Raw genomic sequence first — 52,031 nt, forward strand, 5'->3', positions numbered from 1 at the left:
CCGCCTAGTACTTCCTCGTACTCTCTATTTTTATTTTTTAAGCGGGGTCACGCCCCATCAACTCCTACCCCTTTACGTTCGCCGAGCCCTAAAGTGGTATAAAAGAAAGGGGGTGCCCCCCCCAAGGCCCCCCGCCGCTCCGGCATAGACGGCGCTCAGCGCAAAGGCGGCCAGCCGCAGCCCGCCGACGTCCAGGCCCAGCGTTCCCGCCGCCAGCGGATCGTCGCGCACCAGCGTCAGCGCCCGTCCCCAGCGCCCGCGCGCCAGCCTCCAGGCGAGCAGCCCGCCCAGCGCCACGAAGCTCCAGACCACCGCCGCCAGCGGCAGGCCGCGCGGCACCGCCCAGCCGAATAGGACGATGCCCGGCACCCCCGGCAGGCCATTGGCGCCGCCGGTCAGGCCGGGGCTGTTGACCGCCAGCAGATGGACGACCTGCGCGATGCCCAGAGTCGCCAGGGCGAAGTAATGGGATTCCAGCCGCAGCACCGGCAGCCCGACCAGCAGGGCCAGAAACAGCGGCACCAGCAGCGACACCGGGAAGGTCGCCGCGAAGCCCCACCCCCACTGGCTGCCCAGGATGCCCGTCGCGTAGGCCCCGATCCCGAAGAAGGCGCCATGGGCCAGCGACAGCGCGCCGCCCAGCCCGAAGACGATCTGGAACCCGATGGCGGCCAGCGCGTACACCCCCGCCACGGTCAGCACGCGCAGCCCGTAGGGCGACGCATACAGCAGCGCGTACGCCAGCAAGGCCGCAAGCATCATCCCCTCCCCTGCGAAGCGGGGGAGGGTCAGGGTGGGGGCAAAAGCCATTCTTTTCCGCAGCTTAAGCACGGCGCCGCGCCGCCTCGCCGAACAGCCCCTGCGGGCGGGCGACGAGGATGACCAGCAGCGTCGCATAAAGCAGCCCCAGCGCCACCGGATAGGACAGCACCGACGACACCCCCACCTCGAACAGCGCGATCAGCAGCGCGCCGGCCACCGCGCCGGAGACGGAACCCCAGCCGCCGATGGTCACGGCGATGTAGGCTTTCAGGATCAGGTCGCCGCCCGCCGTGGGGGTGACGAAGTAGCGGTTGGCGAGCAGCAGCCCCGCCGCCCCGGCAAAGGCGGTGCCCAGCGCGAAGGTGACCAGGATCATCGCCGTCACCGGCACGCCGCAGGCCCGCGCCATCTCCGGGTCCTGGGCCGTGGCGCGCAGGCGGCGGCCGAGCTGGGTCCGCCCGAACAGCCACTGCTGCCCGGCGATCAGCAGAGCGGCAACGGCAATGATGGCCAGCGACTGCTCCGCCACCACCAGCCCGCCGAGGTCGAGCGTTCCCCCGCTCAGCAGCGGCGGGGCCGCCCGTGGTTCCGGCCCGAACAGGACGGAGGCGCCGTTCTGCAGGATGATCCCCGCCGCAATGGTGCTGATGAAGACCGCCACCGGCGGGCGGCGGCGCAGCGGCAGATAGGCCGCAGCCGCCAGCACCAACCCCAGCCCGGCCATCAGCACCAGCACCACCGGCAGCAGGAGCAGTCCGGGCAGCGGCAGATAGCCCGGCAGATGCGGCGCCAGCGCCACGCCGAGCAGCCCGCCGGCCATCACGAGGTCGCCCTGCGCGAAATTCACCGCCGCGGTGGCGTTCAGCACCAGCACGAAGCCCAGCGCGACCAGCGCATAGGCCGCGCCCAGGGACAGGCCGTTGACGAGAAGCTGCAGGGTGATCAAGGCTTGCTCACTTCACCATCCCGGTCACCACGCCGGTCAGGTTGTCGTACCGCTTGGCGATCGCCGGCACGCGCGAGGCGCCGTCGTAGCAGACGATCACCGCGGAATGCGCCATGTTGCCCTTGCCGTCCGACTTGTAGGTCATGGCGAGCCCCTGGTGGGTCCCGCCGGACAGGGCCTTGCGCACCGCCTCGGCGCTGTCCGCGCCGCCCTGCACCGCCGCCAGCACCATGCGGATGCCGTCATACTGGCCGAGCGCGAAGGCGTCCGGCTCCGCGTTGAAGGCGGTGCGGTAGGCGGCGGTGAAGGCCTCCACCTCCGGGTTGCCGCCGGAGATCGGCGAGGCCGCCGTTTCGGCGCAGACGCCCTTCAGCTCGGCCGGTTCCAGAAGCGCCGCCGTGCTCGGCTGGTGCATGGCGGAGCCGGCGACGATCGGCACCGCCACCCCGTTGGCCGCCGCCTGCCGGATGAACAGGGCGGTCGGGCCGGAATGCAGGTGCAGCACCAGCACGTCGGGCTTGGCGGCCAGCGCCTTGGTCAGGACCGGCAGCAGGTCCTTGGCGGCGGGGTCCACCCCCTCCTCGAACACCGGCTCGACGCCGAGCTTTTTGAAGGCCTGCTCCAGATGGGCCTTGCCGCTCTGCCCATAGGCCGTCGTCTGGTAGATCACCGCCGGGCGCTTCTTGCCCAACTCCTCCGCCACGTAGCGGGCGTGGGCCTCCTTGGTCACGGCGTCGCCGGGGAAGAAGCGGAAGACCCAGGGGTTGCCCTGCTCGGTGATGCTCGCCGTGCCCGACACGGTGACCAGCGGAAGGCCGTAATCCTGAGCCAGCGGCAGCATCGCCAGCATCTGCGTGCCCAGCATGCTGGCCGCCACCGCCGTGACCTTGCCGCCCGCCGCGCGCTCCAGCGCCGTGACCGCGGCCTCCGGCGAGGTGCCGGTGTCGATCACCTCCGACCGCACCGCCACACCCGCGGGCGCGTCCTTCAGCGCCAGGACGGCGCCGTTGCGCTGGCTGGTGCCTTCCAGCGACAGGAAGCCGGTCAGCGGCACCAGCACGGGGACCGAGGCCTCGCCCGCCTGCGCCGCGCCGGGCAGGAGCGACGCCGAGAAAACCGCCGAAAAGGCCGTTGCCGAGAGGATGGAAAGGAAGCGCCGCATGAATGTGTCTCCTCCTGCCCGGCGAAGAACCGCGCGAGGACGAGGAGGCCAGGGGTGTAGCGGCGGCACAGCCTCGAACGCTTGGCTCCCTTCGCTGGCATGACCCAGATCAGGTTCGATGGGTGTGGTCTCAGCCCGCCTTGCGGCAGGCACCCCAGCCGTTCGTGTGCACAGTGTGAGCCCGGCGCCCGGCTGTCAAGCGGCGGCCTGGCGCCTTTTCACAATTTCGCAACGCAACAGACACCGCAGAGTCGCGCTTCCCGTGGTTCCTTCCGCCGCTCCCGGCCCGCTCCGGACCGTCGCCCCAACCGGAAAGTCGTCACGAAGGATGCGGCCCACCCCGTCGCACAGCACCATCACCCTGCACCCCTTCGCCACGGCGCCGGGCCGATGCGGGCTGCGCGCCGTCCTGTCGGGGCGGGTCGACCACGCCGCCCTGCCCAGCCTGACGCCCCTGCTCCGCCGCGTCGCGGACGCGCCGGCGCTGACCGTGCGTGTCGATCTGGGGCGGGTGGACTTCCTCGATTCCTGCGGCATCGGCATTCTGCTGGCGCTCCGCAACGCGGTGCTCGACCGCGGCGGCACCATCGCCTTCGTGAATCACCCGCCGCGGATCCGGCGCGTGCTGGAACGCAGCCGGATCATCGCCCTGACGGTCTCTCCGCTCGCCATCGACGACGGGGTGGCGCTTCCCGCCGCCGCCTGACCCGTCAGTCGCCGCGGCGCAGCGTTTCCCGATAGAGGATGTAGAGCCCGCTGGCGATGATGATCCCCGCCCCGGCCAGCACGGTGGGGGTCGGTACGTCGCCGAAGACCAGGAAGCCGAGCAGGGTCGCCCAGATCATCCCCGTGTATTCGAAGGGCGCCACCACCGCGGCGCGGCCCAGGCGGAAGGCCTGGGTCATCAGCACCTGCGCCGCCCCGCCCAGCGTGCCGACCAGAAGCATCAGCCCGAGGTCGAACCCGCCCGGCTGCACCCAGTCGGGGATCGCCGCCACGCCGCTCACCACCGTGGTGGTCAGCAGCAGATAGACGACGATGGCCGTGTTGCTCTCCGTCCGCGACAGGCCGCGCACCGCGATCATCGCCAGCGCGTAGAAGAAGGCCGCGGCCACGCCGACGAAAATCGGCAGGAGCGGCGCGTCGGCCTCGGGGCGGGCCATCACCACCACGCCGCCGAAGCCGACCAGCACCGCCGCCCAGCGCCGCCAGCCCACCGGCTCGCCGAGCAGCGGCATCGACAGCGCCGTGATGAACAGCGGCCCGGCGAAGCTCAGCACATAGACCTCGGCCAGCGGCAGATGCTTGAAGGCGTAGAAGAAGCAGCCCATCGACAGCAGCCCGGCCAGCGAGCGGAAGACGTGGGCGAAGGGCCGCCGCGTGCGCATCCCGGCCCAGCCGCCACGCGCCACCGAAATGCCGCCGACCAGGACCAGCGCCACCACCGACCGCGCGAACATGAGCTGCGCCACCGGATAGCCGCCGCTCAGATATTTGATGAGCGTGTCCATGCCCGCGAACAGGAAGATGGCCAACACGAAGCAGCCGATGGCGCGGCGTGTGTCATCGCTGTCAACGGCGGGAAGAGCGGCGGCTTGGGTCATGATTGCACAGTATCTGAGCAACCATGATGCTGCCCAATGCCGCAACCGCAGGTCTGGCCCGCGCGGCGCCGCTCGGAGGGGTGCCGGCGTTTCACGCTTCGTGAATCGACGGGCGGGCGTTTGGCGAAGCGACCCCGGCCTTTCGCGGATCGGCGCTGGTCCCGTCCGGTGCCTTGGACAGTCTGGCGGGCGTCACCACCGCAAAGGTCCGCCATGCCGACCGTAGCCTCGCTCACCGCCACACTCGCCACCAAGGTGAAAGCCGCCGCCTGCCGTTTCCTGCCGGAGCGGGTCATTGCCCCGATCCTTGCCCGCCGTCTGGCCGAGCGGGAGCCCCACCCCTGGCTCGTGCCCGTCGTCCTCGGACAAAAGGACGGTGTCGTCGTCGTGGGCGCCGGCATCGGCGGACTGACCGCGGCGGCCCTGCTGGCGGAGGCCGGGGTCCGCGTCACCGTCCTGGAGGCGCATGACCGTCCGGGCGGCTATTGCTCCTCCTGGGACCGCAAAGTGCATCTGCGCGACGGGACGGTGGGGCGTTTCACCTTTGACGCCGGGGTGCACGACATCAGCGGCACCCGTCCGGACGGTCCGGTCGGGCATCTGCTGCGCATGGTCGGCGTGGCGGACCGCCTGCGCTGGCACCCGGTGAACCGCGCCATCGTCCGGGACGGCGCCCTTGAGCCGCTGCCCAGCGACGCTGAGGGGCTCACCGCCCTGATCGCGCGGGAGCATCCCGGCAGCGCCGCCGGGGCCGCCGCCTTCCTGGAGGAGATGCGCGGGGTTTACCGAGACCTCTACCGCGGCTGCGCCGAGACCGGCCTCCCCCACATCCCGCGCGACGTCGCGGCCATGCGCGCCTACCCGCTGGAATGCCCGCAGGCCTTCCGCTGGCAGGACCGCGGCTTCCTGGAGATGCTGGAGCATTTCGTGCCCGACGCCGGAGCCCGCGTCCTGCTGTCCAGCCTGACCGGCTATCTGTCTGACCGGCCGGAGCGGCTGGGCGCGACCCAAATGGCCCCGATCTTCGGCTATTTCTTCGACGGCGGCGCCTATCCGGAAGGCGGATCGCAGCGGCTGGCCGACGCGCTGGTCGAGGCGATCCGCGCCAAGGGCGGCGAGGTCCGCCTGCGCACGCCGGTCCGCCGCATCCTGGTCGAGGATGGGCGGGCGGCCGGCATCGAGACCATGGACGGCGAGCGCATCGCCGCCACCGCGGTGATCTCCAACGCCGACGCCCGGCGGACCCTGCTGGAGCTGGTGGGGGAGGAGCATCTGCCCGCCGGCTGCGCCAACCAATACCGGGCGCTGCGCCCCACGACCTCCGCCTTCCTGGTCACGCTGGCGCTGGACATCCGCCCGGACCTGCCGGCGATGACCTTTCTGAAGGATGCCGGGATGGTGCTGGCCCTGCCGTCGGCCCACGACGCCACCCTGGCGCCGCCGGGCTGCGCCTCGCTGACGTTGATGCGGCTGGACCCGGCGGGAGGAAGTCCCTGGGACCGCTCCGCCCCCGGCTACCGCGCGCGCAAGGCGCGGGAGGGTGACGCGATGATCGCCGCCGCCGCGGCCGTGATCCCGGATCTGGAGCGCCACATCCTGCACCGGCAGGAGGCCAGCGCCGCCACCTTCGCCCGCTACGCGCTCACGACGGACGGGGCGATCTACGGCACCGATCCGGCGCTGCCCGCCAAGTCGCCGGTACCCGGCCTGCTGCTGGCCGGCGGCGGGGTCTTCCCCGGTCCGGGGGTGGAGGCCTGCGTCATCTCGGGCCGCCTTGCCGCGGAGGCTCTGGTGGGGCCGGTGCGAGCGCGGCAGGCCGAGGGCGGACGCCGCGCCGCGTGAAGCCGCCTCCTACAGCCGGATGCGGTCGGCGATCAGCGGCCCGGCTGGCGGAGCGCTGTCGGCCACGGTGAAGGCGCGGCGGAGCAGCGCCGCCGCGTCCTCCGCCTGCGCCGCGCTGCGGGCGTGGATGACAGCGAGCGGGCGCCCGGACGGTCCCACCGAAGCGCCCAGCCCGGCGACGTCGGCCAGCCCGACAGCGAAGTCGATGGGATCGGTCGTCTTGGTCCGCCCACCGCCCAGGGCGACCACGGCGATGCCGACCGCCCGCACGTCAATGGCCGCCACCACGCCCGCCCGCTCGGCGAAGACCGGCTGGACGACGGGAGCGGCGTCCAGATAGCGGTCCGGCGCGTCCAGCAGGTCCGCCGGGCCGCCCAGCGCGTGGACCATGCGGGCGAAGCGCTCGGCGGCCTGCCCGCTCGCCATCGCCTGGTCGAAGCGGGCGCGGCCGGCGGCGGCGTCGGGGACCAGACCGGCCAGCATCAGCAGTTCGGCGGCCTGGGCGGCGGTGACCTCGTAGAGCCGGGAGTCGGCCGTGCCGCCGCGCAGGATGTCGATGCACTCCCGCATCTCCAACGCGTTGCCGGCGGTCAGGCCCAGCACCTCGTTCATGTCGGTCAGCAGCGCGACGGTGGGCAGCCCGGCGCCCTCGGCCACGGTGACAAGGCTGTCGGCCAGCTCCCGCGCCTTGGCGATGTCGGGCAGGAAGGCGCCGGAGCCGAACTTCACGTCCATCACCAGCGCGTCCAGCCCGGCCGCCAGCTTCTTCGACAGGATCGAGGAGGTCAGCAGGTCGATGGTCTCCACCGTCGCCGTCACGTCGCGGATGGCGTAGAGGCGGCGGTCGGCGGGGGCGATGTCGTCGGTGGCCCCGATCACCGCGCAGCCGACCTCCTTCACCACCCGCTCCAGCGTCGCCCGGTCGGGCTTGGCGCGGTAGCCGGGGATGCTCTCGAACTTGTCCAGCGTGCCGCCGGTGTGACCCAGCCCGCGCCCCGACACCATCGGCACGAAGCCGCCGCAGGCGGCCAGCGCCGGGGCGAGGATCAGGCTGACCTTGTCGCCGACGCCGCCGGTCGAATGCTTGTCGACCACCGGACCGGGCAGGTCGAGATGGTCCCAGCGCATCACCGTACCGGAGTCCCGCATGGCCAGCGTCAGGGCCACCCGCTCCTCCAGCGTCATGCCGCGGAAGAAGACGGCCATGGCGAAGGCCGCCGCCTGCCCTTCGCTGACGGAGCCGTCGGTGATGCCGCGCACGAAGGCGCCGATCTCCGCCGCGTCCAGGCGTGCGCCGTCGCGCTTCTTGCGAATCAGTTCCTGGGGAAGCATCCGTGCGTCCGTTCCGTGGTCTGGTCTGTCGCGCGGATCAATAGCCGGCGGTGGCCGGCTGGGCAACCGCCCCGCCGCCCTTGCCGTCCCCCTTGCCGTCTTTGCCGTCCTTGCCCTCGCCCTTGCCGCCGCCATGGCCGGCGGTGGCGAGCAGCGAGTCCAGCAGCCCCGACGCGCCGAAGCGGAAGCTGTCCGGCTTGGCCCAGCCCTTGCCCTGGATCGCGGTGGCAAGCGCCAGGAAGGCCGCCGCCCCATCGGCGTCGCGGATGCCGCCCGCCGCCTTGAAGCCCACCGGCTTGCCCGACTCATGGATGACGTGCAGCAGCAGCGCCGCCGCCTCCAGCGTCGCCGCCGGCTGCACCTTGCCGGTGGAGGTCTTCAGGAAATCCGCCCCGGCGGCGATGGCGTCGCGGGCCGCCCAGGCCAGCAGCTCCGGATCGGGGAAGCAGCCGGACTCCAGGATCACCTTCATCGTCACGTCGCTCCCGCAGGCCTCGCGGCAGGCGCGGATCACGTTCATCGGCTGGGTGCGCGCACCGTCGATGAAGGCGCGGTAAGGAAGCACGACGTCGATCTCGTTCGCGCCGTCCTTGATGGCCGCCTTGGTCTCCGCCGCCACGGCCGCCGCGTCGGCCTCCCCCGAGGGGAAGTTGACGACGGTGGCGATCTTCACGCCGCTGCCCTTCAGCGCCTTGCGCGCGGTCCTGACGAAGCGCGGCCAGACGCACACCGCGGCGACCTTGCCGGCGGGGGTGACGGCGCGCTTGCACAGCGCCTCCACCGTCTGGTCGGTGTCGTCGTCGTTCAGGCTGGTCAGGTCGAGCAGGCCGATGGCCCGGCCGGCCCCCTTGACGTCGGCTTTGGCGGCGGTCGCGGTGTCGAGCGCCCGTTGCAGATCGGCGGGAAGTTTCATGACCGGCGTCCTTCGTCTACGTTCAGCCCGTCGAGAAAGCCGGTCAGCAGCCGCTCCAGGTCGGAAGCGGCGGCCGAGGCGGCGCGCAGGGTCTGGTCATGGTCCACCGGCCCGTCGCCGAGTCCCACCCCCAGGTTGGTGATGACCGCGCAGCCCACGACCCGAAGGCCGCAATGCCGCGCGACGATGCATTCGGGCACCGTGGACATGCCGACCGCGTCCGCCCCCAGGACCTTCAACATCCGGACCTCGGCAGGCGTCTCGAAGGAAGGGCCGGGATAAGCGGCGTACACGCCCTCGACCAGATCGATGTTCAGTTCCAGCGCCCGGCGCCGCATCAGCGCGCGCAGGGCAGGGTCCCAGGCGTCGGTCATGCTGGGGAAACGCGGGCCGAAGCTGTCCTCGTTGGGGCCGGTCAGCGGGTTGGCGCCCAGCATGTTGATGTGGTCGGAGATCGCCATCAGCCGCCCCGGCCCGACCTCCACCCGCAGCGAGCCGGCGGCGCAGGTCAGCACCAGCGTGTCGCAGCCGGCCAGCTTCAGCGCGCGGATCGCTGTCTTCAGCGCGTCGAAGCCGTTGCCCTCGTAGGCGTGGACGCGCCCTTGCATGCAGGCGACGGGCTGGCCGCCGAGACGACCCAGCACCAGCCGGCCCATGTGCCCCTCCACGCTGGGCAGCGGGAAGCCGGGCAGGTCGCCGTAGGGCATGACGGTCGCCCCCTCGATCCGGTCGGCGACCCCGCCCAGGCCGGAGCCGAGCACGATCCCAACCCGCGGACGGAAGCCGGGGACCCGGTGCAGTATTTCCGCGGCGGCGCGTGCGGCGGTCATGGCGGTCAGTTCCCCTCAGAAATCGAGATTGCCGGGGCCGAAAGAGTGCGGGAGCAACTCCTCCAACGTAAACGTGCGGCGAAGCCCTTCCGGTCCACAGACATGAATCGGCGTGTCGGGTTTGGCGAATTCGCGCAGGCGCTGGCGGCAGCCGCCGCAAGGCGTGCAGAGTCGGCCGTCGCCGGCCTGACCGCCCATCACCGCGATTTCCCGGACGGTCCGGTCCCCGGCCAGGATCATCGCCCCGATGGCCGAGGCCTCGGCGCACTGCCCCTGCGGGTAGGCGGCGTTCTCCACATTCGCCCCGGCGTGGATGCGCCCGGATTCGCCCAAAATGGCCGCACCGACCGAAAAATGAGAATAGGGCGCGTAGGCCTGCGCCATCGCGTCGCGGGCAGCAGCAATCAGGGAGTCGGCGATCAGGGAATCCGGCGGGTCGCTCATCACCGCTCCTTCACATAGGGGACGCCGCTGGCCCTGGGCGCCACCGCCCGGCCGACGAAACCGGCGAGCAGGAGCACGGTCAGCACATAGGGCAGCATCTGGATGAACTGCACCGGAACCACTCCGACCACCGGAAGCGGCACGCCCTGCAGGCGCACCTGCAACGCGTCGGTGAAGGCGAACAGCAGGCAGGCGAACAGAGTCGGCCAGGGCCGCCATTTCCCGAAGATCAGCGCGGCCAGCGCCAGATAGCCCTTGCCCGCCGTCATGTCGCGCACGAAGCCCGCGCCGTGGGCGGTGGAGAGGTACGCGCCGGCGATGCCGGTCAGCACCCCGGTGATGATCACCGCCTGATAGCGCAGCCGCGTGACCGACAGGCCCGCCGTGTCGACCGCCGAGGGGTTCTCCCCCACCGCGCGCAGCCGCAGCCCGAATCGCGAGCGGGTGAACACCCAATGGGTCGCCACCACCAGAAGGACGGTCAGCCAGATCAGCACGTTGGCGTCGTCGATCAGTTCCCGGTAGACGGGACCGAGGACCGGAATCCCGGACAACGCCTCCATACCCGGCAGACGGACCTGCGGCAGGCGCGCCTCTCCCGGCAGCAGCGGAGTCTGGCCACCCTGGCGGAACCAGGCGTAGGCCAGGGTCGGCGCCAGCCCGGCGACCAGGATGTTGATCGCCATGCCCGACACCACCTGGTTGCCCCTGTGGGTGATGCAGGCGAAGCCATGGACCAGCGCCAGCGCCACCGAGGCCGCGACGGCGGCGCCCAGCCCCAGCCAGGGGTTGCCGGTGGACGACGCGACGGCGGCGGCAAAGAAGGCGCCGGCCAGCATCTTGCCCTCCAGCCCGATGTCCACCACCCCCGCCCGCTCGCTGTACAGCGCGGCGAAGGCGGCGAGCACCAGCGGGGTCGCCACGCGGATGGTGGCGTCGGCCAGCAGCAGGACGACGAGCAGGGCGTCATCCATGCGCCGCTCCTCCGCCGCGGCGGCGGAACAGCGCCTCGACGCGCGGCTTGAACAGGTTTTCCAGCGCCCCGGCGAACAGGATGACGAGTCCCTGGATGACCATCACCAGTTCCCGGTTCACGGTGGGGTACTCGAAGGACACCTGCCCGCCCCCCTGCGCCAGCACGCCGAACAGCAGCGCCGCCAGGACGATCCCCACCGGATGGTTGCGCCCCATCAGCGCCACGGCGATGCCGACGAAGCCCACCCCGCCGGTGAAGTTCAACAGGATGCGGTGCTGCACCCCCATGATCTCGTTCACGCCGACGAAGCCGGCAAGCGCCCCGGAGAGTGCCATGGCCAGGATGATGTTCCGCGCCGGGGAGATGCCGGCGTAGACCGCCGCCCGCTCGTTCCGCCCGACCGTGCGGATCTCGTAGCCCCAGCGGGTCCGCCACAGGAACAGGTAAAACAGCCCGCAACAGGCCAGCGCCCACAGGAAGGACAGGTTCAGCGGCGAGGCCGGGATGGCGACGCCGATCCAGCCGAGCGCCCGGTCCATGGTCGGCAGCCAGACACCCGGATCGAACTCCCGCGTTTCCGGCGACTGCGATCCGGGGCGGATCAGCACGTCCACCAGCAGATAGGTCATGATCGCGGCGGCGATGAAGTTGAACATGATCGTCGTGATGACGATGTGGCTGCCGCGCCGGGCCTGGAGCCAGCCGGGAACCGCCCCCCAGACCGCTCCGAACAGCGCCGACAGGGCCACCGCGCCCAGCGCCGCCACCGGCCAGGGCCAGCCGGTCAGCGCCAGTCCGACGAGCCCGGCCCCCAGCCCGCCGAGATAGGCCTGCCCTTCCCCGCCGATGTTGAACAGCCCGCAATGGAAGGCGATGGCGACCGCCAGCCCGGTGAAGATGTAGCTGGTCGTGTAGTAGAGGGTGTAGCCGATGGCCTCCGGATAGCCGACCGCCTCGGTCACCAGCAGCGCCAGCACGTCCAGCGGGTTCTCCCCGATCACCAGGATGACCAGCCCGGACAGGGCGAAGGCGGCGAGCAGGTTCAGCAGCGGCAGAAGCGCGTAGCCGACCCAGCCGGGCACCTCGCCCGGCCGGCCGAAGCCCCGACCCGTCACCCCCTGCGCCGCGTCCTGCGCCATCCCGGCTCCATCCGTGGTCACGCCCGTTCACAAGCCGGACGGCTCGAACGTCCTTGCCCACAGGAAAGTGCCCCGCGCACGGGACCAGCGCAAGCGGGAGCGTTCGGGGTCAACCTTACGCTGCCTCCGCCACCCCGGCCATCATCAGGCCGAGGCGCCGCTCGTCCGCCTCGTCCGGGGCGACCTCGCCCACCAGACGGCCGTCGAACATGACCAGGATGCGGTCGGACAGGGCGCGGATCTCGTCCAATTCCACCGATACCAGCAGAATCGCCTTGCCATGGTCGCGCAGCGCCACCAGACGGCGGTGGATGAACTCGATGGCGCCAATGTCCACGCCGCGGGTGGGTTGGCCGACCAGCAGCAGGTCGGGGTTCCGCTCCATCTCGCGGGCCAGCACGATCTTCTGCTGGTTGCCGCCGGAGAAGTTGGCGGCGGGCAGGCGCGGGTCGCGCGGGCGCACGTCGTAGGCGTCCATCTCGGCGGCACAGCGGTCGAACAGCGCGCGGCGGTCCATCAGCAGCCGCCCGTTGAAGGCCGGATCGCCCTGATGGCCGAGGATTGCGCATTCCTGCGCCTCGAAGCCGGTGACGAGGCCGACCCGCTGCCGATCCTCCGGCACATGGCCGACACCGAGCGCACGCAGCCCCCGCGCGGTGAAGCGGGCGGGCTGGTCGGTCAGCTCCTCCCCACGCAGGCGGACGGAGCCGCCCGACGGCGGGCGCATGCCGGCCAGCGCCTCCAACAGCTCGGACTGGCCGTTGCCCGACACACCGGCGATGCCGACGATCTCCCCGGCGCGCACGGTCAGCCCGATGCCCTTCACCCGCTCCACCCCGGCGCCGTCGCGCACGCGCAGGCCGGAGACCTCCAGCACCGGCGGGCCGGGCGTGGCCGGCGCCTTGTCCACCCGCAGCAGGACCTTGCGTCCGACCATCAGCTCAGCCAGCGCCTCGCGGCTGGTGTCGGCGGTGGCGACGTTCGCCACCACCTGCCCGCGGCGCATGACCGTCACATTGTCGGTCAACTCCATGATCTCGCGCAGCTTGTGGGTGATGATGACGACCGTCTTCCCCTGCTCGCGCAGCGCGCGGAGGATGCGGAAGAGGTGGTCGGTCTCCTGCGGAGTGAGGACGCCGGTCGGCTCGTCGAGGATCAGGATGTCGGCGCCGCGGTAGAGCGCCTTGAGGATCTCCACCCGCTGCTGCGCCCCCACCGGCAGCTCGCCGACCGGGCGGTCGAGGTCGACCTCAAGCCCGTAGTCGCGGGCGAGCCGGGTCAGCTCCGTCCGCGCCCGCGCCATCCCGGCGGCCAGGGTGACGCCGCCCTCCGCCCCCAGCAGGACGTTCTCCAGCACCGTGAAGGGATCGACGAGCATGAAATGCTGGTGGACCATGCCGATCCCGGCGGCCAGGGCGTCGCGCGGGCTGCGCACCGCCACCGGGCGGCCGTCCACCAGGATCGTCCCGCCGTCGGCGGGCAGATAGCCGTAGACGATGCTCATGATCGTCGATTTGCCGGCGCCGTTCTCGCCGATCACGCCGTGGATGGTGCCCTTCGGCACGGCCAGCGACACGTCGCGGTTGGCGTGGTTGGCGCCGAACCACTTGTCGACGCCGCGGGTTTCCAGGGCGGGAGGGTGTTGGGGCATGGGGACTTTCATGATTGGAAGGTCCGTGCCCCCACCCTTCCCACGGCTTCGCCGCGGGCCCCTTCCCTCCCCCGCTTCGCAGGAGAGGGAGCTTTATCCCCTCCCCTGCGAAGCGGAGGAGGGTCAGGGAGGGGGCAACCGTTCAATGATCACCCCCTCACGGCTGATACGGCTTCACCACCAGTTCGCCCGCGATGATCTTGCGCTTGGCATCCTCGACGGCCGTCTCCATCTCCGCCGTGACGAGCTTGCGGTTGTTCTCGTCGAGCGCGTAGCCGACGCCCTCCTCCTTCAGCCCGACGACGCGGTGGCCGGCCGTCCAGCTTCCGTCCTTGGCCGACTTCATGCAGTCGTAGACGGTCACGTCCACCCGCTTGACCATCGAGGTCAGGATCTTGCCCGGGTGGATCCAGTTCTGGTTGCTGTCCACCCCGACGCCCAGCTTGCCGGCGTCCGCAGCGGCCTGGAGCACGCCCAGCCCGGTCGCCCCGGCCGCCGCGAAGACCACGTCGGCGCCGCGCCCGAACTGGCTCTTGGCCAGCTCCGCCCCGCGGGTGGGGTCGTTCCAGGCGGCGGGGGTGGTGCCGGTCATGTTGGTGAAGACCTCGCCGTCCGCCTTCACATGTTTCACGCCCTGCTCGTAGCCGGTCAGGAAGTTGCGGATCAACGGGATGTCCATACCCCCGACGAAGCCGACCTTCCCGCTCTGCGAGGCCAGCGCCGCCAGCATGCCCACGAGGAAGGAGCCCTCATGCTCCTTGAAGGTCACCGACTGGACGTTGGGCAGGTCCAGCTTGTCGTCGATCAGGCAGAATTTCGTGTTGGGATACTCCCGCGACACCTTGTCCACGGCGGCGGACTGGGAGAAGCCGACCGCCGTGATGACGGTGGCGCCGCGCCGCGCCATGTTGCGCAGCGCCTGCTCGCGCTGGCTCTCGCTGGTGACCTCGAACTCGCGGTAGACGATCCCGGTCTCCTTCTTGAAGCGCTCCGCCCCATTGTAGGCCGCCTCGTTGAAGGATTTGTCGAACTTGCCGCCTTGGTCGAACACCACCGCCGGCATGAACTCGTCCGCCGCCAGGGCGGAGCCCGCGGCGGGAACGGTCGCCGCCGTCAGCGATAGGGCCAGGATGGTCAGAATGCGCGTCATCGTCATCGCTCCGCTTCCCCATTCCGGTGCGCCCGCTTGCCGGGTCCTGGCAGCCAGGATAGCCGCTCCTCCCACCCGGTGACAGGGGGCACATGGCGTGGGGAATTCCGCCGCAGGTCACAGCCCGTATGGGACCTCCTCCCGCAACGCCGGTTGACGGAAGGGCGGTGGCCCGCTATCACGCCCGCCATTGCCCGAAGGAGGGTCCCGGAGGAGGGAATCGCAGATTGGACGAGGTGATCGGCGTGCATGGTCTGGTGGTGCTGCTGCAGGGCATCGTCCTTGGAATCGCCATCGCCGCTCCCGTCGGTCCCATTGGCCTGCTCTGCATCCGCCGCACGCTCCAGCACGGGCCGCTGATGGGCTTCTTCACCGGCTTCGGCGCCGCCGTGGCCGACACCATCTACGGCGCCATCGCGGCCTTCGGCGTGTCCGCCGCGCTGGATTTCCTGCAAGGGCACGAGATCGCCTTCCAGCTCGTCGGCGGCATCTTCCTGATCGTTGTCGCCATCCGCACCTTCCGCCAGAAGCCGGAGGACGAGGAGCGCGAGGCCGCCAGCGCGCCCGACACGCCGTCCTTCCTCGGCGGCTTCATGACCGGCCTGTCGCTGACCCTGACCAATCCGGCGACCATCATGGCCTTCATCGCCATCTTCGCCGGCTTCGGTCTAGGCGGCAATCTGGGTCGGGTGGACGCTTCCACGCTGGTGGCCGGCGTCTTCATCGGCGCGTCCTTGTGGTGGTTCACCCTGTCCATGGGCGTCGCCGCCGTGCGCCACCGCATCTCCGACCGCGGGCTGACCCGGCTGAACCATTGCACGGGGGTGGCGCTGGCGGCCTTCGGCATTTGGGCGCTCGGCATGGCCGTCACCGGCATGGCCGGCTGGGCCATGGGCTGACCCTTGTGGGCTGAGTTCTAGGGGCTGAGCGGGGCCCCCGCCACCGGCGGATCGCCGTCCGGGCCGCGCGCCGACCTCTGGGCGCGGCGGATGCCCTGGAAATGGCTGATAAGCCGGTACAGGTACAGCCCGACCAGGACCACCAGCAGCCCCACGGTGAAATAGCCAACGAGGCTGTGCGCGAAGGGCCAGCGGGACAGCATGTAGCCGGTCCAGGCGAGCAGCAGAGTCCACAGGATCGAGCCGGCTCCGGAATAGAGGCAGTACAGCGGGATCGACATCCGGCAGGCCCCCGCCGGGATCGAGATCAGCGTCCGCACCCCCGGAACCGGCTGGGTCAGGAAGACGGCGATCCCGCCATGCCTTCCAAACCACTCCGTGCTTCGTCGGACCTTCTTGGGGTGGATCGTCAGCCAATGGCCGTAGCGTTTTAAAAAGGCCTCCAGTCGGTCGCGTCCCATCAGCCGGCTGGGCAGAAACCAGACCAGCTGACCGGCCAGCGAGCCCAACCCACCGGCCAAGGCGACACCGAGCAGGTTGTACTCGCCCTGCGCCGCCGCGATGCCGGCCAATGGAATGACCGACTCGGCCGGAACTGGCGGAACCACCCGCGCCAGGACCAGGAGCAGGAAGATGCCCACGTAATTCATCGTGTGCATCACATCGACCAGCCAATTGGTCAGCCCGTCCGCCATTTCAGTCCATCCAATTTTTTGTCACTCTGGAACAGGGTTCAACGGCAGACGGTTCCTGGCCCGTCAATGGGGCGAAAGAGAGGGGTACCACCTTTTCCTTTCCTGTTTGACCGACATCAAAGCGCCACCGCCCTGAATTTTATAAGAATCCCTTCCATACCTGCCCCTTTGCAAGGCCCCAGCCTGTGCGGGCCATCCGGGCTTTTATGGCGGAATTTCCAAATGCAGCTTGGCAATCTGAAGATTTCCACCAAGATCCTCTCCATCATCGTTTTCCTGGCTGCGATCTGTGGAGGTATCACCGCCACGTCGATCGCCGGTCTGGACGCGCTGAGCCGCGCTACCGACGAAATCCAGTTGGCCGGCGAAGAAATGAAGTTTGGCGCGCGCATCAACCGGATGGTTGTCGAACTGAACCGCGACGAGTACCGGCTGGCCGCCAATCCCGGCGATCTGGAGCAGGTTCTCCCGTCCATCGGCAAGACGCGCGAGGCCGTGAGCGGGCTGCTTGCCAAGGTCAAGGGAACCAGCGACGCGGAGCAGAGCCGTATGCTGTCCTCGTTCGAGAGCGCTCTGGCGCGCTATTACAAGGAACTTGAAGACACGATCGCCGTTGCTCGCCGGATCAGGGGCGGCAGCGATCTGACCCAAAATCAGCGCGACATCCTGGCGTCGGTGGATGCAAGCGCGACCGCCGCGCGGGCACTTCAGGATCTGACCATCGCCTACACCAGCTACACCGACGAAAAGGCGTCGCGGCTGTCGCAGGATGCATCCGCCCTGGCGGAATCCCGGTCGGTCCAGCTCGTCACCGCCGCCGCCATCGGCATCCTGGCGGGGCTTCTGCTCGGCTGGACGGTGTCCCAGTTCGGCATTGTCCGGCCCGTGAAGGCCATCGTTGGCTGCCTGCGCGGCCTTGCCGACGGCAACCTGGACACTTTGCTGTACGGCACTGGACGCAAGGACGAGGTCGGGGAGATCGCCGCCACAGCGGAGGTGTTCAAGACCAACCTGATCCGCAACCGCGCGATGGAGCGTGAGGCCAAGGAGGCCGCGGCCAAGTCCCAGGCGGAGAAGCGCGCGGCGATGCTCGACCTCGCGGGCCGGTTCGAAGCGCGGGTGGGGGTCATCGTCAACGACGTCGGCGGCGCCGCGACGGAGCTTCAGGCCACCGCCTCCCAGCTCTCCGCCGCGGTCGAGGAAGTCAGCGCCCAGTGCGGCGCCGTGGCCGGTGCGTCGGAAGAGGCCAGCGCCAACGTGCAGACCGTCGCCGCGGCGTCGGAGGAAATGTCCGCCTCCATTCACGAGCTGGCAGAGCGCGTGTCCCGCGCCGCCGCCCGCTCCAAGGCCGCGGCGGAAGGAGCCGATCTGGCGCAGACCCAGCTCGATTCCCTGTCCGGAGCCATCGAGCAGGTGGACCAGATCGTCGCCGCCATCAACTCCGTCGCCTCCCAGACCAACCTGCTGGCTCTGAACGCGACCATCGAGGCCGCCCGCGCGGGCGAGGCCGGCAAGGGCTTCGCGGTGGTGGCGCAGGAGGTGAAGAACCTCGCCAACCAGACCCACGCGATGACGGAGCAGATCGGCAACCAGATCGCCGCGGTGAAGAGCGCCTCCAACAGGACGGTGGACGCCATGCGCGCGATCATCACCCAGGTCGAGGACATCGACCGCTCCACCGCGGAGATGGCCGCCTCCGTCGAGCAGCAGAGCGCGGCGACGGGCGAGATCAGCCGCAACGCCCAGCAAGCGGCCAACGGCACCGCGGAAGTGTCCAGCAACGTCGTCGGCATCCAGCAAGCGGAAGCGGAGACCAGCGCCGCCACCCACAGCGTGAAGGGAGCCGCCGACCAGTTGGCCGAACGTGCGGCCGGCCTGAAGCGCGAGGTGGACCAGTTCCTGGCCGAGGTGCGCGCGGCATAGACAGCCGCGCGTTCGGAACGCCCCTCAGCCCCGGGTATCGCCCGGCGGCGGGGGCGGCGGAGCGCTCTCCGCGACGGTGGCGCGGCCCGGATCGCGCTTCTGGCACTCCAACAGGATGTCGCGCGCGATCGGCGCCGCCGCGGTGGAGCCGCCGCCGCCATGCTCCACGAACACCGCGCAGGCGTAGCGCGGGGAACTGACCGGCGCGTAGGAGATGAACAGCGCGTGGTCGCGCTCCCGCCAGGGCAGATCCTCGTTCTTCTTCACGCCGGTGCTGCGCTCCGCCATGGTGATGCGGCGGACCTGGGCGGAGCCGGTCTTCCCGGCCATTTCATAGCCGGGTTCGGTGATGCGCGACTTGTAGGCGGTGCCGTTCGGCGCGTTGGTCACCTCGTAGAGGCCGCGCAGGACGAGGTCGAGATTCTCCTTCTTCACCCCGATTGGCGGCCAGCTCGTCTGTTCGCCCGACAGCGCCTTGATCTGCTTGGTCAGGTGGGGCTTCACGGCGAAGCCGCCGTTGGCCAGCCGCGCGGTCATGGCGACGAGTTGCATCGGGGTGGACAGCACATACCCCTGCCCGATCGCCGCGATCAGCGTCTCGCCCTGCGCCCAGGGTTTGCCGAGCGCGCCCTTCTTCCAGTCGATGGAAGGGATCAGGCCCGGCCGCTCGTGCGGCAGGTCCAGCCCCGTCAGCTGCCCCATGTCGAAGCGGTTGGCCATCTCGGCGATGCGGTCGATGCCGATGCGCCGCGACACGTCGTAGAACCACACGTCGCAGGAATGGCGCAGCGCGCCGACCACGTCCACCGTGCCGTGCCCGCCCTTCTTCCAGCAGTGGAAGCGGTGGTCGCCGAGGTCCATGTGACCCGGACAGAAGACCGAGTGGTTGCGGCTGATCAGGCCGGACTCCAGCGCCGCCAGGGCCACCACCGGCTTGAAGGTCGAGCCCGGCGGGTACTGCCCGGCCACCGCCTTGTTGTTCAGCGGGGTCGCCTGGTTGGACAGCAGCTCCTCCCACAGCTCGGCGCTGATGCCCATGGTGAACTGGTTGGGGTCGTAGCTGGGGTGCGAGCACAGGGCGTAGATGCCGCCGGTGTGCACGTCCATCACCACACAGGAGGCGCTGACCTCCTGCGCCAGCCGCTGCTGCACGAATTTCTGCAACCCGATGTCGATGGTCAGCTGGACCTCGCGGCCCGGCTGACCCTCATCGCGCGACAGCTCGCGGATGACGCGCCCGACCGCGTTGACCTCGAGCTGGCTGGTCCCCGCCGTGCCACGCAGCGCCTTCTCGTGATACTTCTCCATCCCGGCCTTGCCGATGCGGAAGCCGGGCAGCGACAGCACGGGGTCGCCGTTCAGCTCCGCCTCCGACACCGCGCCGACATAGCCCAGGATGTGGGCGGTCGCCTCCGCCTCCGGATAGTGGCGGATCTCGCCGACCTCGATGGCGACGCCGGGCAGGTCCGGCGTGTTCATCTCGATGGTGGCGACCTGCTCCCAGGTCAGGTTCTCGCGCACGGTGACCGGCACGAAGCGGCGCTTGCGGTGCAGCTCGCGCATCACGCGGCGGCGGTCGCCGTCGGTCAGCGGGACGATCTTGGAGATCTTGTCCAGCGTGTCCTGGATGTTGCGCGTGCGCTCCGACACCACGACGACACGGTAATTCTGCTGGTTCACGGCCAGCGGCGCGCCGAACCGGTCGACGATGGTGCCGCGCGACGGGGCGACCAGCCGCAGGCTGATGCGATTCTCCTCCGCCAGCATGGTGAAGCGCGCGGATTCCACCACCTGCAGGTAATAGAGCCGCCCGACCAGCGCGGACAGACCGGCGAGCTTCAGCCCACCCAGCACAGCGGCGCGGCGGGTCAGCAGGCGGTAGCGGTCGGTGTCGCGGTCCATCGCAGTCAAAGGCTCACATCCCCTGCCACATCATCCCTCGCCGCCTCATCCCTGCCCGTCATCCCTGCCCGTCGTCCCTGAGGAACGCGCGATGGACGCGGATCAGCGTCCAGGCGATCGCCGGAAAGAAGGCCATGGTCAGCAGCGCCTGGAACAGCGCCGGCCTGAACGGCAGCACCGTCGCCTGGAGCACCGAAAAGGCCAGCCACTGGATGCAGGCAACACCCATCATGACCAGCCCGAAGCCGAACCACATCAGGGCGAAGGTGCTCGACGCCAGCACGCGCCGCTGGCTGGACACCGCCCAATGGACCAGCACCAGCACCAGCGCGTTCACCCCCAGAGGCCCGCCCGTCAACAAATCCTGCAGGAGCCCGATCAGGAAGGCGGTGCCCGGCCCCATCAGGTCGGGCCGGTGGATCGCCCAATAATAGACGGCGATGGCGGTCAGAAAAGGCGCCACCGACGCATAGCCGGGCAGCGGCACCGGGATCATCCCAGCCAGCGCCAGCATGACCGTCACCGCAAAAGGTGCAAGGTTCCGCCCCGTCTTGTCCAGCCGCTGCCACAAGGTCAGCGTCATTTCGACTCGGACGACGGTTCCGTCTCGCTTCCCGGCAGGCTGAACTCGACCAACTGCAGGTGCTCGACCCGCGACAGGTCGACGTTCGGCTGCACCCGGACGCCACGTTCACCAGCCGAGGACACCACGCCCACCGGCAGGCCCGGCGGGAACTGCCCGCCATGACCGGAGGTCACCACCCGCTCGCCCACCTGGACCGGCGCTTCCGGGGGCAGGTAGAGGAGCCGGGTCTGGTCGGAATTGTCGCCCGCCATCACCGCCCGCTGGCGCGAGCGCTCCAGAACCACGGGAATGCGCGTGTTGATGTCGGTCAGCAGGAGGATGCGGGCGGACCATTCCCCGACCTCGATCACCCGGCCGACCAGCCCGCTGCCGGCGATGGCCGCCTGCCCCTTGCGCACCCCGTCACGGCGGCCGGCGGTGACCACCAGCGTGCGCAGGAAGGAACTGCCCGGAGCGGCGATGACCCGCGCCGTGATGAAGGAGGAGGACGGCTCCGGCGTCGCCTTCAGCAGCGAGCGGAGGCTGATGTTCTCCGCCTCCAGCCGCAGCGCCGCCTGCTTCCATTGCAGCAGCCGCGCGTTCTCCGCCTTCAGCCGCTGGTTCTCCTCGAAAGCGTTCTGCACCTCGACCACCGACTCCACGACATGGGCGGCGGTGGCGGCGGGGCGCGAGATCGCGTCGAGGATCGGGGCGAAGGCGTCGGTCACCCGGGCGCGGGCGCTGTCCACCGACAGCGCGTCGATCCGGCCCACCATCATCAGCGCGACGGAGGCGAGCACCAGCAGGAGGAAGGAGAAGCGCTGGGCGAGCGCCCGCAGCGGGGCGGCGAGGCGCACGACGGAACCGGAATTGCGAGGCTTCACAGGATCATCCCGTCCAGGTACGCGATCCGCCCCCGGCTACGCCGGCGAATGGACGTGCCACCGGGGGAACCCAAGCGAGCAATACACCAATCAGTAGGCGCTGACCAAGACGTTTCGCAACGTCTTCATCTCCTCCAGCGCCCGCCCGGTGCCCAGCGCGACGCAGGACAGCGGGTCGTCGGCGATCGACACCGGCAGGCCGGTGGCGTGGCGCAGGACGAAGTCCAGGTTGCCCAGCAGGGCGCCGCCGCCGGTCAGCACGATGCCCTTGTCCACGATGTCCGCGGCCAGTTCCGGCGCCGTGTGCTCCAGCGCGACCTTCACCGCCTCGACGATGGCCGACACCGGCTCCGCCAGGGACTCGGCGATCTGCCGCTCGGAGATGATGAGTTCCTTGGGCACGCCGTTCATCAGGTCGCGGCCCTTGATCTCCAGGATGCGGCCCTCGCCGTCTTCCGGCGGGCAGGCCGAACCGATTTCCTTCTTGATCCGCTCCGCCGAGCCTTCGCCGACCAGCAGGTTGTGGGTGCGGCGGATGTAGCCGATGATGGCCTCGTCCATCTTGTCGCCGCCCACGCGGACGGAGCGGGAATAGACGATGCCGCCCAGCGACAGCACGGCCACCTCGGTTGTGCCGCCGCCGATGTCCACGACCATGGACCCGGTCGGCTCCGTCACCGGGAGCCCGGCGCCGATCGCGGCGGCCATCGGCTCCTCGATCAGGAAGACGCGGCGGGCGCCGGCGGCTTCCGCCGATTCCTGGATCGCGCGGCGCTCCACGGCGGTGGAGCCCGACGGCACGCAGATGATGACCTGCGGGCTGGCGAAGCTGCGCCGGTTGTGCACCTTGCGGATGAAGTGCTTGATCATCTCCTCGGCGACTTCGAAGTCGGCGATGACGCCGTCGCGGAGGGGGCGGATGGCCTGGATGTTGCCGGGCGTGCGGCCCAGCATCATCTTCGCCTCGTCGCCGACGGCCAGCACCTGCTTCTTGCCGCGGACGTTGGCGATGGCCACGACCGAGGGTTCGTTCAGAACGATGCCGCGGCCCTTGACATAGACCAGGGTGTTGGCCGTCCCCAAATCGATCGCCATGTCGGCGGAAAGCACGCCGAGGAGTTTGGAAAGCATGGACCCGACTAACTCTTCAATGCGGTTGAGACGGCCTTGCCGGCGATGTGCCCGCTCCGGTGCGGAGGGCCACGCCCGCCAACGGTTCCATAGACGAATGCCCCTTCGCGCTCAAGCGGAGAGTGCAACCGGCACGCCTTGCCGATCCCTGTTGCCGGCGCCCGTGGGGCGGTCGCCGGCGCCGGTCCGGCGCTCTGGTCGATGGGAGGCGGTCCTTGAGGCAAGGCCGGTCCCGGCGGAATGTCCAGTCCCCGAAGTGCTGGCGGAACGCCGTCCTCCGGTGCCCGCCACACTGCCGCGTCAGGGTTAATTTTCCGTCAACAGGAGGCGGAAACCTCCGGCGTCCGGCCAACCGCCCCGCTCGCGTCGGGGGTATCCTTAGGCTGATTCCCAACCCGCCGCAACGGCTTTGTGTCGGGCTTGAAACCGCTCCGGCGCCCCGGAGCCGGCCCCTTCCGGCGGCCTCAAGAATGATCGGATTTCACCGACGCCGCAGCCTTGCCGTGCGCTCCGTGATGGCTCCCCTCCAGCCGGTCCATCAGGGCCAGCAGCACGCCCGACACCACGAAGGTCATGTGGACGATGACCATCCACATCAGGTTTTCCTTGCTGGTGTTGTCGATGTTCATGAAGCTCTTCAGCAGGTGGATGCCGGAGATCGCCACGATGGAGGCGATCAGCTTCAGCTTCAGCCCGCCGAAATCGACCTTGCCCATCCATTCCGGACGGTCCTTGTGGTCGGCCACGTCGATCTTCGACACGAAGTTCTCGTATCCCGAAAAGATCACCATCAGCAGGAGGTTGCCGGCCAGCGACAGGTCGATCAGGGTCAGCACGGCCAGCAGCACGTCCTTTTCCTGCATCTCCAGCACATGCGGGACGATGTGGAAGATTTCCTGCGTGAACTTCGCCAGCAGGAGCACCAGCGAGACGACGAGCCCCAGATAGAAGGGGGCGAGCAGCCAGCGGCTGGCGAAGATGATCTGTTCGAAACGGCGTTCGATCATGACGGTCGGCGTCCGTGCTTGGTCATAAGGGGTAGGAGCGGCGGACTCTTGCCATTTCGCATCTGCGAAATCAACCGTTCCCATGACGCGCGCCGCATCGTCCCATGGCAAGAGGACTGGCCTGCGGGGTCGCGAAACTGTAACGTTCCCGGTCGTCCGCCGCACCGATACCGACAAGGCCCGTTCCCATGAAGCATCCCGCCCCGCACATCGTCACCGCCTTCGAAGACGCCATGAAGCGGCTGAAGGCCAGCATCGTGCAGATGGCGGGCGCCGCGGAAACGCAGCTCGACGGCGCGCTGACCTGCCTGACCCAGCGCAACCCGGAGCAGGCCCGCGCCATCGTGGAGTCCGACGCGCGGCTCGACAGCTACGAGCACGAGATCGAGGCGAACTGCATGCGCATGCTGGTGCTTCGTCAGCCGGTGGCCGACGACCTGCGCGAAGTGATCGCCGCCCTGAAGATCGCCGGCAACCTGGAGCGCGTGGGCGACCACGCCGCCAACACCGCCCGCCGCGCCGTTTCCGTGGCGGAATTCCCCGAATCCCCGGCGATGAGCACCCTGCCCAACCTAGGCCGCCTGGTGCGCCAGCGCCTGACCACGGCGGTGGACGCCTATGTGGACGGTGACGTCGAACTGGCGCTGCGCGTCTGGCGCACCGACGACGAGGTGGACGCGCTCTACACCAGCCTGTGCGAGAGCATCAACCAGTCGGCGGCCCGCCTGCCGGAGATGTTCACCGCCCACATGCATCTGCTGTTCATCGCCAAGAGCCTGGAGCGCATCGGCGACCACGCGACCAACATCGCGGAGGTGGTGCATTTCGTGCACACCGGCCGGCCGTTGCTCGACGAGCGTCCAAAGGCGGACCGGTCGCGGGGGGATGTGTGAGGGGAAGCGAGCGGCTGCCCCCACCCCGGCCCTCCCCCGCTTTGCGGTGGAGGGAGTTTGGTCCCCTCCCTCGCGAAGCGGGGGAGGGTTAGGGAGGGGGCAAAGATCTTCCCCAATCTCCCTCTCCCCACAAACGAAAAAGCGCGCCTCGCGGCGCGCTTTCCCGTTTCTCGATCCAGGAACCGATCAGTTCTTGGACTTGTCGACCAGACGGCGCTCGGCGATCCACGGCATCATGGCGCGCAGCTTCTCGCCGACCTGCTCGATCGAATGCTCGGCGTTGCGGCGGCGGGTCGCCTTGAAGGACGGCTGGCCGGCCTTGCACTCCAGCATCCAGTCGCGGACGAAGCGGCCGGTCTGGATGTCCTCCAAAACGCGCTTCATCTCGGCCTTGGTCTCCGGGGTGATGATGCGCGGGCCGGTCTTGTAGTCGCCGTACTCGGCGGTGTTGGAGATCGAGTAGCGCATGTTGGCCATGCCGCCCTCATACATGAGGTCGACGATCAGCTTCACCTCGTGCAGGCACTCGAAATAGGCCATCTCCGGGGCGTAGCCGGCCTCGGTCAGCGTCTCGTAGCCGGCCTTGATCAGCTCGGTCAGGCCGCCGCAGAGCACGGCCTGCTCGCCGAACAGGTCGGTCTCGCACTCTTCCTTGAAGGTCGTCTCGATGATGCCGGCGCGGCCGCCGCCGATGGCCGAGGCGTAGGACAGGGCGATGTCCAGCCCGTTGCCCGAGGCGTTCTGGTGCACGGCCACGAGGCAGGGCACGCCGCCGCCGCGCTGGTATTCGCCGCGGACGGTGTGGCCGGGGCCCTTCGGCGCGATCATGAACACGTCGAGGTCGGCGCGCGGCTCGATCAGGTTGAAGTGCACGTTCAGGCCGTGCGCGAAGGCGAGCGCGGCGCCTTCCTTCAGGTTCTTGGCGAGGTCGTCGCGGTACAGGTCGGCCTGCAGCTCGTCCGGGGTGAGGATCATCACCACGTCGGCCCAGGCGGCGGCCTCGCCCGGAGCCATGACCGTGAAGCCGGCGGCCTCAGCCTTCTTGATGGTGGCCGAGCCCGGGCGGAGGGCGATGCGCACGTCCTTCACACCGCTGTCACGCAGGTTGTTGGCGTGGGCGTGGCCCTGGCTGCCGTAGCCGACGATGACGACCTTCTTCCCCTTGATCAGGTTCACGTCGGCATCACGATCATAATAGACGCGCATGGTGGTCTTCCTTGGATTTTTCGATCTGGTGGTGCGGGTTTTGCGCAGCGGAATTACTCCACCGGCGAAAGGGCCGCGTCAAGCAGAACACTGTTCGTTAGACGGATAAAGGACGGCGGGCTGGGTCGCTTCAAACTCATGGCCCGCCGTCATCCCTGGCCGCAACGGGGCCGGGATCAGAACCCGGTGGCTCCCTTCGACATGGCGACGACGCCGGTGCGGCTGGCCTCGACGAGCCCGAGCTGGGCCATCAGCCCGACGAAGTCGTCGACCTCCGCCGTCGTGCCGGTCAGCTCGAACACGAAGGAGGTCAGGGTGGCGTCCACGACCTTCGCCTTGAAGATGTCGGCCAAGCGCAGCGCCTCGATGCGGCGGTCGCCGGTGCCGGCGACCTTGACCAGCGCCAGTTCGCGCTCCACCGACGGCCCCTCGTCCGTCAGGTCGTGCACCTTGTGCACCGGCACGAGCCGGTCGAGCTGTGCCTTGATCTGCTCCACCACCATGCGGGTGCCGGAGGTGACCAGGGTGATGCGCGACAGGTGGTCGGCGTTGTTCACCTCCGCCACCGTCAGGCTTTCGATGTTGTAGCCGCGGCCCGAGAACAGGCCGATGACGCGGGCCAGCACGCCCGGCTCGTTGTCCACCAGCACGGCGATGGTGTGCTTCTCGATCTTCTCTTCCACGATCCGTACTCCGCCAGAGGGCCTTCAACCGTTCGTCTTGGTCGCCGCGATCAGACCAGCACCATGCCGTCTTCCGGCGTGGCGTCGGACGGGCTGTCCTCCGGACCGAACAGGATTTCGTTGTGGGCCTTGCCGCCGGGGATCATCGGGAAGCAGTTCTCCTTCGGGTCCACGGCGATGTCGATGATGCAGGGGCGGTCGGTGACGGCCAGCATCTTCTCGATGACCTCGTCCACCTCGGCCACCGTGGTCGCGCGCAGGCCGACGCAGCCCCAGCTTTCCGCCAGCTTCACGAAGTCGGGCAGCGCCTCGGAGTAGCTGTTGGAGTAGCGGGAGCCGTGCAGCAGCTCCTGCCACTGGCGCACCATGCCCATGTACTTGTTGTTCAGGATGAAGATCTTGACCGGGGCGCGGTACTGCACCGCCGTGCCGATCTCCTGCATGTTCATCAGGAAGGACGCCTCGCCCGACACGTCCACCACGATGGCGTCGGGGTGGGCGAGCTGCGCGCCGATGGCCGCCGGCAGGCCATAGCCCATGGTGCCCAGGCCGCCGGAGGTCATCCAGCGGTTCGGCTCGTCGAAGGGCAGGAACTGGGCGGCCCACATCTGGTGCTGGCCGACCTCGGTCGTCACGTAATGGTCCTTGCCGCGCAGCGCCTCGCGCAGCCGCTCCAGCGCGTACTGCGGCTTGATGACCGCCTCGGTGCGGTTGTAGTTCAGGCAGTTGCGGGCGCGCCAGCCCTCGACCTGACCCCACCACTCCTTCAGGGCGGTCTGGTCGGCGCGCTTCTGGCGGGCCTTCCAGATGCGGATCATGTCTTCCAGAACGGCGCCGGCGTCACCGACGATGGGGATGTCCACCGCGACGTTCTTGTTGATCGAGCTGGGGTCGATGTCGACGTGGATCTTCTTCGAGCCCGGCGCGAACTCCGACAGCTTGCCGGTCACGCGGTCGTCGAAGCGGGCGCCGATGTTGATCATGACGTCGCAGTTGTACATGGCGAGGTTCGCCTCGTACGTCCCATGCATGCCCAGCATGCCCAGCCACTGCGGGTCCGACGCCGGGAAGGCGCCCAGCCCCATCAGGGTCGAGGTGATCGGGAAGCCGGTCATCTTCACGAACTGGGTCAGCAGCTTGCCCGCGATCGGGCCGGCGTTCACCACGCCGCCGCCGGTGTAGAAGATCGGGCGCTTGGCATTGGCGATCAGCTCAATCGCCTCCTCCACGCGGGCGATCTCGGGCTTCACCTGCGGGCGGTAGGTCTTGTGCTTCACCTCGGTCGGCGGGACGTAGGTGCCGTCGGCGAACTGCACGTCCTTCGGGATGTCGACCAGCACCGGGCCGGGACGGCCGCTGCGCGCCACATAGAAGGCCTCGTGCATGGTGCGGGCGAGCTGGTTGACGTCCTTCACCAGGTAATTGTGCTTGGTGCAGGGGCGCGTGATGCCGGTGGTGTCGGCCTCTTGGAAGGCGTCGTTGCCGATCAGGTGGGTCGGCACCTGCCCGGACAGGCAGACCAGCGGAATGCTGTCGCACAACGCGTCGAGCAGGCCCGTCACGGCGTTGGTGGCGCCGGGGCCGGAGGTCACCAGCACGCAGCCCACCTTGCCGGTGGAGCGGGCGTAGCCTTCCGCGGCGTGCACGGCGGCCTGCTCGTGCCGGACGAGGATGTGCTTGATGTCGTTCTGCTGGAAAATGGCGTCGTAGATCGGAAGTACCGCGCCGCCCGGATAACCGAAGATGATGTCTACGCCCTGATCCTTCAGGGCCTTGATGACGATCTGCGCGCCGGTCAGCTTCTGTTCGGGCATAGCTCACGACCTTCCAATGGGGGCCCCTCTTTTCACGGGCGGCCCTGTTCCTTCTCAAACCCCGGCGATGGCCTGCTGGGAAAACAAGGGGTTATCCCCAAAGGCGAAGGCCGGGACCGGCAAACTAGACAATCCGCCGGTTACCGGTCAACCCATTTTGCGAATGATCGAAAAGATTTTTTGCCGCAGTTTTTCCAAATATTTCGCAAGCTGGAAAGACCGCCCTCCCCGCGAAGCCGCCGCAAACGCAAACGGCCTGCCCCGCGGGTGCGGAGGCAGGCCATTGCGTGAGGACCGGCGGAGGTTACGCCGCAACGGTCTGGAGCAGGCCGCAGAGGCGGCGGATGCCCTCGCGGATGCGCTCCGGGTTGTTGTTGGAGAAGCTAAGGCGCAGCGTGTTCTTGCCCGAGCGGTCGGCGTGGAAGGCCGAACCGGGGACGAAGGCGACGTTGGCCTCCTTGATGGCGCGGGCCAGCAGGTCCACCCCGTCGGTGCCCTCCGGCAGCTCGATCCAGACGAACATGCCGCCGTCCGGCTTGGTCCAGGTCACCCCGGCCGGGGCGAACTCGTCCAGCGCGGTCAGCATGGCGTCGCGGCGCTCCTTGTAGCCGGCGCGCAGACGGCGGATGTGGCTGTCGAAGCTCTGCGACACCACGTCGTGCAGCACGATCTGGTTGATGGTGCTGGTGTGCAGGTCGCCGGCCTGCTTCATCAGGACCAGCCGGTTGACGACCTCGGCCGGGCCGTTGATCCAGCCCACGCGGAGCGCCGGCACCATCGTCTTGGAGAAGGAGCCGCAGAACAGCACGTTGGTGATCTTCCCGCCGTTGCGGGCGGCGTCCAGCGCGGCGATGGACGGAATCGCCTCGCCCTCGTAGCGCAGCTCGGTGTAGGCGGCGTCCTCGACGATCGGCACGCCGTGCTTGGCGCAGAGGTCCAGCAGCGCTTCGCGGCGGGCCAGCGAGATCGTCGTGCCGTTGGGGTTCTGGAAATCGGGGACGAGGTAAAAGAACTTCGGCTTCTGCTCCAGCGCCGCCTCGACAGCGGCGAGGTCCGGCCCCTCGGCGTCGCCGGGGACGGAGAGGTATTGCGGCTCGTAGGGAGAGAAGGCCTGGAGCGCGCCGAGATAGGTCGGGCGGGTCACCAGGATCTTCTCGCCCGGACCGATCAGCAGCTTGCCGACGAACTCCAGCGCCTGCTGCGACCCGCTGGTCACCAGCACCCCGTCCAGCCCGGCCTGGATGCCGCGGCGGCCCATGTAGGCGCAGATCCACTCGCGCAGCGGCGTGAAGCCCTCGCTGATGCTGTACTGGAGCGCGCCGCCGGCCCCGCTGTTGGACTGGAAGATCTTCTCATAGGCGCGAGCGATGGCCGCGGTCGGGAAGAAATCGGGGTCCGGGATACCCCCGGCGAAGGAGATGATTTCCGGCCGTTCGAGCAGCTTCAGCAACTCCCGGATTTCCGAGGCGCCCATACCGGCGACGCGACCGGCAAACACGTTTCCCCAATCGACCGTCACTTTCAATCCTCCTGAGGGTCAACGACGCAACGTCGTTTCAAGATAGGTCAGTATTGCTTCACTAAGTGGTCTTGTGTAGAGCGAATTGATCGTATGGCAGCCATGCAGCGCGGAGGCCGGAGGCCGCCCCGCCAGCTGGTGGCGGAACCACGTGACCTGCCGCTTCGCGTAGCGGCGTGTCGATTGCTGAGCCAGCGCAATGGCTTCGTCGAGCGTCAGCGCGCCGCGCAGATGGTCGCGCAGTTCCGGCACGCCCAGCGCCTTCATCGCCGGCAGGTCGGGATCGAGGCCGAGCGCGTCGAGCCGCCGCACCTCCTCCAGCGCCCCCTGCCCCATCATCACGCGGAAACGGCGGTCGCAATTGGCGTAGAGCGCGTCGCGCGGCGGGTCGATCACCAGCACGGAGAACAGCAGCCCCTCCGGCGCGCCCTCGGCGCGCTGGGTCTGCCAGTGGGACAGCGGATGGCCGGTGGCCTCCAGCACCTCCCAGGCGCGGGTCAGGCGGGTGGTGTCGCCGGGGTTCAGCTTGGCCGATGCCGGGTCGCGGCCCACCAGCTCCGCGCGGAAGGCCTCGCCACCCAGTTCCCGCAAACGGGCGTGGGCAGCCTTGCGGACCTCGTCGGGGACGGCCGGAACGGCGCTCAACCCCTCCATCAGCGTACGCAGGTAAAGGCCGGTGCCGCCGACGACGATGGGCAGGCGCCCGGCCGCGTGCGCCTCGGCGATCTCGGCCAGTGCCATGTCGCGCCATCGGGCCGCGGATCCGCGCTCCGCCGCCGGCAGCACGCCGTAGAGCCGATGGGGCGCCTGCGCCAGATCCTCCGCCCCCGGACGGGCGGTCAGCACGTCGAGGTCGGCGTAGAGCTGCATGCTGTCGGCGTTGATGACCGTGCCGTTGCGCGCCAGGGCGATGTCGAGCGCCATGCCCGACTTGCCCGACGCCGTCGGGCCGCCGATCACCACCACATGCCGGTGCTGCACATCCCGGTTCCGCGGGCTGTCCTCTGCCATGTCGCTTTGCCTGACGTTCCTCCGGCTACAGCGTATGGCAGGGGAAGGCCCATCAATGCAAGGCGGCTCGCGGGCCTTCCCTGACGGACGACGGTTGGCGCAATCCTCCGGCTGTGCTAGGGAGCGCGCGCGCCCTTCCCCACGGCTCTTCCAGGATCGCCCCGCCATGAGCGCTGTCGTTACGCTGATTGCCGCCGCCTCCGCCGTTCTCGACGAGCAGGCCGTGCAGGCCGCCCGCGCGTCCCTGACCGCGCTGGGGGCCGACACCGCCAAGCCGGACTGGCTGGCGCCGGACCGCGCCTGCGACATCGCCGAGGAAGGGCTGGTGCCCGAGCAGGCCGAAGCCGCCGTGCGCCGTGCGCTGGCCAATCTCGCGCTGGACGGGCTGGCCGTGGACGTCATCGCCCAGAAACCGGGCAACCGGAAGAAGCGCCTGCTGGTCGCCGACATGGAATCGACGATCATCGAGCAGGAGATGCTGGACGAGCTTGGCGATTACGTCGGGCTGAAGGATCACATCGCCGCGATCACCGCCCGCGCCATGAACGGCGAGATCGACTTCAAGGGCGCGGTGCGCGAGCGGGTCGCCCTGCTCAAGGGCTTGAACGAGAGCGTCGTCGACGAGGTGTGGCAGCGCGCCACCCTGATGCCGGGCGCCAGGACGCTGGTCTCCACCATGCGCGCCAACGGGGCGACCTGCGTGCTGGTGTCCGGCGGCTTCCGCTGCTTCACGGAGCGGGTGCGCCAGTGGGTCGGCTTCGACGACGACCGTGGCAACGTGCTGGAGGTGGTGGACGGCGTCATGACCGGCGCTGTGGTCGAGCCGATCCTCGACAAGGACAGCAAGCTGGAGGCCCTGCTCGCCTACGCCGGGGAGCGCCACGTGCCGACCGTCGAGACGATGGCCGTCGGCGACGGCGCCAACGACCTGCCGATGCTACTGGCCGCCGGTCTGGGCGTCGCCTTCCACGCCAAGCCGACGGTGGCCGCCCAGGCCCGCGCCCGCGTGGACCATGGCGACCTGACCGCCCTGCTGTTCGCCCAGGGCTACCGGATCGGGGAGTTCGTGGAGGGCTGACCGCCCACCCTTGACGGGCACGCCTCCGCAACCTCACAAAGCGAAAGGGCACCGGCGGTCTCCCGCCGGTGCCCTTTTCGTTTGGGGATAGCCCCCCGGATCAGCCCTGGCTGAGCGGGATGGCGACGAAGCGCAGGTCGCCGTGGCGGTCCACCAGCAGCAGGATGGACTTCTTGCCCTGTTCCTTGGCCTTCTGGATCTTCGCCGTCACGTCTTCCGGCTTGCGGACCTCCTCCTGGCCAACCTCGATGATGACGTCGCCGGCGCGGATGCCCTTCTCCGACGCGGTGGAGTTGCCCGCCACCTCGGTCACCACGACGCCCTTCAGCTCGGGCTTGATCTCGAACTGCTGGCGCAGCTCCGGGGTGATGTTGGTCAGCTTCAGGCCCAGCGTCTCGGTCGGCTTCTGGGCCGGCGCCTGCTGCGGCTGGCGGCGCTGCTCCTCTGGATTGGCGGCGAGAAGGCCCGATTCTTCGGCGGCCTCAAGCTCGCCCACCTTCACCTGGAGCTGCTGCGACTTGCCCTTGCGCCACACCTCGATCGGGACGGCCTTGTCGATCGGCGTCTCGGCGACGACGCGCGGCAGGCGGCGCATCTCGTTGATTTCCTTGCCGTCGAACTTGGTCACCACGTCGCCCGCTTGGATGCCGGCCTTGGCCGCCGGGCCGTTCGGGGTGATCGAGGCGACCAGCGCGCCCTTGTGGCCCTGGAGGCCCAGGCTCTCGGCGATCTCCGGGGTCACGCCCTGGATGCGCACGCCCAGCCAGCCGCGGCGGGTCTTGCCGTATTCGCGGAGCTGCGCGACCACCTGCTTGGCGAGGTTGGACGGGATGGCGAAGCCGATGCCGACCGAACCGCCCGACGGCGAGAAGATCGCCGTGTTGATGCCGATGACCTCGCCGTTCAGGTTGAACATCGGGCCGCCGGAGTTGCCGCGGTTGATCGAGGCGTCGGTCTGCAGGAAGTCGTCGTAGGGACCGGCGTTGATGTCGCGCTGGCGGGCCGAGATGATGCCGGCGGTGACCGAACCGCCCAGGCCGAACGGGTTGCCGATGGCCAGCACCCAGTCGCCCACGCGCATGGCGTCCGAATCGCCGAAGGGCACGGCGACCAGCGGGTGGTTCGTGTTGATCTTCAGCAGGGCGACGTCGGTCTTCGGGTCCTTGCCGATCAGCTCCGCCTTGATGTTGGTGTCGTCCTGCAGGATGACGGTGATCTCGTCGGCGTCCTGGATGACGTGGTTGTTGGTGACCACGTAGCCGTTCTTGGCGTCGATGATGAAGCCGGAGCCGAGCGAGGTGGACTTGCGCGGCTGCTGCGGCTGGTCCTGCTGCTGGCGGTCGAAGAAGTCGCGGAAGAACTCCTCGAACGGCGAGCCCGGCGGGAACTGCGGCATCTCGGGACGGGCGCCCTGCTGGCGCTGCGGCACCGCCTGGCTGGTCGAGATGTTGACCACGGCGGGCAGCAGCTTTTCCGACAGATCGGCGAAGCTGGTCGGCGCCGGGCGCGACTGGGCCATGGCGGGGGTGCCGACGGCGGCGGACAGCCCCAACAGGAGAGCGGCGATCAACGGCACGACGCGCAGCCGGCGGCCCAGCGACCGGATGTCCGCTTCGCGGCCGGGCTCGGCGCGGTGGATGGGGTGGTTCGGGTTCAACTCAGCTCTCCCTGCCGGACATCCGGCACCTTCTTGTTCCAATCGGCCATCTGTTCCAATCGGCTCGCGGCTTCATGCGAATCGCGGTCCGAGGGGGCGCTTCACCGATCCGTGTGCCGGATGTAATCCCCGCGCGTCACCGCTTCAAGCAAAGGCGCACGGGTCCCATCCGCCACGGAGGACGCGCGAGTATAGAAGTCGGAGTATGGCCGGAAAATGGCGGCGCGGTCCAGCGACGCGCGCGCGGCAAATGGGTGTCAGGCGCCCCGCAGAAGCCAGACGAATCCGACGCCGACCATCGCCGTCGCCAGCCCGACGGTGCGCAGCCGGTTTTCCGGCATCGTCAGCGCTTCGACGATCAGCCGCCGCATCGCGGTCGGGAACAGCGCGTAGAGCACGCCCTCGATCACCAGGACCAGGGCCAGCGCGGTGAGGAAATCCGTCATCGGTCGGGCGGCATTTCAGGGAAGGAATGCGGGGCGGAAAGACAAGATTGGGGTGGGAGAACGGGAGCCCCCACCCCACCCCCTCCCCCGGGACGAGGGGGAGGGGGAGACGAGCGCGACGTCTTACTGCTGCTGGGCGGTCGCCGGGGCCGGGGCCCGCTGCGGCGCCGGGGCGATGCCCGAGGCCGGAGCCGGCTGGCCGTTGCCGCCGCCGGTGATATCGCCGAAGTAGCGGAAGAACTCGCCGGTCGGGGACAGCACCATGGTGGTGTCGTCCTTGTTCAGCGACTTCCGGTAGGCTTCGAGCGTCCGGTAGAAGCTGTAGAACTGCGGGTCCTGCGACGTCGCCTCGGCGATCATCTTCAGCGCCTGGTTGTCGCCTTCACCGCGCAGGATCTGCGAATCGCGCTGCGCTTCGGCCAGGATGACGGTGCGTTCGCGATCCGCGCGGGAGCGGATCTGCTGCGACTGCTCCTGACCCTGGGCGCGGGCCTCGGCGGCTTCGCGCTCACGCTCCGACCGCATGCGGGCGAAGATCGACTGGCTGGTTTCCTCCGGCAGGTCGGCGCGGCGGATGCGGACGTCGACGATCTCGATGCCGAAGCGCTTCGCCTCGTCGTTCACCTGCCCGCGGATGTCGTTCATCACGCGCGGACGCTCGTCCGACAGGATGGCGAGCAGCGTCACGCTGCCGAGAACGCGGCGCAGCGCCGAGTTCACGATGGCGTTCATCCGCGTCTCGGCCACCGCCTCGTTGCCGGCGGTCTGGTAGAAGCGCAGCGGGTCCAGGATGCGGTAGCGCGCGAAGGCGTCCACGTCCAGGCGCTTCTGGTCGGCCAGGATGACCTGCTCCACCGGCGGATCGAGGTCGAGCACGCGGCGGTCGAGGATGCGGACTTCCTGGATGAAGGGGATCTTGGCCTTCAGGCCGGGATCGCGGATGACGCGCATCGGCTCGCCGAACTGGAGGACGAGCGCCTGCTGCGCCTCGTTCACCGTGAACAGCGAGGCCGAGGCGAGCACGCCCGCGGCGAGGATGCCGATGCCGGCGACCAACAAAGTGCGGTTCATGGCATCCCTCCTCAACGGGCCGGCTGCTGGCCGGCGGGCCGCGCCGGGGCAGGCTGAAGCTGGTTGAGCGGCAGATAGGGAACCACGCCCTGGGCACCCTGCGCGTTGCCGTCGATGATGACCTTGTTGGCGCCGCTCAGGATCTCTTCCATGGTCTCCAGATACATGCGCTTCGCGGTCACGTCCTTGGCGGTCGAGTAGGCGTCGAACACCTTGCGGAAGCGGTCGGCGTCACCCTGGGCCAGGTTCACGACCTGCTCGCGGTAGGCGGAGGCTTCCTGGATCAGCCGTTCCGCATCGCCTCGGGCGCGCGGGATCACGTCGTTCCGGTAGGCCTCGGCCTCGTTGCGGGCGCGCTCTCGGTCGGCGCGGGCGCGCTGCACGTCGTTGAAGGCGTCGATGACGGGCGACGGCGGGTCGGCCTTCTGCAGCTGCACCTGCGTCACCTCGATGCCACCCTCATAGTCGTCCAGCATGGCCTGGAGGAGCCCACGGGTGGAGGTTTCGATCTGCTGACGGGCCTCGGTCAAGGCCGGTTGCAGGTCGGTGCGGCCGATCACCTCGCGCATCGCGCTTTCCGCCGCCTTCTTCACGGTGGCCTCGGGGTCGCGGATCTTGAACAGATACTGGCCCGCGTCCTTGATGACCCAGAAGACGGTGAAGTCGATGTCGATGATGTTCTCGTCGCCGGTCAGCATCAGCGATTCGTCGGGAACGTCACGGTCGCCGCGACGCCCGTCGCCGGCCGAGCGATAGCCGACCTCGATCCGGTTGACGCGCGTCACCTTGGGCATCAGCACCGTCTCGATGGGCGCCGGCAGGTGGTAGCGCAGACCGGGCTGCTCCGTGCGCACCCACTGGCCGAAGCGCAGCACGACGCCCTGTTCGTCCGCCTCGACGCGGTAGATGCCGCTGGCCAGCCAGACCACGGCCAGCAGGCCGACGACGAGCGCGATGCCCCGGCCGCTGCCGACGCCGCCCGGCATCACCCGCTTCAGGCGGTCCTGGCCGCGGCGCAGCAGATCCTCCAGGTCCGGCGGCTGCGGCCCTCCGCCGCCGCCACCACCACCGCCTCCACCGCCACCCGGCGGACGGCCCCACGGATTCTGACCGCCACCACCCGGCGGAGGACCCCAGGGGCCGCCACCGCCGCCCCCTCCCTGATTGCTCCACGGCATTCCGTTCGTTCCCCTTCGCGCTCTCTCAATTCTTGGGACGGAAATTCCGGAAAACAAATCGTTTCCGGACCGTCCGATCCCTTTACCATTATTGTCCGCCGGCCCTATAGTGCCCATCCCATTCGGGGAAGGATTTCACCGACGGATATCCGCCAATATCGGGAAGGAAGCGGAGTTTTCAACCATGGCGCAGGTCAGCGAAGCTCAAGTCCTTGAAGCTCTGAGGACGGTTGTCGATCCGGAACGGGGCAAGGACGTCGTCAGCCTCGGCATGCTTTCCGGCCTTGTCGTGCGTGACGGGCACGTCGCCTTTTCGATCGAAGTGGACCCCAAGCGCGGCGCCCAGGCCGAGCCGGTGCGCCACGCCGCCGAGAAAGCGGTGGAGGCTCTGCCGGGCGTCCTGTCGGTCACCGCGGTCCTGACGGCGCACCGCCCCGCCGGGCAGGGTGCGGCCCCGCAGCAGGGCCACGGGCACGATCACGGGCATTCCCATGGCGGGCATGGCCACTCCCATGGTGGCCATGCCCATGGGCAACCGGCGGAGCAGAAGCCGCTGGTGCCGGGCGTGAAGGCCATCGTCGCCGTCGCGTCGGGCAAGGGCGGCGTCGGCAAGTCCACCACAGCCAGCAACCTCGCCCTCGCCATGGCGGCGAACGGGTTGAAGGTCGGGCTTCTGGACGCCGACATCTACGGCCCGTCCATGCCGCGCATGCTGGGCATCTCCGGCCGGCCGACCAGCCGCGACGGCAAGATCCTGGAGCCGATGGAGAACTACGGCATCAAGGTGATGTCGATGGGCTTCCTGGTCGCCGAGGACACGCCGATGATCTGGCGCGGCCCGATGGTGATGAGCGCGCTCCAGCAGATGCTGCGCGACGTGAACTGGGGCACGCTCGACGTCCTGGTGGTGGACATGCCGCCGGGCACCGGCGACGCCCAGCTCACCATGGCGCAGCAGGTGCCGCTGGCCGGGGCGATCATCGTCTCGACCCCGCAGGACATCGCCCTGCTGGACGCCCGCAAGGGGCTGAACATGTTCCGCCGCGTGGACGTGCCCGTCCTCGGCATCATCGAGAACATGAGCTACTTCTGCTGCCCGAACTGCGGCCACCGCACGGACATCTTCAGCCACGGCGGCGCCCGCAAGGAGGCCACGGACCTGGGCATGGAGTTCCTCGGCGAGGTCCCGCTGCACCTCGACATCCGCGAAACCTCCGACCAGGGCCAGCCCATCGTGGTGTCCCAGCCCGAGTCGGAACACGCGAAGGTCTACCGCGGGATCGCCAAGCGGGTGTGGGAGAAGATCGCCGGCGAGCAGGGGCCGGCGCGGGCCGCGCCGCGGATCGTGGTGTCGTAAAGGGGGCGCCCTTGCCCCACCCTTCCCACGGCTTGCGCCGCGGGCCCCTTCCCTCCCCCGCTTCGCAGGGGAGGACCTAAGTTCCCTCCCCTGCGAAGCGGGGGAGGGTTAGGGTGGGGGCAAAGTCTTCAGGGGGTGGGGCCGATGCCGGATTTCGTGACGTTGGTGGTGCTGCTGGCCGCCGTGGTCCTGGCGGTGCCGGTGGCCAAGCGGATCGGCTTCGGCGGGCCGCTCGGCTATCTCGCGGCGGGGCTGGCCATCGGACCGGGCGGACTCGGATTGGTGACGGACGTCGAGGCGATCCGCCACGTCTCGGAACTCGGCGTCATCATGCTGCTGTTCCTGATCGGGCTGGAGCTGCGCCCCGCCCGCCTGTGGGTGATGCGACGATCGGTCCTAGGGCTGGGCGGCGCGCAGGTCGCGGTGACCGCCGTCGTGATCGCCGCCGCCACAATCCTCTTTCTGGGATTCACCCCCGCCGCCGCCGCGGTGACCGGATTCGGCCTTTCCCTGTCCTCCACCGCCATGGTGCTGCCCATGCTGGCGGAGCGGGAACTGCTGACCACCAACGCCGGACGCAGCGCCTTCTCCATCCTGCTCTTCCAGGACCTCGCCATCATCCCGGCGGTGGCGCTGCTGCCCCTGCTCGGTCACGGTGCCGGGGAGGTGCCGGACGCCGGGACGGCGTGGCTGGCCGTGCTGAAGGCCGGCGGCGCGATCGCTGTGATCCTGGCCGGCGGGCGCTACCTGCTGCGCCCGGTGCTGCGCATCGTGGACGGCGCTCGGACGCCGGAAATCTTCACCGCCACCGCCCTTCTGATCGTGCTGGGCACCGCCCTGTTCGCCGCCTGGGCGGGGCTGTCGATGTCGCTCGGCGCCTTCATGGCCGGGGTGCTGCTGTCCGATTCGGAGTACCGGCACGAGGTGCAGGCCGACATCGCGCCGTTCGAGGGGCTGCTGCTCGGCCTGTTCTTCGTCTCGGTGGGCATGGGGGCCGACGTGGCGGCGCTGATGGCCGAGCCGCTGCGCTACCTGTCGCTGGCGCTTGGCCTGATGGCGTTGAAGGCGGCGGCGCTGTTCGGGCTGGCCCGGCTGTCCGGCCTGCGTCCGGGCGGGTCGGTGCGGCTGTCCACCGTGCTGAGCCAGGGCGGCGAGTTCGGCTTCGTGCTGTTCGGGCTGGCCGTCGGTGTCGGCGCGATGAGCGGGGGACAGGCGGCGACGGCCATGCTGGTGGTCACGCTGTCGATGATCGCCACCCCCTTCGTCTTCGCGGCGGAGGAACGCTGGCTGGCGCCGCGGCTGATCGTGAAGCCCGTCCGCCCCTACGACACCATCGCCCCGGACGGGGAGCCGCCGGTGCTGATCTGCGGCTTCGGCCGGGTCGGGCAGATCGTCGGGCGCGTGCTGCGGCTGCGCGGCATCCCCTTCACGGCGCTGGAGCAGAGCGCCGAGCAGGTCGACGTGGTGCGGCGATTCGGCAACAAGGTCTATTACGGCGACCCGTCGCGGCTCGACCTGCTGCGCGCCGCCGGGGCCGACAAGGCCAAGGTGCTGGTGGTGGCGCTGGAGGACATGGAGCAGTCGCTGCGCGTGGTGGAGCTGGCAACGCGCCATTTCCCCCACCTCGTCATCCACGCCCGTGCCCGCAACCGCCGCCACGCCCATTTCCTGATGGACCGCGGGGTCACGCATTTCGTGCGCGAGACCTACGATTCGAGCCTGCGGCTGACCGGTGGCGTTCTGGAATCGCTGGGCCTGCCGCCGGAGGAGACCCGGCACACGCTGGACACCTTCCGCGAGCATGACGAGCGCACACTGATCCGCCAGCACGCCGTGCACCACGACGAGAACCGCCTGATCCAGACCTCCCGCCAAGCCGCCGCCGAGCTTCAGGCCCTGTTCGAGGCCGACCGCGAGGACCCGGAGGAGGAGCGCGACCGCAAGACCGTCTGACGCCCCTCCCCCCGCCTCAGCCGATCAGCAGGCTGTCGTCGGTGATGTCCTCGCCGCCGCGCTGCTTGGCGAACAGCGCCAGCAGATGCGGCACGTCCAGCCCGGCGCGCTGCTCCCCCGACACGTCGAGCACGATCCGCCCCTCGTGCAGCATCACCGTGCGGTCGCCGTAGTCCAGCGCCTGCCGCATGGAGTGGGTGACCATCAGGGTGGTCAGCCGATTCTCCTCGACGATGCGGCGGGTCAGGCCCAGCACGAACTCCGCCGTTCCGGGGTCGAGCGCCGCCGTGTGCTCGTCGAGAAGCAGGATCTTCGATCCGGCGAGCGTCGCCATCAACAGGCTGACCGCCTGCCGCTGCCCGCCGGACAGCAGGCCCATGCGGTCGTGCAGCCGGTTCTCCAGCCCCAATCCCAGCTCCGCGATGCGCTCGCGGAAATGCCGGCGGCGGTCGCCGCGCAGGGCGAAGCCCAGGCCGCGGCGGTGCCCGCGGGCGGCGGCCAGCGCTATGTTCTCCTCGATGGTCAGCGCGGTGCAACTGCCGACCATCGGGTCCTGGAAGACGCGGGCGACCAGCGAGGCGCGCTTCGGCGTCGCCCAGCGGGTGACGTCCACCCCGTCGATGGCGATGCTGCCCTCCTCGGCGATCACGTCGCCGGCCAGCGCGCCCAGGAAGGTCGACTTGCCGGCGCCGTTGGAGCCGATGACGGTGACGAACTGCCCTTCCGGGATCGTCAGGTCGACGCCGCGCAGGGCGTGCTTCTCCAGCGGAGTGCCGCGCCCGAAGGTGACGTGGATGCCGTTGACCGTGATCATCGGGCGGCCTCCCTCTTCTTCGATGCGGCTTTCAGCCGCACCCGCGGCAGGATCAGCGCCACCGCGACCAGGACGGCGGTGACGAGGTTGAGGTCGGAGGCCTGGAGCCCGATGGCGTCCGCCGACAGGGCCAGCTGGACCGCCAGACGATAGAGGATGGAGCCGACGACGCAGCCGACCAGCGCCCACAGCATCGCGCGGGCCGGCAGCACCGTCTCGCCGACGATCACCGCGGCCAGACCGACCACGATGGTGCCGATGCCGGTGGTCACGTCAGCGAAGCCGTTGGTCTGGGCGAACAGAGCGCCGGCCAGGGCGCACAGCCCGTTCGACAGGGCCATGCCGGCGTAGATGTGGAAGTCCGTCTGCACCCCCTGCGCACGGGCCATCCGGGCGTTGACGCCGGTCGCCCGCATGGCGAGGCCGAACTCGCTGTTCAGGAAGCGGGCCAGCAGCAGGACGACGGCGACCACCACGACCAGCACGACGAGCGGCCGCACCACATGGTCGGGCAGCCCCAGCCCGTAGAAGGGCGTCAGCACCGTGTCCTGCATCAGCAGAGCCACGTTCGGGCGGCCCATCACGCGCAGGTTCACCGAGAACAGCGCGATCATGGTCAGGATGCTGGCCAGCAGGTGCAGGATCTTGAAGCGGACGTTCAGCGTCGCCGTGACCAGCCCGGCCATCGATCCGGCCAGCGCCGCGACGAGGCTGGCGATCCACGGGTTGACCCCGGCGACCAGCAGCGTGGCGCAGACCGCGGCACCCAGCGGGAAGCTGCCGTCCACCGTCAGGTCCGGGAAATCGAGCACCCGGAAGGACAGGTACACGCCAAGGGCGACCAGCGCGTACACCAGCCCGATCTCGACGGCCCCGAAGAAGGCGATTTCACTCATGATTGGTCCTTGGGAGTGTCACGTCGGGCCCCCACCCAAACCCTCCCCCGCTCCGCAGGGGAGGGCTTTCTCCTCCCCCTGCGGAGCGGGGGAGGGTTTGGGTGGGGGGGCCGGCGCAACCACTCCCCTTCAACGAAACATTCAACGAAACAACTTACTGCCCGACCACCTTGGTCGCGCGCTGGGTCACCGCCTCGGGGATGGTCACGCCCATCGCCGCCGCGGATTTCGGATTCACGAACAGGTCGGTGCCTTTGGCGAAGGTCACCGGGACGTCGCCCGGCTTCTCGCCCTTGAGGATGCGAACCACGACCTCGCCGGTCTGGCGACCAACCTGCCGGTAATCGAAGCCGATGGAGGCCACCGTGCCGCGCGCCACGCTGTCGGTGTCGGCGGAGAAGACCGGCAGCTTGGCCTGCTGGCCCACCGCGACGACGCTCTCCAGCGCCGAGACAACCGTGTTGTCCAGCGGCACGTAGATCGCGTCGGCCTTGCCGACGAGGCTGCGGGCGGCGGGCTGGGCGTCGGCGGACTTGGTGGCGGTCGCCTCGACGACGGTCAGCCCGGCCTTCTGCGCCTCGTCCTTCAGCGCCTTGACCAGCGAGACGGAGTTCGGCTCGCCGGCGTTGTAGAGGACGCCCAGACGCTTGACCGACGGCACGATCTCGCGGATCAGCGCGACATGCGCGGCCACCGGGGCCATGTCCGACACGCCGGTGACGTTGGCGCCCGGCTTGTCCAGGCTGCGGACGAGCTGCGCGCCGACCGGGTCGGTCACCGCGGTGAAGACCACCGGAATGTCGCGGGTCGAGGCGACGACGGCCTGGGCGGAGGGGGTGGAGATCGGAACGATCACGTCCGGACGGGCGCCGGCGAACTGGCGGGCGATCTGCGCGGCGGTTGCGGGGTTGCCCTGGGCGCTCTGATACTCGACCTTCAGAGTGTCACCCGGCGTGTAGCCCGCGGCCTTCAGCGCCTCGATCACGCCGTCGCGCGTGGCGTCCAGCGCCGGATGCTCGACGATGGCGGTGATCGCGACGGTCTTGGTCTGGGCAAAGGCGGCGGCGCTGGTCAGCGCGACAGCCGCCGTGGCGGCGGCGAGAAACAGGCGGGTGATCGTCATGGCTCCAGGCTCCCGGAGGGGGTTTGTGCATCCCGTAGACGCCCAGGGGCCGGTCCGTCAACTGCCCGAACAGGAATCCGATGAGCGAAGACCCGCGTGACGCCCGACTCCAAGCCCTCGAATCCGCCATCGCCGACATCGAGGCCGAAGCCCGCGCCGCCGCGCACGCCCTGTGCGCCCATGAGCTTCAGATGCGGCTGGAGAACATTGCCCGCCGCGTGGAGGCCCTGCGCGCGGCGCAACCCCGGAGTGCGGGCGACGGAACGGCGTGACGATCGGTCGCTCCCTCCCCATATGAGGCCCTTCGGGGAGCGGATTGCAGGGGGGACGGTCGTGACGGCGGAAGACAGGACGGTGGAAGACGGCACGCAGGACGGCGCACGGTCGAAGACGACGGCGGCATTGCGCGGGCTGATGGGGCAATGCCCGGCCTGCGGGCGCGGGCGCCTGCTGCGGAACTACCTGAAGCCGGTCGACCAGTGCTCCCATTGCGGCGAGGCATTCGGCCATCTGCGCGCCGACGACGCCCCGCCCTGGATGACCATCCTGATCGTCGGCCACATCATCATCCCGGCGGTCCTGTCGGTCGAGCAGAGCTACGAGCCGGCGACCTGGGTGCATCTCACCATCTGGCCGCTGCTGACCCTGTTGCTGACCGGCCTGCTGCTGCCGCGCTGCAAGGGCGTGGTGCTGGGGCTGCTGTGGAGCACCGGCGCGCCGGGGTCGGAGCGCGCCTGATCCCCTTCAGTCGAAACTGAGGGCGAAGCTCGCCCGCCCCTGCCCGGCCTGGAAGCGCTGCCACATCACGCCGAAGGCGGCCTCCAGCGCGCGGGTGAAACGCACGCCGTTCAGCGCCGGGGACGCCGCCAGCCGGTCCCGCAACCCGCCGCGCAGGGCCGCCAGCCCCGCCGGGTCGGCGACCAGAGCCGCCGCCTTGGCGACGTAGCCGTCCGGCCCGTCGGCCACCAGATCGGACAGCCCCGCCGAGGCGAGGTGCGTCACCGAATGGCGGGCGCAGAAGCGGTCGCCGCCCAGCGTCACCACCGGCACGCCCATCCACAACGCCTCCAGAGTCGTCAGCCCGCCGGAATAGGGGAAGGGGTCCAGCGCCACATCGACTTCGCCGTAACCGGCCAGGAACTCCCGGTGCGGCGCCCCGCCCCGCAGATCGACCCGCGCCGGGTCCAGCCCGGCCCGCTCGAACAGGGCCAGCGTGCGCGCGGCGGTGCCGGCGTCGTCCAGCCCCGGCGTGCGCAGCAGCAGGCGGGAGCCGGGGACAGCGCCCAGCACGCGCGCCCACAGCGCCGCGACCTCCGCGTTCAGCTTGGGCAGGGCGTTGAAGGAGCCGAAGGTGGCGTGGCCGCGCGTCGCCAGCGGCAGCGGTGCGACCGGCGGCGCGTCCTCGGGCGGCGCCCAGGACACATAGGCGTCGGGCATGCGCACCACGCCCTCGATGCACCAGCCGTCCGATCCTGGCGGGCTCTGCCGCGAGTCGGAAATCAGATAGTCCATGGCCGGCAGGCCGGTGGTGCCGACATAGCCCGCCCAGGTCGCCTGCACCGGCGCCGCGCGCCGCGCGAAAACCGGCAGGCGGTTGCCGAAGGTGTGGCCCGCCAGATCGATCAGGATGTGGATGCCGTCCGCCTGGATGCGCTGGGCCAGGGCCTCGTCGTCCAGGCCGGTGGTCCAGACCCAGTAGTCGGCGTGGGCCATCAGCCGCTCGGTCTTCCAGTCCGGGTTGGCGGTGTTGGCGTAGCAGACCACCTCGAAGGCCGAGCGGTCGTGGTTCGCCAGCACCGGCTCCAGGAAGAAGCCCACGGGATGTGCGCGGAAGTCCGGCGAGACATAGCCGATGCGCATCCTCGGCGCCGGAGCGGCCACCGCGGGCGCCGGGCGGTCGGGGTAGCGGGCGCCCCAGTCCGCGTGGGCCTGGGCGATCGCCGGCATGGTCAGCCCTGGCGCGTACTGCATCAGGTAGAGGCGCGAGGCGTGCAGCGAATCGACGGTGCCGTGCTGCGCCATTACGGCGTCGATCTCCGCCAGGGCCTCCTCCGCCCGCCCCTGCATGGCGAGCACGCGGGTGGCGCGGTTCGCCCGCACCTCCGCCCGGCCCGGCGCCAGGGCGAGCGCCGCTCCATAGGCGTCGTCGGCCTCGCCCAGCCGGTTCATCTCGGCCAGCGCGTTGCCGAGGTTGTAGGGGTGCGCCCAGTTGGCCGGATCGAGCCGCCCGGCCCTCTCATAGAGCGCCACCGCCTCCGCCCGCCGCGCCTGGGCGCGCAGCAGCACGCCGAGATTGGCAACGGCCGCCAGCGTCTTCGGGTTCAGCGCGATGGCGCGGCGGAAGAAGGCCTCCGCCCGCGCCGAATCGCCGGCCCGGCGCACCGCCTCCGCCATGGCGAGCAGCCCGTCCATCGCCATCTCCAGCGACGGGTCGAGGTTCAGCGCCCCGGCATAGGCGTTGGCCGCCCCGGCGACGTCGCCCAGGCTTTCCATCACCAGCCCGTAATTGGCCCACCAGACGGGGACCGAGGGATAGGCGGCGATGGCCTGCCCGATCAGGTCCAAGGCCTCGTCGAACCGCCCGGCCTGCGCCGCGACGAGGCCCTGGCGGTGGAGTCCATCGGCCTCGTGCGGAGTCATCGGGGGCGGCGTCATGACGGTTGGTCCTTACACAGTTGAAGCGGGCGTTACTCGGCGCGGCCGAGCTGGTCCATCAGCTCCCGCCATTCGCGCTTGGACAGGCCGCTGGCCTCCTGGGTCACCGCCTCGCCGGACAGCAGGCGCTTCACGACCTCCAGCCCGGTCTTCGACATGTGGGTGCCGCCCAGCCGGTACTCGCTGAAGGCGTCGAACACAGCGGGGACCCAGCGCTTCACCACGTCCAGCATGGCCTCCGCGTAGACGCGGATCTCGTACTGGGCGTGCGGGTCGGCACGCAGGCTGAGGAAATGCAGAAGGTTGTGGAGATCGACCTTCCAGTACCACTGGGTGTAATAGTTCAGCGTCAGGTTCATGCGCGCCAGCTCGCGCGCCAGACCCTGGCGGCCCTCCTCGATGGTGGTGCCGTCCTCGCGCTGGTTCAGCATCTCCTCGTAATGGGCGTAGACCGTCTCCGAATCGTCGCGCAGCAGCTTCATCACCGCCGCCGCCTCGTCGCCTTGGAGGACGTCGCCGCGGCCCTGCCGGTTGACGACGGCCTGGGCGCCCAGGTTCTCGGGCGTCGGGATGTAGAACTCGCGGTCGAGGATGGAGTAGCGCGCGGAGTATTCGTTGACGTTCGCCGTGCGGTGGCGAATCCACTGACGGGCAACAAAGATCGGCAGTTTGACGTGGAACTTGATCTCGCACATCTCGAACGGGGTCGAGTGGCGATGGCGCATCAGATACTTGATGAGGCCGGCGTCCTCGGTGACCTTCTTGGTGCCCTTGCCGTAGGACACGCGCGCCGCCTGGACGACGGCCGAATCGTCGCCCATGTAATCGACGACGCGCACGAAGCCGTGGTCCAGGACCTCGATCGGCTCATAGAGGATCTCCTCCAGGGCCGGAACGGTGGCGCGGCGGGTGGTGGCGGTGACGGCGCGCAGGCGGTCGATCTCGGCGCGCTGCTCGGGCGTGATCGGCATGGGTACTCCGGGGACTGAATTCGGGCGGCACTCTACGTCCGCGAACCCGCACAGTCATCCCTTTCGCGGCGGGCTCCGGTCAGAATCCGCCGCACCCCCTTTCCATATCCGGATGAAGGGCCTATATTGGGTCCGTCGGCAGCAGCCGACTATGGCGATAAACGCCTTGCGGAATAAGCGTTGTGGACCCGGGGGCGGTACCCGGCGCCTCCACCAAACAAACCACCGGTCTCTCGGGCGTTGCCGTAGGGAGCGGGTTCGTTGGGGGCGAAATAGGATCGACACGCGTGGTAAAGGCATGGTCTTCGCCCGGCATGGTTCCGCCGTTATCGGGCCATTGCAATAGTTGCCAACGACAACGTTGCTCCGGTCGCCGTTGCCGCCTAACGGCGGTGACTGACCGAAATCAATCCCCGATGGGTAGCACCTGAGGGTGGGGCCGTGGGCCGCCTAGCAACAGAAGGCCCACACTTACCCGTCTGGCGTTAAGGACCCGCCCAAGAATGCCGAGAGAGCAGTTGCGTTATGACCGCATGGTCGAGGCCGCCCTGCGCGGTGTCGTCCGTGACGCGCTCCGCCAGGTGACGGACCGCGGGCTCCCCGGCGATCATCACTTTTACCTGACCTTCCGGACGGGTTACCCGGGCGTCGACATCCCCGAATATCTGTCGTCCCAGTATCCCAACGAGATGACCATCGTCATCCAGTACCAGTTCTATGGGCTGGAAGCGCTGGACGATCATTTCGAGGTGACGCTGAGCTTCAACAACGTGCATGAGCGGCTGGTCATCCCTTACGCCGCCATCACCACCTTCGCCGATCCGTCGGAAAATTTCGCCCTCCAGTTCCAGCCGGTGGAGCCCGCCGAATCGGCGGAGATCGCCACCATCCCCGCGCGCGAGACGCCGGAGAAGAAGGCTGCGGACGGTCGAGACGGGGCGAAGCCGTCCATCGCGAAGCTCGCCAAGTCCGATTCGGCCAAGGCCGACGCCGGCAAGCCCGACACCGACCGCTCCGGCGAGGAGCCGAAGCGCGGCGAGGTCGTGGCGCTTGACGCCTTCCGCAAAAAATAGGCTTCCACCAACAGGCTCCCCAGCATGGCCACGGTCAACGAACTCGTCCGTTTCCTGTGCGAGTCGCTGACGCCGTTGGGGGCCATCACCGCCCGCCGCATGTTCGGCGGCTACGCGGTCTATTGCGACGGCGTCGTCTTCGCGCTGGTCGCCCGCAACATCCTGTATTTCAAGACCGACGACGGCAACCGCGCGGAGTACGAGGCGCTGGGCCTGCGCCCCTTCAAGCCTTTCGACGACAAGCCAACGGTCCTGCCCTATTTCCCGCCGCCCGACTCGGCGCTGGACGACCCGGACGAGCTTCTGCTCTGGGCCCGCCCGGCCCTGGCGGCGGCGATCCGCACCGCCGCCGTCAAGAAACCATCCCGCAGGAAGGCAAAGGCCTGAACCGTCAGATGTTCTCCGCCATATGGGTGGAGGCATTGTCCACCGGAGTGTTTCCGGCGCGCTGGCGGATCTGACGGGCGAAGCGCGCGGGACTCGGCAGATGGCTGAGCAGGCGCCCGGCGCGGCCCATGGCGGACATCGCCTTGCCCATGCTCATCACGTCGCCCAACCGGCGGTCCACGAAGGCCCAGGTCTCCGCATGCCCCTCCGACCGGTCGTCCAGCCAATAGAAGGTCGCGGAGCTGAGCACCGCGGCCAGCGTGGCCCGCTTGGTGTAATGGTTGAAGTCGGTGGCCGTGTCGCCCGCCGCGAACCACATGGCGTCCACCGTGCGGTAGAGCATCCGCAGCCCCATGCCGAAATTCTGCGGCATGGCGAGATAGGCGAGCAGGCGGCGCTTGGCCTCCATGTGCGGTTCCAGCACCTCGAAATGGGTGCGGATGGCGAGCGCGATCTTCTCGCCCACCCTCATCTCGTCGAGCGGGTGCTTGTCCAACTCCGCCAGCATGCGGCGGTCGGTCCAGGCGCCGAAATGCTCGACCAGTTCCGGCACGCCGCCGGGAAAGGCGCGGTGCATGGTCGCCGTGTCGTAGCCGGCCATCTGCGCGCCGTCGCGCAGCGCCTGCTGGCTCCAGCCGTCGAACACGATGTTGGGAAGCGTGGAGAGCAGGATGTCGTCCCGCACCGCGTCCATATCCAGCGCAGCGTCCATGTCAGTCTCTCCCCTCCTGCTGTTCCAGCGCCTCGGTCACGTGATGCGCCTCGTCGGTGAAGGCCAGATAGCGCAGATCGGTCATCCGGTCGATGTAAAGCACGCCGTCCAGATGATCGCACTCGTGCTGGATGACGCGGGCGTGGAGTCCCGACGCTTCGCGCTCGATGGGTTCGCCGTCCAGCCCGACACCGCGGTAGCGGATGCGGGCGAATCGCGGAACGACGCCACGCAGCTCGGGAATCGACAGGCAGCCCTCCATCCCGTGCTCCATCCCATCGTCCAGCGGCTCGATCACCGGGTTGATGAGCACGGTCGGCTCCACCGACTCGCCGCCGGAGCGCATGGCGGGAACGCGGAACACGATCATGCGCAGCGATTCGTGCACCTGCGGCGCCGCCAGCCCGACTCCGGGCGCGTCCAGCATGGTGTCGATCATGTCGGACGCCAGCCGCCGGATCTCCGGAGCCGTCGGGTCGGGCACGGGGGCTGCGACCTTGCGCAGCACCGGGTGCCCCATGCGGGCGATCTTCAACAGGGCCATGCCCTATTATCTGGGCGTCGCGGGCCGCCGGGCAACCGTTTTGCCCATGCATTGTCGCTTTGGGGCACGCAGGGTTGGAAGACTCCGCTTCACAGGCGGCCCCGTCCGTGCTACATAAAGGTCCACACAAGGGGTGCGCCCGAAAGCGCATGCCTGTCGCATGCCTGTTTGTTGCCTCATGGCAACTCGGCTCACTTGATAAAGGTGACGGTTAACGTGCAAGTTCTGGTCCGAGACAACAACGTCGATCAGGCCCTCCGCGCGCTGAAGAAGAAGATGCAGCGCGAGGGCATTTTCCGGGAAATGAAGCTGCGCCGGAACTACGAGAAGCCCTCGGAGAAGCGCGCGCGTGAGAAGGCCGAAGCGGTGCGTCGCACCCGCAAGCTGCTCCGCAAGCGCATGGAGCGCGAGGGCTATTAATCCTCAGGCGCGTTTCGCGCCGGATTGACAGGCGCGCTTCGGCGCGCCGGGCATCCATGCGCGTTCGCGCGCTTGCCCCTCTTGTGTCTTGCACCTGCCGCCCCGCGTCTGCGCGTGGGCGGTTTTGGTGCATCTGCGGTCCGTTTCGCCGCACAAAGAACATCTACCAAGAAAAGAATTGGGAGGGTCGCCAATGAGCGCATCCAAGGACACTCCGCGCGTCTCCGTGCCGGCGCTGCGCGCGCGCAAGGGCGGGGAACCGATCGTCTGCCTGACCGCCTACACGACTCCGGTCGCCCGTCTGCTGGACCCGCATGTCGACCTGCTGCTGGTCGGCGACTCGCTGGGCATGGTGGTCTACGGCTTCGACAGCACGCTTCCCGTCACGCTCGACATGATGATCGCCCACGGCGCCGCCGTGGTGCGCGGCTCGCGCCACGCCTGCGTGGTGGTCGACCTGCCCTTCGGCAGCTACCAGGAAAGCCCCCAGGTGGCCTTCCGCAACGCCGCCCGCGTCATGGCGGAGAGCGGCGCCCAGGCGGTGAAGGTGGAAGGCGGGCTGGAGATGGCCGAGACGGTGGCCTACCTGACCACCCGCGGCGTGCCGGTGATGGGCCATGTCGGCCTGCTGCCGCAGTCGGTCAACGCGCTCGGCGGCTACAAGGCGGTGGGCCGCGATCCGGAAGCGGCGGAGCGCATCCGCGCCGACGCCCGCGCCATCGCCGAGGCCGGCGCCTTCTCCCTGGTCATCGAGGGCACGATGGAGTCGCTGGCCCGCCAGATCACCGAGGATGTGGCCATCCCGACCATCGGCATCGGCGCCTCTCCGGCCTGCGACGGGCAGGTCCTGGTGTCCGACGACATGTTCGGCCTGTTCGGCGAGTTCCAGCCCAAGTTCGTCAAGCGCTACGCCCAGCTCGGCACCGCCATCGGCGAAGCCGCCGCGACCTACGCCGCCGAGGTGAAGGCTCGCAGCTTCCCCGGTCCGGAGCATTGCTTCGGCGTCAAGAAGGCGTAAGCGCCCTCCCCTCTCCAAATGAAAAAGCCGTGCGGCCCCGCACGGCTTTTTTCTTGTTCCGGGGAACGTCAGGCGCCGTCCACCACGATCATGCGGAAGTCGGCGGCGCCCTTCCGGGCCTCGCGCGCCTCGCGGTATTCCGGGCTGTCGTAGAAGGCCTTGGCGGCGGCGTAGTCCGGAAATTCCAGGATGACCACGCGGCTGGGCTGCCAGCCGCCTTCCAGCTCCTCCGCCTGCCCGCCGCGGGCGATGAAGCGCCCGCCATTCCTGGCGACCGCGTTCGGGGTCAGCTTCTTGTAGTTTTCATAGGCCGCGGGATTCGTCACGTTCACGTCGGCGATGATGTAGGCGGGCATGGCGTCCTCTCTCCGTTCCCTGTGATGGCAAAAAAGAACCCCCGGGGCGAGCCGGCCCCGGGGGTTCATCCTACTCCACAGCTGTGACGCCGCGGGTTACTCCATCGACTTCACGACCTCTTCAGTGACCTTCTTGGCGTCGCCGAACAGCATCATGGTGTTGGGGCGGAAGAACAGCTCGTTCTCCACGCCGGCGTAGCCGGCGGCCATGCCGCGCTTGATGAAGAACACCGTCTTGGCCTTCTCGACGTCGAGGATCGGCATGCCGTAGATCGGCGACTGCGGATCGGTCTTGGCCGCCGGGTTGGTCACGTCGTTGGCGCCGATCACGAAGGCCACGTCCGCCGTGCCGAAGTCGCGGTTGATGTCCTCCAGCTCGAACACCTCGTCGTAGGGCACGTTGGCCTCGGCCAGCAGCACGTTCATGTGCCCCGGCATGCGCCCCGCCACCGGATGGATGGCGTACTTGACCTCGACGCCTTCCTTCTTCAGCAGGTCGGCCATCTCGCGCAGCGCGTGCTGCGCCTGGGCCACCGCCATGCCGTAGCCGGGGACGATGATCACCGACTGGGCGTTCTTCATGATGTAGGCCGCGTCCTCCGGCGAGCCGGCCTTGACCGTGCCGCGCTCGCCGCCGCCGGCCGCCGCCGAGGCCGCCCCGCTGTCGCCGCCGAAGCCGCCCAGGATGACGTTGAAGATCGAGCGGTTCATGCCCTTGCACATGATGTAGGACAGGATCGCGCCCGACGAGCCGACCAGCGCGCCCGTGACGATCAGCAGGTTGTTCTGCAGCGTGAAGCCAATGCCCGCCGCCGCCCAGCCCGAATAGCTGTTCAGCATCGAGATCACCACCGGCATGTCCGCCCCGCCGATCGGCAGGATCAGCAGGAAGCCGAGCGCCAGCGCGACCAGAACGATGATCCACATCGCCACGCTGGAGTTGCTCTGGACCAGCCAGACGATGAGGAGGATGGTCAGCACGCCGAGGGCGGCGTTGAGGTGGTGCTGGAAGGGGAAGACCAGCGGCTTGCCGGTGACGAGGCCCTGCAGCTTGGCAAACGCGACGATCGAGCCGGTGAAGGTGATGGCGCCGATGGCGGTGCCGAGCGCCATCTCGACCAGCGAGCCCTTGGCGATGGCGCCGGGCACGCCGATGCCGTAGGCCTCGGGCGAGTAGAAGGCCGACAGCGCCACGAACACCGCGGCCAGACCGACCAGCGAGTGGAAGGCGGCGACGAGCTGCGGCAGGGCGGTCATCTCGATCTTCTTGGCGATGACGTAGCCGATGCCGCCGCCGATGGCGATGCCGAGCACGATCATCCAGTAGGACTGGACGATGGGCAGGGCCAGCGTGGTCAGCACGGCGATGGTCATGCCGGCCATGCCGAAGAAGTTGCCCTGGCGGGAGGTCTCCGGGCTGGACAGGCCGCGCAGCGCCA

General features: G+C 69.2%; 50 protein-coding genes, 1 other RNA gene and 1 riboswitch. Of the genes, 15 read left to right on the forward strand and 36 right to left on the reverse strand.

Annotated features, from left to right (window positions below; translation table 11 throughout):
* Window positions 1-72: 72 nt before the first annotated feature.
* From DS837_RS28880 to DS837_RS28890, 3 genes are all read right to left on the reverse strand, one after another.
* Window positions 73-762, reverse strand: a complete 690-nt coding sequence (locus DS837_RS28880; RefSeq protein ID WP_247890188.1) for a branched-chain amino acid ABC transporter permease — start codon at window positions 760-762, stop codon at window positions 73-75.
* Between the two features lie 61 nt (window positions 763-823).
* On the reverse strand, window positions 824-1,708 hold the full coding sequence (locus DS837_RS28885; protein ID WP_149167895.1) for a branched-chain amino acid ABC transporter permease: 885 nt from the start codon (window positions 1,706-1,708) through the stop codon (window positions 824-826).
* A 7-nt stretch (window positions 1,709-1,715) separates the two neighbouring features.
* A complete protein-coding gene (locus DS837_RS28890; RefSeq protein WP_149167896.1) occupies window positions 1,716-2,870 on the reverse strand; it encodes an ABC transporter substrate-binding protein in 1,155 nt (384 codons plus the stop codon).
* Window positions 2,871-2,939: 69 nt separating this feature from the next.
* A riboswitch (TPP riboswitch) is annotated at window positions 2,940-3,037 on the reverse strand.
* A gap of 161 nt (window positions 3,038-3,198) precedes the next feature.
* Between DS837_RS28890 and DS837_RS28895 the strand changes: the two genes are divergently transcribed.
* Window positions 3,199-3,576 (forward strand): STAS domain-containing protein, encoded by a 378-nt coding sequence (locus tag DS837_RS28895; protein WP_149167897.1) that lies wholly within the window; start codon window positions 3,199-3,201, stop codon window positions 3,574-3,576.
* A 4-nt stretch (window positions 3,577-3,580) separates the two neighbouring features.
* Here DS837_RS28895 and DS837_RS28900 read toward each other — a convergent pair whose 3' ends face one another.
* Window positions 3,581-4,474: a DMT family transporter gene (locus tag DS837_RS28900; protein ID WP_149167898.1), complete on the reverse strand. Its 894-nt coding sequence runs from the start codon at window positions 4,472-4,474 to the stop codon at window positions 3,581-3,583.
* A gap of 213 nt (window positions 4,475-4,687) precedes the next feature.
* Between DS837_RS28900 and DS837_RS28905 the strand changes: the two genes are divergently transcribed.
* A complete protein-coding gene (locus DS837_RS28905) occupies window positions 4,688-6,316 on the forward strand; it encodes a phytoene desaturase family protein (RefSeq protein ID WP_247890189.1) in 1,629 nt (542 codons plus the stop codon).
* A gap of 9 nt (window positions 6,317-6,325) precedes the next feature.
* Here DS837_RS28905 and deoA read toward each other — a convergent pair whose 3' ends face one another.
* From deoA to DS837_RS28945, 8 genes are all read right to left on the reverse strand, one after another.
* Window positions 6,326-7,648: a thymidine phosphorylase gene (deoA, locus tag DS837_RS28910; RefSeq protein WP_149167900.1), complete on the reverse strand. Its 1,323-nt coding sequence runs from the start codon at window positions 7,646-7,648 to the stop codon at window positions 6,326-6,328.
* Between the two features lie 37 nt (window positions 7,649-7,685).
* Window positions 7,686-8,561: a deoxyribose-phosphate aldolase gene (gene deoC / locus DS837_RS28915; RefSeq protein ID WP_149167901.1), complete on the reverse strand. Its 876-nt coding sequence runs from the start codon at window positions 8,559-8,561 to the stop codon at window positions 7,686-7,688.
* Window positions 8,558-9,391 (reverse strand): purine-nucleoside phosphorylase, encoded by an 834-nt coding sequence (locus DS837_RS28920; protein ID WP_149167902.1) that lies wholly within the window; start codon window positions 9,389-9,391, stop codon window positions 8,558-8,560. Before DS837_RS28920 ends, deoC begins: the two co-directional genes overlap by 4 nt.
* A 15-nt stretch (window positions 9,392-9,406) precedes the next feature.
* Window positions 9,407-9,835, reverse strand: coding sequence for a cytidine deaminase (cdd, locus tag DS837_RS28925; RefSeq protein ID WP_149167903.1), 429 nt, complete (start codon window positions 9,833-9,835; stop codon window positions 9,407-9,409).
* On the reverse strand, window positions 9,835-10,809 hold the full coding sequence (locus DS837_RS28930; RefSeq protein WP_149167904.1) for an ABC transporter permease: 975 nt from the start codon (window positions 10,807-10,809) through the stop codon (window positions 9,835-9,837). Before DS837_RS28930 ends, cdd begins: the two co-directional genes overlap by 1 nt.
* The gene (locus tag DS837_RS28935; protein WP_149167905.1) at window positions 10,802-11,950 is read right to left on the reverse strand and encodes an ABC transporter permease; all 1,149 of its coding nucleotides are present in this window, start codon (window positions 11,948-11,950) and stop codon (window positions 10,802-10,804) included. Before DS837_RS28935 ends, DS837_RS28930 begins: the two co-directional genes overlap by 8 nt.
* A gap of 115 nt (window positions 11,951-12,065) precedes the next feature.
* Entirely contained in the window at window positions 12,066-13,601 is a 1,536-nt protein-coding gene (locus tag DS837_RS28940; RefSeq protein ID WP_149167906.1) for an ABC transporter ATP-binding protein, read from the reverse strand.
* A gap of 157 nt (window positions 13,602-13,758) precedes the next feature.
* A complete protein-coding gene (locus DS837_RS28945; protein WP_149167907.1) occupies window positions 13,759-14,757 on the reverse strand; it encodes a BMP family lipoprotein in 999 nt (332 codons plus the stop codon).
* 230 nt (window positions 14,758-14,987) lie between these two features.
* On the opposite strand from DS837_RS28945, the gene DS837_RS28950 reads away from it, so the two are divergent.
* Complete coding sequence (locus tag DS837_RS28950) at window positions 14,988-15,650, forward strand: LysE family translocator (RefSeq protein ID WP_237904943.1); 663 nt, start codon at window positions 14,988-14,990, stop codon at window positions 15,648-15,650.
* 17 nt (window positions 15,651-15,667) lie between these two features.
* On the opposite strand, the gene DS837_RS28955 is transcribed toward DS837_RS28950, so the two are convergent.
* Window positions 15,668-16,345 carry a DedA family protein gene (locus DS837_RS28955; RefSeq protein WP_149167909.1) on the reverse strand — a complete coding sequence of 226 codons (678 nt, stop codon included), beginning with the start codon at window positions 16,343-16,345 and terminating at the stop codon, window positions 15,668-15,670.
* A 222-nt stretch (window positions 16,346-16,567) separates the two neighbouring features.
* On the opposite strand from DS837_RS28955, the gene DS837_RS28960 reads away from it, so the two are divergent.
* Window positions 16,568-18,268, forward strand: a complete 1,701-nt coding sequence (locus DS837_RS28960; protein WP_170296035.1) for a methyl-accepting chemotaxis protein — start codon at window positions 16,568-16,570, stop codon at window positions 18,266-18,268.
* 24 nt (window positions 18,269-18,292) lie between these two features.
* Here DS837_RS28960 and mrdA read toward each other — a convergent pair whose 3' ends face one another.
* From mrdA to DS837_RS28985, 5 genes are all read right to left on the reverse strand, one after another.
* Window positions 18,293-20,170: a penicillin-binding protein 2 gene (gene mrdA / locus DS837_RS28965; RefSeq protein ID WP_149167937.1), complete on the reverse strand. Its 1,878-nt coding sequence runs from the start codon at window positions 20,168-20,170 to the stop codon at window positions 18,293-18,295.
* Window positions 20,171-20,228: 58 nt separating this feature from the next.
* A complete protein-coding gene (gene mreD / locus DS837_RS28970; protein ID WP_149167911.1) occupies window positions 20,229-20,753 on the reverse strand; it encodes a rod shape-determining protein MreD in 525 nt (174 codons plus the stop codon).
* Window positions 20,750-21,619, reverse strand: coding sequence for a rod shape-determining protein MreC (gene mreC / locus DS837_RS28975; protein ID WP_149167912.1), 870 nt, complete (start codon window positions 21,617-21,619; stop codon window positions 20,750-20,752). The genes mreD and mreC overlap by 4 nt, the downstream gene beginning before the upstream one ends.
* A gap of 90 nt (window positions 21,620-21,709) precedes the next feature.
* Window positions 21,710-22,750: a rod shape-determining protein gene (locus tag DS837_RS28980; RefSeq protein WP_014240000.1), complete on the reverse strand. Its 1,041-nt coding sequence runs from the start codon at window positions 22,748-22,750 to the stop codon at window positions 21,710-21,712.
* A 464-nt stretch (window positions 22,751-23,214) separates the two neighbouring features.
* Entirely contained in the window at window positions 23,215-23,757 is a 543-nt protein-coding gene (locus DS837_RS28985) for a TIGR00645 family protein (protein WP_149167913.1), read from the reverse strand.
* 188 nt (window positions 23,758-23,945) lie between these two features.
* Between DS837_RS28985 and phoU the strand changes: the two genes are divergently transcribed.
* Complete coding sequence (phoU, locus tag DS837_RS28990; RefSeq protein ID WP_035672701.1) at window positions 23,946-24,650, forward strand: phosphate signaling complex protein PhoU; 705 nt, start codon at window positions 23,946-23,948, stop codon at window positions 24,648-24,650.
* 186 nt (window positions 24,651-24,836) lie between these two features.
* Here phoU and ilvC read toward each other — a convergent pair whose 3' ends face one another.
* The 5 genes from ilvC to miaA all read right to left on the reverse strand — a co-directional run bounded on the left by ilvC (window position 24,837) and on the right by miaA (window position 30,883).
* Window positions 24,837-25,856, reverse strand: coding sequence for a ketol-acid reductoisomerase (gene ilvC / locus DS837_RS28995; protein WP_014239996.1), 1,020 nt, complete (start codon window positions 25,854-25,856; stop codon window positions 24,837-24,839).
* Window positions 25,857-26,032: 176 nt separating this feature from the next.
* Window positions 26,033-26,539: an acetolactate synthase small subunit gene (gene ilvN, locus DS837_RS29000; RefSeq protein WP_114861385.1), complete on the reverse strand. Its 507-nt coding sequence runs from the start codon at window positions 26,537-26,539 to the stop codon at window positions 26,033-26,035.
* A gap of 50 nt (window positions 26,540-26,589) precedes the next feature.
* Window positions 26,590-28,353, reverse strand: coding sequence for an acetolactate synthase 3 large subunit (locus tag DS837_RS29005; protein WP_149167914.1), 1,764 nt, complete (start codon window positions 28,351-28,353; stop codon window positions 26,590-26,592).
* 304 nt (window positions 28,354-28,657) lie between these two features.
* A complete protein-coding gene (locus DS837_RS29010; protein ID WP_149167915.1) occupies window positions 28,658-29,872 on the reverse strand; it encodes an aminotransferase-like domain-containing protein in 1,215 nt (404 codons plus the stop codon).
* Between the two features lie 18 nt (window positions 29,873-29,890).
* A complete protein-coding gene (miaA, locus tag DS837_RS29015) occupies window positions 29,891-30,883 on the reverse strand; it encodes a tRNA (adenosine(37)-N6)-dimethylallyltransferase MiaA (protein WP_149167916.1) in 993 nt (330 codons plus the stop codon).
* 166 nt (window positions 30,884-31,049) lie between these two features.
* Here miaA and serB point away from each other — a divergent pair, with 166 nt between their 5' ends.
* On the forward strand, window positions 31,050-31,961 hold the full coding sequence (gene serB, locus DS837_RS29020; protein ID WP_149167917.1) for a phosphoserine phosphatase SerB: 912 nt from the start codon (window positions 31,050-31,052) through the stop codon (window positions 31,959-31,961).
* A 100-nt stretch (window positions 31,962-32,061) separates the two neighbouring features.
* On the opposite strand, the gene DS837_RS29025 is transcribed toward serB, so the two are convergent.
* The 4 genes from DS837_RS29025 to hflK form a co-directional block, all read right to left on the reverse strand.
* On the reverse strand, window positions 32,062-33,618 hold the full coding sequence (locus DS837_RS29025) for a DegQ family serine endoprotease (RefSeq protein WP_149167918.1): 1,557 nt from the start codon (window positions 33,616-33,618) through the stop codon (window positions 32,062-32,064).
* Window positions 33,619-33,875: 257 nt separating this feature from the next.
* Window positions 33,876-34,064, reverse strand: coding sequence for a DUF2065 domain-containing protein (locus DS837_RS29030; RefSeq protein ID WP_149167919.1), 189 nt, complete (start codon window positions 34,062-34,064; stop codon window positions 33,876-33,878).
* A gap of 123 nt (window positions 34,065-34,187) precedes the next feature.
* Window positions 34,188-35,135 (reverse strand): protease modulator HflC, encoded by a 948-nt coding sequence (hflC, locus tag DS837_RS29035; protein ID WP_149167920.1) that lies wholly within the window; start codon window positions 35,133-35,135, stop codon window positions 34,188-34,190.
* A gap of 11 nt (window positions 35,136-35,146) precedes the next feature.
* A complete protein-coding gene (gene hflK, locus DS837_RS29040; RefSeq protein ID WP_149167921.1) occupies window positions 35,147-36,313 on the reverse strand; it encodes an FtsH protease activity modulator HflK in 1,167 nt (388 codons plus the stop codon).
* A 184-nt stretch (window positions 36,314-36,497) separates the two neighbouring features.
* On the opposite strand from hflK, the gene apbC reads away from it, so the two are divergent.
* Window positions 36,498-37,670, forward strand: a complete 1,173-nt coding sequence (gene apbC / locus DS837_RS29045; protein WP_149167922.1) for an iron-sulfur cluster carrier protein ApbC — start codon at window positions 36,498-36,500, stop codon at window positions 37,668-37,670.
* 144 nt (window positions 37,671-37,814) lie between these two features.
* Window positions 37,815-39,623 carry a monovalent cation:proton antiporter-2 (CPA2) family protein gene (locus DS837_RS29050; protein WP_149167923.1) on the forward strand — a complete coding sequence of 603 codons (1,809 nt, stop codon included), beginning with the start codon at window positions 37,815-37,817 and terminating at the stop codon, window positions 39,621-39,623.
* A gap of 16 nt (window positions 39,624-39,639) precedes the next feature.
* Here the strand turns inward: DS837_RS29050 and DS837_RS29055 are convergent, their stop codons facing one another.
* From DS837_RS29055 to DS837_RS29065, 3 genes are all read right to left on the reverse strand, one after another.
* Window positions 39,640-40,437 carry an ABC transporter ATP-binding protein gene (locus DS837_RS29055; protein ID WP_149167924.1) on the reverse strand — a complete coding sequence of 266 codons (798 nt, stop codon included), beginning with the start codon at window positions 40,435-40,437 and terminating at the stop codon, window positions 39,640-39,642.
* Entirely contained in the window at window positions 40,434-41,333 is a 900-nt protein-coding gene (locus DS837_RS29060; protein WP_149167925.1) for an ABC transporter permease, read from the reverse strand. Before DS837_RS29060 ends, DS837_RS29055 begins: the two co-directional genes overlap by 4 nt.
* A gap of 154 nt (window positions 41,334-41,487) precedes the next feature.
* Window positions 41,488-42,456 (reverse strand): ABC transporter substrate-binding protein, encoded by a 969-nt coding sequence (locus DS837_RS29065; protein WP_149167926.1) that lies wholly within the window; start codon window positions 42,454-42,456, stop codon window positions 41,488-41,490.
* A gap of 80 nt (window positions 42,457-42,536) precedes the next feature.
* Between DS837_RS29065 and DS837_RS29070 the strand changes: the two genes are divergently transcribed.
* Both DS837_RS29070 and DS837_RS29075 read left to right on the forward strand, forming a co-directional pair.
* The gene (locus DS837_RS29070) at window positions 42,537-42,728 is read left to right on the forward strand and encodes a hypothetical protein (RefSeq protein WP_149167927.1); all 192 of its coding nucleotides are present in this window, start codon (window positions 42,537-42,539) and stop codon (window positions 42,726-42,728) included.
* Between the two features lie 61 nt (window positions 42,729-42,789).
* Window positions 42,790-43,194 (forward strand): DUF983 domain-containing protein, encoded by a 405-nt coding sequence (locus tag DS837_RS29075; RefSeq protein WP_149167928.1) that lies wholly within the window; start codon window positions 42,790-42,792, stop codon window positions 43,192-43,194.
* 6 nt (window positions 43,195-43,200) lie between these two features.
* Here the strand turns inward: DS837_RS29075 and DS837_RS29080 are convergent, their stop codons facing one another.
* Together DS837_RS29080 and thyX are read right to left on the reverse strand one after the other, a co-directional pair.
* The gene (locus DS837_RS29080) at window positions 43,201-45,111 is read right to left on the reverse strand and encodes an O-linked N-acetylglucosamine transferase, SPINDLY family protein (protein WP_149167929.1); all 1,911 of its coding nucleotides are present in this window, start codon (window positions 45,109-45,111) and stop codon (window positions 43,201-43,203) included.
* Between the two features lie 32 nt (window positions 45,112-45,143).
* Window positions 45,144-46,082: an FAD-dependent thymidylate synthase gene (gene thyX / locus DS837_RS29085; protein ID WP_038528629.1), complete on the reverse strand. Its 939-nt coding sequence runs from the start codon at window positions 46,080-46,082 to the stop codon at window positions 45,144-45,146.
* A gap of 95 nt (window positions 46,083-46,177) precedes the next feature.
* Between thyX and ssrA the strand changes: the two genes are divergently transcribed.
* The 3 genes from ssrA to DS837_RS29100 all read left to right on the forward strand — a co-directional run bounded on the left by ssrA (window position 46,178) and on the right by DS837_RS29100 (window position 47,542).
* Window positions 46,178-46,554, forward strand: a transfer-messenger RNA (tmRNA) gene (gene ssrA, locus DS837_RS29090).
* A gap of 31 nt (window positions 46,555-46,585) precedes the next feature.
* Entirely contained in the window at window positions 46,586-47,155 is a 570-nt protein-coding gene (locus tag DS837_RS29095; protein WP_149167930.1) for an SspB family protein, read from the forward strand.
* 24 nt (window positions 47,156-47,179) lie between these two features.
* On the forward strand, window positions 47,180-47,542 hold the full coding sequence (locus DS837_RS29100; RefSeq protein ID WP_149167931.1) for a TfoX/Sxy family protein: 363 nt from the start codon (window positions 47,180-47,182) through the stop codon (window positions 47,540-47,542).
* Between the two features lie 4 nt (window positions 47,543-47,546).
* Here the strand turns inward: DS837_RS29100 and DS837_RS29105 are convergent, their stop codons facing one another.
* Together DS837_RS29105 and def are read right to left on the reverse strand one after the other, a co-directional pair.
* Entirely contained in the window at window positions 47,547-48,254 is a 708-nt protein-coding gene (locus DS837_RS29105) for a COQ9 family protein (RefSeq protein ID WP_149167932.1), read from the reverse strand.
* 1 nt (window position 48,255) lies between these two features.
* A complete protein-coding gene (gene def, locus DS837_RS29110) occupies window positions 48,256-48,798 on the reverse strand; it encodes a peptide deformylase (RefSeq protein WP_149167933.1) in 543 nt (180 codons plus the stop codon).
* Between the two features lie 216 nt (window positions 48,799-49,014).
* On the opposite strand from def, the gene rpsU reads away from it, so the two are divergent.
* Window positions 49,015-49,218: a 30S ribosomal protein S21 gene (gene rpsU / locus DS837_RS29115; protein ID WP_012974546.1), complete on the forward strand. Its 204-nt coding sequence runs from the start codon at window positions 49,015-49,017 to the stop codon at window positions 49,216-49,218.
* A gap of 193 nt (window positions 49,219-49,411) precedes the next feature.
* A complete protein-coding gene (panB, locus tag DS837_RS29120) occupies window positions 49,412-50,236 on the forward strand; it encodes a 3-methyl-2-oxobutanoate hydroxymethyltransferase (protein ID WP_149167934.1) in 825 nt (274 codons plus the stop codon).
* Between the two features lie 68 nt (window positions 50,237-50,304).
* Here panB and DS837_RS29125 read toward each other — a convergent pair whose 3' ends face one another.
* On the reverse strand, window positions 50,305-50,592 hold the full coding sequence (locus tag DS837_RS29125) for a DUF1330 domain-containing protein (RefSeq protein ID WP_149167935.1): 288 nt from the start codon (window positions 50,590-50,592) through the stop codon (window positions 50,305-50,307).
* Between the two features lie 96 nt (window positions 50,593-50,688).
* Window positions 50,689-52,031 (reverse strand): NAD(P)(+) transhydrogenase (Re/Si-specific) subunit beta (locus tag DS837_RS29130; RefSeq protein ID WP_149167936.1); only part of this gene is annotated, 1,343 nt, incomplete at its 5' end.

This window comes from Azospirillum brasilense, assembly GCF_008365405.1.
GTDB lineage: Bacteria > Pseudomonadota > Alphaproteobacteria > Azospirillales > Azospirillaceae > Azospirillum > Azospirillum brasilense_D.

Coding starts and splice junctions, on each gene's coding strand:
- DS837_RS28880 (WP_247890188.1), bottom strand. CDS start 762: ATGATGCTTGCGGCCTTGCTGGCGTACGCGCTGCTGTATGCGTCGCCC.
- DS837_RS28890 (WP_149167896.1), bottom strand. CDS start 2,870: ATGCGGCGCTTCCTTTCCATCCTCTCGGCAACGGCCTTTTCGGCGGTT.
- DS837_RS28895 (WP_149167897.1), top strand. CDS start 3,199: ATGCGGCCCACCCCGTCGCACAGCACCATCACCCTGCACCCCTTCGCC.
- DS837_RS28900 (WP_149167898.1), bottom strand. CDS start 4,474: ATGACCCAAGCCGCCGCTCTTCCCGCCGTTGACAGCGATGACACACGC.
- DS837_RS28905 (WP_247890189.1), top strand. CDS start 4,688: ATGCCGACCGTAGCCTCGCTCACCGCCACACTCGCCACCAAGGTGAAA.
- deoA (WP_149167900.1), bottom strand. CDS start 7,648: ATGCTTCCCCAGGAACTGATTCGCAAGAAGCGCGACGGCGCACGCCTG.
- deoC (WP_149167901.1), bottom strand. CDS start 8,561: ATGAAACTTCCCGCCGATCTGCAACGGGCGCTCGACACCGCGACCGCC.
- DS837_RS28920 (WP_149167902.1), bottom strand. CDS start 9,391: ATGACCGCCGCACGCGCCGCCGCGGAAATACTGCACCGGGTCCCCGGC.
- cdd (WP_149167903.1), bottom strand. CDS start 9,835: ATGAGCGACCCGCCGGATTCCCTGATCGCCGACTCCCTGATTGCTGCT.
- DS837_RS28930 (WP_149167904.1), bottom strand. CDS start 10,809: ATGGATGACGCCCTGCTCGTCGTCCTGCTGCTGGCCGACGCCACCATC.
- DS837_RS28935 (WP_149167905.1), bottom strand. CDS start 11,950: ATGGCGCAGGACGCGGCGCAGGGGGTGACGGGTCGGGGCTTCGGCCGG.
- DS837_RS28940 (WP_149167906.1), bottom strand. CDS start 13,601: ATGCCCCAACACCCTCCCGCCCTGGAAACCCGCGGCGTCGACAAGTGG.
- DS837_RS28945 (WP_149167907.1), bottom strand. CDS start 14,757: ATGACGATGACGCGCATTCTGACCATCCTGGCCCTATCGCTGACGGCG.
- DS837_RS28955 (WP_149167909.1), bottom strand. CDS start 16,345: ATGGCGGACGGGCTGACCAATTGGCTGGTCGATGTGATGCACACGATG.
- DS837_RS28960 (WP_170296035.1), top strand. CDS start 16,568: ATGCAGCTTGGCAATCTGAAGATTTCCACCAAGATCCTCTCCATCATC.
- mrdA (WP_149167937.1), bottom strand. CDS start 20,170: ATGGACCGCGACACCGACCGCTACCGCCTGCTGACCCGCCGCGCCGCT.
- mreD (WP_149167911.1), bottom strand. CDS start 20,753: ATGACGCTGACCTTGTGGCAGCGGCTGGACAAGACGGGGCGGAACCTT.
- DS837_RS28980 (WP_014240000.1), bottom strand. CDS start 22,750: ATGCTTTCCAAACTCCTCGGCGTGCTTTCCGCCGACATGGCGATCGAT.
- DS837_RS28985 (WP_149167913.1), bottom strand. CDS start 23,757: ATGATCGAACGCCGTTTCGAACAGATCATCTTCGCCAGCCGCTGGCTG.
- phoU (WP_035672701.1), top strand. CDS start 23,946: ATGAAGCATCCCGCCCCGCACATCGTCACCGCCTTCGAAGACGCCATG.
- ilvC (WP_014239996.1), bottom strand. CDS start 25,856: ATGCGCGTCTATTATGATCGTGATGCCGACGTGAACCTGATCAAGGGG.
- DS837_RS29005 (WP_149167914.1), bottom strand. CDS start 28,353: ATGCCCGAACAGAAGCTGACCGGCGCGCAGATCGTCATCAAGGCCCTG.
- miaA (WP_149167916.1), bottom strand. CDS start 30,883: ATGGCAGAGGACAGCCCGCGGAACCGGGATGTGCAGCACCGGCATGTG.
- serB (WP_149167917.1), top strand. CDS start 31,050: ATGAGCGCTGTCGTTACGCTGATTGCCGCCGCCTCCGCCGTTCTCGAC.
- DS837_RS29030 (WP_149167919.1), bottom strand. CDS start 34,064: ATGACGGATTTCCTCACCGCGCTGGCCCTGGTCCTGGTGATCGAGGGC.
- hflC (WP_149167920.1), bottom strand. CDS start 35,135: ATGAACCGCACTTTGTTGGTCGCCGGCATCGGCATCCTCGCCGCGGGC.
- hflK (WP_149167921.1), bottom strand. CDS start 36,313: ATGCCGTGGAGCAATCAGGGAGGGGGCGGCGGTGGCGGCCCCTGGGGT.
- apbC (WP_149167922.1), top strand. CDS start 36,498: ATGGCGCAGGTCAGCGAAGCTCAAGTCCTTGAAGCTCTGAGGACGGTT.
- DS837_RS29050 (WP_149167923.1), top strand. CDS start 37,815: ATGCCGGATTTCGTGACGTTGGTGGTGCTGCTGGCCGCCGTGGTCCTG.
- DS837_RS29055 (WP_149167924.1), bottom strand. CDS start 40,437: ATGATCACGGTCAACGGCATCCACGTCACCTTCGGGCGCGGCACTCCG.
- DS837_RS29060 (WP_149167925.1), bottom strand. CDS start 41,333: ATGAGTGAAATCGCCTTCTTCGGGGCCGTCGAGATCGGGCTGGTGTAC.
- DS837_RS29065 (WP_149167926.1), bottom strand. CDS start 42,456: ATGACGATCACCCGCCTGTTTCTCGCCGCCGCCACGGCGGCTGTCGCG.
- DS837_RS29070 (WP_149167927.1), top strand. CDS start 42,537: ATGAGCGAAGACCCGCGTGACGCCCGACTCCAAGCCCTCGAATCCGCC.
- DS837_RS29080 (WP_149167929.1), bottom strand. CDS start 45,111: ATGACGCCGCCCCCGATGACTCCGCACGAGGCCGATGGACTCCACCGC.
- thyX (WP_038528629.1), bottom strand. CDS start 46,082: ATGCCGATCACGCCCGAGCAGCGCGCCGAGATCGACCGCCTGCGCGCC.
- DS837_RS29095 (WP_149167930.1), top strand. CDS start 46,586: ATGCCGAGAGAGCAGTTGCGTTATGACCGCATGGTCGAGGCCGCCCTG.
- DS837_RS29100 (WP_149167931.1), top strand. CDS start 47,180: ATGGCCACGGTCAACGAACTCGTCCGTTTCCTGTGCGAGTCGCTGACG.
- DS837_RS29105 (WP_149167932.1), bottom strand. CDS start 48,254: ATGGACGCTGCGCTGGATATGGACGCGGTGCGGGACGACATCCTGCTC.
- def (WP_149167933.1), bottom strand. CDS start 48,798: ATGGCCCTGTTGAAGATCGCCCGCATGGGGCACCCGGTGCTGCGCAAG.
- panB (WP_149167934.1), top strand. CDS start 49,412: ATGAGCGCATCCAAGGACACTCCGCGCGTCTCCGTGCCGGCGCTGCGC.
- DS837_RS29125 (WP_149167935.1), bottom strand. CDS start 50,592: ATGCCCGCCTACATCATCGCCGACGTGAACGTGACGAATCCCGCGGCC.